The following is a 57,671-nucleotide window of genomic DNA, read 5'->3' as shown; positions in this document are numbered from 1 at the left end:
CGCGCTGGGCGAATTAACGCAAAGGGAAGACATCAACATTGAGCTTGTGGCTATCCGGGTTCCCCTCAAAGAGCGTCAAGCTGAATCCCTAGGCGAGTCCGGCGCTGAAGCCGAGGCTGGCAGCGGCGAAGAGGAAGTTTCCGAAGGCCAGCCTGACCCTTCGACCTTGCCAGAGCTGATTGCCCGGATGGCCGCACAGGACGTACAGTTTCTGTATATCGGGCCGGATAACTTCGTTGGAACCAACCAGGAAACCATAATCGGCGAGGCCCTGTCGTATGGTATCCCAAGCTTTACCGGCACCGAGCTCGAAATCCTCGACGGGGACGCATTGGTTGGGCTGGTTACGCCATATTACAATCTCGGGCTTCTCAACGGATCGCTAATTGAGCGGATCCTTCTGGATGGAGAAGCCCCCGAGACAATTCCGATCAGCACTCTTGCACGGTTTACCTATATCGTGCGCATGAATGTGGCGCTGCGCATCGGTGTATTCCCGCCACTGGATATTTTGGAATTTGCCCGCATTCTCGAAGGAGAGACCGAATGATGGCCACCATGTCCCAGGGACCGGCCAACGCGGACGGGGGCTATGCGCCTTTGCATGGGGCTTGGCCTCGGACCCTGCCACACGGTCTGGTGCTGCGCAAAATGGATATTGGTGATTTGGACAGGCTGACGGCTTTGCACGCTGAGCTGCACCAGCAGAGCCCGCAGCAACCCGCACCATTCGTACGCGAAAAAGATGCGTTCTTCGCTGAGCATCTGACAAGTGCCGGAGAGGTTTGGGGCCTTTGGGAAAACGCCGGGCTCAGATACCAGCTGGCCGGATATACCGTCATCGGGTTGCCAACTGCTTCTGACCCGGAAAATTTTGGCCGTGACCTGGGGATAGATGATGAGGCGCACCTCGCCCTGGTTGCGCATTTGGACGGCACAGGTGTCTTGCCGCATCGGCGCGGGCTTGGCCTGCAACGCTATCTAACGGGGTATCGCATGGAACGGGCGCGGACATTGGGACGCAAAACCGTAATATCCATGGCGTCACCGCAAAACAGTTTCTCTTTGTCGAACCTGTTACAATGTGGCCTGACAGTTCAGCGATTGATCCGCAAATATGATGCGTTGCGATTTGTTCTAGTTCGGGCTCTGCCTGGTCAACCGACATATCAGGACGACCGACATGCGGTCACTGTGCCGCTTCTGGCAAACGCAGAAGAACATGAACGGTGCTTGCAGGCAGGCCGCGTCGGCGTCGCGCTGAGAGATATCGGTGGCCATTTTTCACTCGTCTATGCAAACCGGGGGAGGGAGGCAGCCCCATGACATCCGGCTCCGACACCGCGGCACTTGCAAGGCTCAGCTTGCGCAGTCGGATCACGACTATCGTTTGCGTCGTATTTCTGGTTCTCACGACGCTTTTGCTATTCGAAATGCACAACCGCGAACGGGAAATGCAAACGCGGCTGGAAAATGCGTTGCTGACCAGTCTGGAGCTCAATCTCGAGAGCTTACAGGACGTCGAATTTCAGCGTGTAGAGGCCTATGCCCGCCGGTTTCAGGAGAACCGCGAGCTTGCTCAGGGATTGCGCGACCGTGATGCCGACCTGATTGATCTTGAGCTCGTGGAATTGCAAGCCGAGCTTGACCCCACCGCTGCGCAGTTTGTCAGCTTCGATGGCGAGTTTCTTGGCGGCTCTGACGATCCGCTGGTCGAAGCACCGATCTTGACGGCCGAACATCTCGATCTGTTGCGGGCTCAGGGCCGCGTCACCACGGGACTGACATTCGGGGCAGACGGGTCATTGGTCCATGTCGCTGCAGCCCCGCTTTTTGTGCAGGCGCGTCCGGTGGCTGCGGCCATTGTCATCAGCCCATTTCAACGCACAACCGACAAGTTGGCCAAAGGGTTCGGTTCGCAGGTTCTGACTCTGTCGCAGGACGGAGACGTTTTGCAAAGCAGCGGCACAGCCATGGTGGAAGAGCAGCAAACCAAAATCAGCGCGCAGTCGACCCGGTGGGGCATTTCCCTTTTGGAAGATGACGGGCGATTTCTTCAGATTGCCAGCTTGCCTGTTCCAAGCGCGTTTCTAGACGCGCCGCTGCACGTGGTGGGTGTTCAGGATGCCTCTGATGCGCTGTACGAAACCCGGATCGGAAACGCCATATCCGCACTTGCACTTGCCAGTGGCCTCACGTTGTTTCTTGCGTTCATCAATTGGTCGCTCAGGCATTCGTTCTTTCCTTTGAATGCGGTGATACGGTCGCTGGACGCTTTGTCGGAAGGTAAGACAGATCAGGCCGTGAACGTACCAAAGACAGATGATGAAATCGGCAGGCTAGCCGGTACGTTCGAAGTTTTTCGGAAGAGTATGGAAGCCCGGAGCGAATTGGAACGGGTCAACCGCGAATTGGATGTCGCGACCCGCATTCAGCAGCAGTGCCTTCCAACAACTTTTCCCGAACTGGCAGAGATGAGTTTCGCTGCGGATATGGTGCCGATGCGCGAAGTCGGAGGGGACTTCTACGATGTGTTCGACTTGCCGTCGGGCAAGATCGGATGCGTGATCGCCGATGTCTCCGACAAAGGCATGGGGGCGGCCCTGTTCATGGCAATCTCGCGTACTGTCATGCGGGCGATTGCCGCATCGGCGCGGGGGCCTGCGGACTGCGTGACGATGGTGAACAACTACCTTTGCGTCGACAATGATGCGATGCTCTTTGTCACCTTGTTCTATGTCGAAATCGACCCGAATACCGGCGCAATGGTCTTCTGCAACGCAGGGCATAATCCGCCGGTCATCGTCGGTCCCGAGACCGAACCACGTTATCTGAAGTTCGATCAGGGCCAGCCTGCATTGGCAGTGTGGGAAGACTTCGACTACGAGGAAGAGACCGGAGTGCTTAACCCGGGAGAGACACTGTTTTGCTACACAGATGGCGTGACCGAGGCGATGTCAGCCGAGCTTGAGGAGTATGGCGAAGCGCGTCTGCTAGAGGCTATGCGCCCGCTGATGGGGGCCACGCCGTCGGACCAACTTAACGCGGTCATGAAGTCGGTCTCGACCTTTACGGAAGGGGCTGAAACCAGTGACGATATCACTTGCCTGTCGATAGAGTTCAAGGGTCCGTCGTCGCAATCGGAAGGCGGCGCCGCGGGGCAGGCGGATTGAACAAGCAGGTTGACGGGAGGTGGGCATGAAAACCATTGCGACCTGGCTGGTACATGTTGTCCGCGCAACCCGTGTCGGATGGAGTTTGTCGCCCGCCATGGAGGCCGGTCCCAAGGGTCAGCTTTTTGCCGATTTGATGCAGGCCCAGATCGCAGAGAAACTGTCGGCGGACAGATTGGCCAGCTATGAAACAGTGCGCGACACGGTGCGACAGGCAGTATCGGTGCTTCATAGCGAAGGAACCGACGCAGCCAGCGCGGTGTTTGCAAAGGCGCAGCGCTTAGCCGCGCCATTCGCCGCCGCGGATCCGGAGTTGGACGCCCTTTCGCAAAGCTGGATCGAGCAGGCCATGGCCTTCTACGACGTCAGGCACGGTGATTTGACGTCTGCAGAGGCTCGGCTGGAACGGGCCATGGCGGATGATACGCGACTAGAGCAGGATTTCGGTTATGACCTGATGCATATCGGGCGCATTCATACACTTCACCTTTGGCTACGCGTTCAGGCGGCAAAAGGCGATGTTTCGACTGCACTCAAAACGGCGGATGCCGTATTGGTTTATCTGCATGGTCACGGAGCGGATCTGCCGTTCGGCACCGGGTGGTCCCCGCACTTGGCCATGCAAATCCGGCCCGACCTGGCGGCGGCCATGACCTATCGGATATGTAGTGAAATTGGTACGATCATACAGTCAGTGTCTCAGGCCAAGGCACAAGAGTTTTTGCTGGCAATGCCCGGGCTTCAACAGGTTGCCACTTTGGATGCCTATAGCGAGATAGCCGCCTGGCGCAGTGCAAAATTGGCTTGGTGCAAAGGTCACGTCTACCAGTTTTTTGAAGTGCTTGTGCCGGCGCTACTGGCCGGGCGCGACCAAACATGTCTGTGGTACGCGATGGTGCTGGATGCGGTTTCGGTCGCGAAAGCCCTGAGAGAACAGAGCGGCCTTCTGTTTGCGGAAGATGTCGCACAACGGGCTGAAGAAGACACTGCAGACCCGATTATCCTGCCCGGCGCAATTCGGGCTGCCTTGCGAAACTGCGATGCAGCACCCGTTTCGGCCCCATTGGTTGTGAATTGGCCGAAACGCCGATTTCATTTGATGTGCATGGGGTTGCCCAGGTCAGGCACCACGTCTTTGTATACGCTCTTCCGTCCCATGCGTGCGGCAAATGAATATGCCGAGAAAGCAACCATTGAAGCGCTGACCAATCGGATGTCAGGTTCGGATCTGGCTGCATTTTTCGCACAGCGCGATCGCGAAAGCGCGTTGGAGATGGATGCTGCCAGTTTCTTGCATCTCGCGGCACCCGAGTTGGTGGCCCAGTGCTCAGACTCTGGCTTCGTTTTGCCCATCAGGCCGCCCGCGGAGTGGTTCGAAAGCTATCTGAAAATGCTGCTGCGCTGGCATGACGGCTTTCAAGCCAAAGGCCGCACCCCGCCAGACTGGATGCAGGCATATGGCCAACTCCTGTTCGGCCATTTTGATTGGGCGGAAATTGCCTCGGAAGACGCACGTGAACGTTTCATGCCGAAGGTTGCGGAACGGTTTCTTGGTCATTGGGCTGATGCCACGTTACGCACACTCGATGTTCTACCGCCCCAACGTCGGCTTGTCTTGCATACGCAAGATTTGGGACAACGTCGTGGAGATCTGGCGCGCTTGGCTGGCATCTCTGAAAAGCACATCACGACAGAGAGCCATGCGAATATCAGCCCGCCCGGCCCTGACATTCTGCAAGGAATATCCAGATCGGAATTGAAACAGATGGCGCACGACATCTGTGGCCCTGCCTATGCGGCCGCAAGCGCCGAAGCCGATGCGCACCGGGTGCCTGTTTAGAAAATGACAGTGCCGCAACACCAGATGCTCTCGGGTCGGGATCTCGTCTTTCTGGGACCATCCCTATCTTTGCCAGAGGCGGTTGCGCTGCATCCCGAAGCGGTTATTCGACCACCGATCAAATTCGGCGATCTTTACGCCGTTCTGGCATGCCCGCCCGCCCGGGTATTGATCATCGATGGATTCTTTCACGCGCAGACACCGATCTGGCAGCGAGAAATTCTCTCGGCGCTTCACGCCGGTATCGAGATATTTGGGGCATCAAGCATGGGAGCGTTGCGGGCGTTAGAACTGGCTCCATATGGCATGGTCGGATTGGGAGAGGTCTTTCGACTGTTCGACAGCGGCGAGATCGAAGGTGATGACGAAGTGGCGTTAAGCCACGGTCCAGCTGAGATGGGGTATGTTGAGCTTTCCGTTCCTTTGGTTGATCTGCGTTGGGTATTAGGAGAGATATTCGGAAATGAACCTCAGGCTAGAGATTTGATCGCGCAAGTTAAGTCTTGGGGGCATGTGAATCGCACAGTAGAACGGATCGTTGCCGCAGCGGACCGGTTGGGGTTAAACGGCGCAGAGCTGAGGCAGTCACTTGCGGGACGGACCCGATTGAAAACCTTGGATGCAAGGGCTGCGTTGACACTATTGGCCGATAGCGGGCCTGCCGGCGTCAACAAGACGGACCTGTGGATGATCCCCGACCCAGCGCCGCTTGATGTTGAACCGCGGCTATCGCGCCTTGTGAATGGGGCAGATGGCCGACCGCTCTCCTTGCGCGCGCAGTTGCAGGCCCGCGCCGAACCGCCCGGAGCCTTGTCGGACGCGTGGCGACTAAGCCGACGTCATTGGTTTCTTCAAGATTGGTGTGCATTGACAGGGCAAGGTCCAAACGAGGCAGAGGTTTCTCGGTTTGCGGGTCAGGCCGTAAGCGAATATGCGAAAGCTGGGGGGCAAACTCAAGAAAGCTGGCTTGCATTGCATGGGCTGCGGCCCGAGGAGATGCCATCCGTTTTTCAGGGCTCGGCCACAAGCGATTGGATCGCGCGACGACCCCTTTCAGATCTGAACTTGATATGTCAGTTCGGTCCGGAAGTGCCTCCCGAGATGGCAGTTTTGCTTGATTGGGCCGCGCGCTCTGGCGTGGTCCCGCCGGGCGACACGGCGAATGAGGTACACGCGACTGCCGTTTGGCTCGTTCAACAGGGTCCGTTGTTTTTCGGGGCTGTGGACTGGCATGAGGACGTCGCCTTGCTTGATACGTCAATCGCTGAAAATCAGCTGTTCGCGCGCGCCGGATCATGACCACCGGCACGCATGATCTGAGCGGATTGAAATTCGCGCAAGGACTGTCGAAGCAGTCAAGCCAGATGGGCCAGATGCGCAAGTATTCGGCGGAAGAAACCTGGACCCGGATCCAACCAGATCTGAAGTCATGCGGTGTGACTCGCGTGGCTTCCATTACGCCGTTGGATGTTCTTGGTGTTCCGTCTTGGGTCGCCGTACGCCCAGGTGGCTTGGTGCTTCAGGTATCCAATGGCAAGGGACTGTCCGACGCCACCGCGCGCGTGTCCGCCGCAATGGAGGCCTGCGAGTTGCACCGGGCCGAACACCCTTTGCCCAGCCAGATTTGGCGAGCCTCGAGCCAATCTCTTCCGAACGAGCGGGGTGGGGGTGCCAACCGCATCCTGCGCCCGCATGAGTTGCCGGGCATGTTGCAGAGATACTATCATGATGAGTTCACGGGCGAATGGACCTTGGGTGTAAACCTGAGCAATAGCGACCCGTGTTTTGCACCCTCCAGCGCCGTCTATTTTCTACGCAGGCCCGGTTACTACGAAACCAGTTCGAACGGCCTCGCCTCTGGGAATTCGTTGGCGGAGGCCTATCTACACGGGCTTTACGAAGTAATCGAGCGCGACGCGATGTGTGCCGTTCGACAGAATGGAAAGCTGTTGCTACGGCAGAGAGCACAGATCATCGACCCTGATAGCGTCGATGACCCGGTTGCGCGATTGATCCTTGATCGCTGTCACGACACGGGTTCCGAGATGCGATTGTTCGCGCTTCCAGGCGCAGTTAATCTGCCGGTCATTTGGGCTGTCTTGTTGGATCAAGGCTCTGGTTCTGCTCGGTCGAGTTGTAATGTCGGGTGGGGATGCCATGCACAGCCGCAGATTGCGCTTCACCGTGCCATCACCGAAGCCACCCAGTCCAGACTTGGTATGATCCACGGCGCCCGAGATGACATTTTGCGCAAACCCGTCCACGCGGTCGAAGGTCCTGCAGCGAGCCCGGTCTTCGCGTTTTTTCGGAACCTGAAATCCGATACCTCCTGGTCCACCATTTCCAATGCCCCATACCTGGATCCGGGGCAGGGGCCTGACATCGCGATCAGAAGGATTGTAGATGCGCTTGAGAAGAATGACCGTGGCCCGGTATTCGGGTTCGATCTCAGCGATCCGATGCATAGTTTCTTTGCTGCTCGGATCTTGGCCCCCAAGCTCAAGTTCGACAAAGCACTATTTTAGGTTGTGTCGCGTGGAATAGTGCGAAACTATGACTGAAACGCGGTTTTTGGAGGAGCGATATCGTGACCAGTATGATCGAGACCGGACGGGGAGAATCCAACGTAGAAATGCGCGACCGTAACCGTTATGTCGACACGCTTAGCGATTTTTCACCTGAAGAGATGGAAAGTCTCTGCCAGGTGAAGCGCTTCATCGAGTGTTATGAAGGCGATCGTGACTTCCGCAAAGCACTGGATGACAGCGGTAATTTTTCTGACGACCAGCGTAAGATGCTGAAAGACATCGGGGTGACGTTCGAACCCGAAGAGCTTGCCTTGCTTTGGGAGCAGCCGAGCTTCAACGCCGAGTTTAGCCACCACGGGTTTTCGGCGGACAGTTTCGAAGAACTGCCGAGCGAAATTCACGAGACTTTGGCACGTTATCCGCGTTTGCGCACATGGTTTCTGTGGCGGTTTCGGCGCGAAAAGACCGGCTTTGTTCAGAAGAAAATGGTGCTGTCCACCCGGTCAGTGAGCGATGAATACACGGTCTGGCGCGCACGACGCATCGCAACCACACGAAATGAGCTTGGAAGCTATGGCTGGGATATCGATCACCCCTGTCATGCCGTCGAGATGGCCGTTGGTTGTTCTGTCGGCTGCCATTTCTGTGCTTTCGATGCGCCGAAGCTGCAAACGGTCTATGACGTTTCCGTACCGGAAAACCAAGCGATGGTAGCAGGGGTCGCGCAAGGTATGGCTGATGTGCTTGGGTGGCCAGCCGCACATGGCATGCTCTACTGGAGCACGGAACCTCATGACAATCCGCATTACGTGAAACTGTTGGAGATCTGGCAATCGATTACAGGTGCGTCTTTGTGCACCGCGACAGCGCGTGCCAAGGAGGACTGGGTCGGCGAGTTGATTGGATTTTATAGCAAAGTTCCAGCGCCGTGGCCCCGTATCAGCGTTCTGTCACGCAACATCATGCGGCGGTTGCACAAAACGTTTACGCCTTCGGAAATGCGCGACACGATCCTTCTGATGCAACAGGCGGATGCCGAAGTATTCCGGGCGAAGGTGCCCGGCGGTCGCGAGCGCATGCTGAAGCAGCTGGTTGAGTCGGATGATTTGCGCAATATCGACACGGACAATCCGCCCGACGGATTCGACGTGCCCCAAGGATCGATCGCGTGCGTCTCTGGTTTGCTGGTCAACATGGTCAACCGGTCCGTTCAATTGATCAGCCCCTGCTACACGACGCTGGAAAACCGCTATGGCTATCGCGTGTTCGACAGGGCGACATTTGAGGACGGTGAGGACTTCAAGCGGGTGCTTGAGAAAATTGTGGCCAGATCAATGGTAACCGAGCCCTATCAGCAGATGCCCATGAAGTGGCGCGACGATCTGAAGTTTGTCGAGCAGGAGGATGGCTTCACCCTGATATCCCCGACCACGCGGCGCGATTTCCGGCGTGGAACATTGCATCTGGTCACTGGCGCGCTGATTTCCGAGGGCACGCTGACCTATGGCGAAGTATTTGATCATCTGTCCGACCATCCGGAAATCGGTCCGATGGCAGCCATAGCGATGCTCGATAATCTGTTTTCCAATGGGTATCTCTGCGAGATGGCGATCACGCAGGACTACCGCGCCAGGAAGGAAGCGGAAAATCCAGCGCTGCGGGACGTCGAGATCGCGTAGTTTGGTGATTAAGTCAAAGGTTGATCCGGCGGCCCTTTCGGCCGCTGGTTCTTTGCAAGTCGACTAACGCCAACCACCGCCACCTTCGGCCTCGCCGCCTTTGGTCGGCGATTGATTGAAGGGCGGACGCAACACACCGATATATGCTTTGGCCTCGGTGACTTCGGCTCCGACGATAACCAGTTTGAGGTGGTGCAGGTTGCACGAGAGCGCGGGATAAATCACTTGCGGGCCGTCAGGGGACCATGTCGGCAAAGCATAGTGTTCCATAAACGGCAAATCCCGCAGCGCGCTGATCTTCTCGGGGCGCGCCAGACCCGCTGATAGAATCTGGTTTAACGCGGATTCCCATGGTCGCGTTGAGAAGGTGTTTTCCTTCGCATATAGTTCGATGCCCAGCTTGGGTCCGACACCATCCGGCATCAGGTCGATATTGAGAGCAGGCTCGCCCAATCGGTCAACGTACTTTCGCCATACGGTCTCAACTGTTCCTAAGTCTCCGGGCCAGCCGATCTGGTCAAGCCAAGCGATCGCAGCGTCGCAATCCAGGTTGGTCAAGCATAGACGGGTGACAACGACGTCTCGGGCCCCCATCACACCCATCTGAAAGACAGTGGCGCCTTCAGGAAGCGCATCGGCAAATTTCGCCAATTGGCCGCTGTCGATGTCCAGTTGGAAGAAGCGGCGCCCAAGCTCAGGCAGCGCGGTGAGAAGGGCGCGGTCGGTACCGTTGGATTGTCTGTTTGGGCCCCAAAACATACAGGGTTGGTCAAGGCAGCTTTCCAACTGGTGTCCTTCGGCGCTTGCGCTGTCGACTTCAAGCCAGACATTGCCAAGCATTGGTTTCCACTGCGTCCCGTCGCGCCAGTCCAGCGCAAAGGCTGATAGATCATCCCAGAATGCAGACCGCTTCAAAACAGGAGCGGACGACGAGGATGGACGCCCCGACACATGGTCTCCGGCAAGCGCGCTGATCGATCCGTTGCCCTGAGCGACTTCCCAAAGAATGTCTGCGCGTGCAGCAGGATCGCCCAATCGGAGTTCAAGACCCCAAAACGGCGCCATCTCTGCTGGCAGTTGATCAGCCACGTGATAAAGCCGCGTCATGCCGGTTGTATCGACGAGCTCGGGACGAATACGCGGTTCGACCAATCGCAGTACATCACCGATACTCTGGCAGTGTGGAGCCAGAGACCTTTTGGCGGCGGGCGTGGCTAGAACATCGTCCTCTATCTTGGATGACGCGGCAGAGTTGGAAGGGGTGGTCATGTCCCTGCTACCTCAAAACCATGTTTCGGGTCAGGAAAAGCCCGTCGAATGTAATCGGGACTGCGGTCGCGGTCGAGATCGCCGCAGTGATATCGTCCACCTGGCCTTCCACAGCATGGATATGCAAATGCGGTTCCGTCGAATTTCCCGAATTCCCGACGCGTCCCAATTCCTGTCCCGTACCGACACGGGTGCCCGCGTCGACAGTCAGGCTGCCTGGCTGGAGATGGGCCAGTAGGACGGTGATGCCGTCACAGGTGAGTAGAGCAAAGTTTCCGGCCGGTGCCTGCAGATTCGCGCCTCCGATAGGTGTTTCGGGCTGGTCGTCGCGCGTTGCAAGAACATCTCCCTCACAAGGCGCAATCACCGGCATGCCAAAGATCGCGTAATCCTCTGGATCTGAAGAGGAAAGGGACTTGGCACGCCGCCCATCGGGCCAGAGTGCTATCAAATCCACGGCATATTTCTGGCTCGGCGTGGTGAAATGGTGGTTCACGATGATCGATTGACCGCCCTGCATAACAGCAACGCGGTCACCACTTAGCGGCAGGGCCAGATCGACGGCATCGTTGGGCACATTTCCTGCTGTCAGGATTTGTAGAAGATTGGACAGGAACAGGGCTGTTGGCAAAGCAAATGCGATCAGTGAAACCCATCCGCCCCATCTGTTCGGGACATACTGTGTTTCAGCGGATTGACGGACCGGACATGACCAAATCGTTGAGGCAATCGCCAGAACAATCAGGACCCATCGCCATTGCGATCCGATGGCCAACCAAACGACGCCACCGAGAAACAAAAAGGTCGAAAAGCTCAACAACAGTGCCGAGCGAAAAAGCCAATCCGCCCAGTTTCGCGGTCGCCTCAGGGTAAGATCGATTGCAAACAGAAGCGGAAGGCCGAAGGTCAGGATCACGGCCAGCCATTGGCTGTCGATCATAGAAGCTGCCTCCGCGCCAGCGCTGCAAACGATCCATCGCGGGACATCAATTCGCTGTAGCGCCCTTCTTCGATAATCTTGCCGCCCTCCAGCATGATGATCCGGTCGGCATTTACAATGGTCGTCAAGCGATGTGCCACGACGATCCGGGTCAGGTTCTGTTTGTCGAGGCTCGCGTTCACGATTGACTGGGTCTTGTTGTCCAGCGCGCTTGTGGCTTCATCCAGAATCAAGATGCGTGGTTTTTGCGCCATCGCGCGTGCGATCATCAACCGCTGTTTCTGTCCGCCCGAAAAAGTGCCTGCGCCTTCAGAAACCACGGTATGAAGTTTCATTGGCATGGCTTCGATATCATCTTCGAGCCCGGCGGCAATTGCCGCTTCCATCGCATCGTCCTGTGTCAGCCGCGTAGAGCCTACAATATTCTCGAAAATCGTGCCTGACGTGAGACGGCTGCCCTGCAGAACGACCCCAATCTGGCGGCGCACGGCACCAAGATTCAGCCCATGCAAATCCTGCCCGTCAAAATAGACGCCGCCCGCTTCGGCTTGTTCGAAGCCAAGGATCAAGCGCAGGATCGTGGATTTTCCGGACCCGGATGCGCCGACAAATGCCACAAATTCCCCGGGGCGGATTTTGATTGAGACGTTGTCAAGGACTGGAGGACCTTCCGGGTCATAGCGGAAGGTTACGTTGGACAATTCGATCTGACCTGTCAGTTCTCCCGGGTCGAGGGCATCGCTGCGTATCTCGGGCACCGCCTTGAGTATCGGGTCTGCGCGACGATAGAGCGGAACAATTTCGATGATCTGCGAAGCAGCGGCGGCGAAAGCCATAACTGAAGCGTTGAACTGACCCAGTGCTGCGTTGAAGGAGAGAAAATCACCAATGGTGAAGCCAGGACCGTCAATGCTGGAATCGTTCAGTTGGTAGTAGACATAAGCAAACACGGTGATTGAGGCAGCCACTGGAAACATCGCGTTGAACACCTCTTGACCGGCATTCAAACGGGACGCGGCATAGGTGTGGCTTTTGGTTTTCTGATAGAGCTTTGCCCAACGCGCAAAGGCGCGGCTTTCACTATTTGAACTTCTGAGCTTGGCGATTCCTGCAAGAAACTGGAACACCTGGCCTTCGATCTTGCCCATCGTTTCCAACGCAGCCTGTTTGTGCGGAATCATCGCCCAGGTGAAAAATGTGGTCACGAGAATGACGATCAGGATCAGCCCGGTAGCGACCAATGCAAGTTCCCACGAGTAGTAGAACAGCAGCGCGAAGGAAAAGAGTGAGAAAATAAGCGAAAATACGGACTGCAACGTGGCGCCCGTCAGGACTTCGCGGATTGAGTTGATGCTGTTGGCCCGGTCAGCCAGATCACCCGAAGTGTAATCTCTGAAAAATCCTAAAGGCAGCGCAAGCAGCCTGTCCCAGACAGCGGATTGAATGCGCCCGTCCATTTTTCCGGTCACGCGCAAAACGGTGAAGCCGCGGGTTATGTCAAAGATGAAGACGCCCAGAGCAGTCAGGATCAAAGCCCCGATGACCGCTGTGAACGTGTTCAGGTCGGCGCGCGGCACCACGTCGGAGAACAGATAGCCAATTGAAACCGGTACGGCGAGGCCAAGCAAGCCGGACAGCAATCCCAAGCACAACACCAACCACAATTCACGCTGCATGCCGCGCAAACCAAAAGAGAGAACTTCTTTTACGTCCAACCCCTTCAATGGGAAGGGCACATAGAACATGTAGGCAAAAGCATTTAGTTCGCTTGCATTTCGCCGGGTCAGTTTGGTGCGTGTCCCCGACGCCGGATCTATCATGACATAGTCGCCAGAGGCAGAGCTTGGCATTAGAGCGACGGGCTGTGTTTCATCCTCGTCCAAATACCCGACAAGCGCACCGACATCCGAACGATACCAATTATCACGCAGTGCGACGCGCCGCATGCGCAGCCCCGACGCGCGCGCATACTCCTTGAGTTGGTCAACCCATTTTCGGTGTGTGCCGTGCTTTGATTTCTTCGCCGCAGAGCCCTGGCTGCGCACAACATGTGAAAATGCGGTGAAAAGCAGGTCTTCGCCCGTGTCGGTGTCTCCGCCGGCCTCGGCCAAGTTCTCCAAGTCTGGGCGCAATACGCTGCCCAGCGTGGCCAAGGCTCCTGTAAAACGAACTTGTCGCTGTCCGAACCGTGCCGCGCGTATTTCGGTCGCCTCTGCGCGCGTCAGATCGATCTCTTCCTGGATGATCGGAAGGAAGTAGCGATGGAAATTGTCCATAGCTTCCCAGAGACCGCCCAAGAACAGAAGCGTTGGCGTGTAGGCGCAACTGATCGTGCAGTCGGTTCCAAAACTGATCCAGCTCTGATCCGTTATCGGAACCGCTACACCGCCTTGCTGCAATTGGCACTCGCCGCGATCCAGAAACTTGGCTTCGCCGTCATCCAGCGTGCCCCAGACCACATCTTGAAACTGCGCGCAGGCATCCGTGCCTGCTGAGAACGCCTGAGCGGGTTCCGCTTCAAGCACGAGCGCGTTGCGCGGAATTCGGTTCTGGACTATCGAGCGCGACAACAGCCCGACCCAAGTGTCGATCCAGTCCACAACGATAATGTCGAAATCGTCGCCCTGAACATCTGCGGCGTCGCCTTCGTAAAGCTGCGTACCCATGGCTGCCACGGCCCGCAGCGCCAGCCGATTGCCATTGGGCAGATCAAGGCTGGGCACACCAAACAGTACTGCACCGGGGCCGACATGCATGACGTGCCGCCCGGTCGAAACCACCTGATCTCCCGACATCTCGATGGCGTAGACGTCGATATATCCCACCAGGACGAGCCAAATTTTGGACGTGTCTTCGATCAGGAAGGGGCGGTGCCCGCCCACCGCCATACGCGTGCCGGTGATCTTTCCCAGCAGCTCGGCGTCAAAGGCGTCATGAGTTTCGGTCTGGGCCATGTCCGTTTGTGTCATGCTCTCAAACCTCCTATTCCGCCTGCATCAGGCTGCGATAGGGCCCGTCCTGTTCGATCATTTCTTCATGAATGCCGCGCTGCACCGCCGCTCCCTGGCTCAGCACGATGATTTCGTCGCTGTCGCGGACAGTCGAAAGCCGATGCGCCACAACCACGCTGGTGCATCCGCGCCTTCGGACATTGTCGTCGATCTGTTTTTCAACAATCGGATCGAGCGCCGCGGTCGCCTCATCCAACACGAGGATCGAAGGATTAACCGTCAGAGCGCGGGCGATTTCGACGCGCTGGCGTTGCCCGCCAGAAAAGTTCGAACCCATCTCTGACACTTGTGTGTCATACCGTCCGGCGCGTGCTTCGATGACGTCCAGAATGGCGGCATCGCGTAGTGCGTTCACAATGTCACGCTCCTGCACCATTGTGTCCCACATCGACAGGTTGTCGCGTAACGATCCTTCGAACAGGAAAATCTCTTGATCCACGGTCGAAAGCGATTGTGAAAACACTCGCTGCGGGATCTCGTTAAGGGGTTTGCCGTCAAACAGGATATCTCCGCTCCATGGCGCATAGAGCCCTGTAATCAACTTGGCCACCGTCGATTTTCCGCTGCCAGATCCACCGATCAAGGCCACGCGCTGACCCGGTTCAATCACCAACGACAGCCCGTTGATCAGAGGGGGGCCGGCTTTTGAGTAGCCAAAGACGACGTCGCGCAATTCGATCCGTCCGTTCAATTTCATGAGGGCCGCTTCGGCTGGCGTTTTCTCGTCCTGCACGCCGGACCGTGGATCGAGCTCGTGGTTGAGAACGTCATCGAGGCGCGCAAGATCGCCTTTGATTTCCTGCAAGCTGCCTGCGAGGTTGACCATTTTCTCGATCGGGCCGGTGAAGCTTCGCATCAGGCTCTGGAACGCGACAAGCATGCCGATGGTCATCGCCCCGTCCATCACCCGAAGCCCGCCGAGAAACAGTATCGCCACGGTGATCAGGGCTGACACCAATACAGGCACCGATCCGAGGATCGTCGAAAAGAAAGAAAACTCTTGCCGGGATGCCAGATACTTGGCCTGGTACCCAGACCATCTGGAAAAGAAATCATCCTCTTGACCCGATGACTTCAGAGTTTCCATAAGCTGTATGCCGGCAACGGACGTGCCCGCAAGCTTGCCCTGATCTTGCATCAGCCGACGACTGCCATCTTCGCGCACCCGATTGAGCAATCTGAGGACCAGCACGTTCAGCAGAGCAAGCCCTGCACCAACCATCGCCATGATCGGATCAAAGGCGTACATCACCGCCAGATAAAAGATTACAGTCGGAAGTGAGGCGAGATTGGTTGCCAACGGGCCGGACAACAGTGTGGCCACGCGGTCATTTGCCGTTACGCGTGACAGGATGTCTCCGGCAAAACGCTGGTCGAAGAAACCCTGGGGCAGTCGGAACACGTGCCACAGAAAGGCCGATGCCTGCGTCAAGGCAATCTTGGTGTCCAGTCGCACCAGTGCAATCTGCTGCAACCACGTCAGCGCGCCGCGCATCAGCCCGGTGAGTGCCATTCCGATAAGCAGAGGCATGACCCAGTTATCTAAGTTCTGGATCAAAATTTCGTCGACGAAGATCTTTGAGAAGACCGGGATGACCAGCCCCGGGATGACCAACGACAAAGTGGCCAGCAGCACGAAGGTCACGGCGGTTTTCGAACTGCTCAGACGGCGGAAAAGACCGGCCAGGTCCTTGGGACGCTCACCGCCCTTTTTGAACTCCGGCCCGGGTTCGAATTCGAGTACAACGCCCGTGTATCCTTCGTCGAACTCTTCAAAGCTCAGCGTACGTGGACCCATCGCCGGGTCGTTGATGTGAACTTTCTTTCCCCGGATGCCTTCCAGGACCACAAAGTGATTGAAGTTCCAGAACACGATGCATGGCATCTTGACGTCGAGTAGCTTGGGAAGACTGTATTTGTAGCCCTTTGCTGTCAAACCATGCCCACGCGCGGCCTTCAGAACGTTCGACGCTTTCGAGCCATCACGGCTCACGCCGCATTCGGTCCGCAAACGTTCAAGCGGGACATAGCGTCCATAGTAGCGCAGGGTCATTGCCAGAGCGGCGGCGCCACATTCTACGGCTTCCATCTGAAGCACGGTCGGGACAGACTTTCTGCGTCCCTTTTTGCGAGCTGCTTCCTTGAAGGCGAGCAATTCCTTGTCAGCGCTCTGATCGTCTGAGGCGTTGGATTGGGAACCGGAAAACACGTCAGATCAAGCCTTTTGCAGAAGACAGAGTGCAGCGCGAGGAGGTTTGGCGGGGTACATCAGAGGCCTGTCCATTCACGCAGCAATGGGATTACCATCTCAATGGGGCGTTGGGTGCGTACCGTCACTTCCCCTTCGGTCAGTGTGCCAGAGCGCAGTTCAAGCCCGGCACCTCTGTCAGATGTCCAGGCATAGCCAGAAACTGAATTCGGATCCCGGTCGAGTCGCACGATCGCCCTGTAAGGCGGGCCCGAGGCGGAAAACTGCCGCACAAGCTCGCTGTTGCGCAGCACCGCCATCATGCCATCGACGGTCGAGGGGAAGCCGGACACTTCTGTGACTTGTCCACGAATGGTGCCATATTCCTCACGGGCTGCTGTCAGCGGCGAAATCTGAACCTGCATACCCGGTTCCACCGATTTGCCGTCGGATGGACCGACATACAAAACCAGCTCAAGGCTGTCGCCCAGGGTTTCAAATGACAGCGCGGCCTCGCCGCGGCCTAGAAGCTGACCGGCCGTGGCCTGCAATTCAGTTACGCGACCGGCAGCAGGGGCAATGATGACTGAACCGCGCTGTAACTGGCTTTCGATCGCCGTTTGCCGGCGTTGGGCTTCGGCGACACGCTGCTGCGCCTGCTCAATCCGATCATTATTGCTTGCCAAGGCGTCGAAACGGCGCACTTCTATGTCGGACAATACCTGCCGCAGCTCGCCCAGTTCCTTGAGGATGGAGTCAACGGCCAGCTGGCGTTCAAGAACGGCGTCATTTGTGGCACGACCGCGTTCTAAAAGGTCTTCGAATTCTTCCAGACGTTCGCGCGCATTTTTCAATCGCACCTCGGCAACTGTCACCCGCTCATTGGTGGCGTCGATCTGCTCTTGTAGTGCATCGTTCTGCAACTCTGACTGCCGTTCCACATCTGACTGAACTCGATCCAACTCACTCTTTGCCTCATCGACGGTCGCAATCGTGTTGTCCAACTCGATCTGCAGATCCCGCTGGGAAAGGCGCGCAACGATCTGATCCTTTTCGACGAGATCGTCGATAGAGACCTCCAACCTTTCAACGATACCGTCGGCCTGCGCCACAGCATCAAAGACGCGTCCGCCTTCGATGATCAGTATGCCATCACCTTTTACGCGGGAGGGCAGTGAGCCTAGAAAACTCCAGACGACGGCCGCGGCGAGCATGGACATTAGCATCAACATGGCGAGCCACGCTTTGCTGTCCGTTACCGGAACCAACCTGTCGAGCTGCTCTGGAGAGGCAAGCCGGTCCATCGCACTTTTGCGGAAGATATTCTTGCTCATCGCTCACGTCCCGGTGTTTTTGCGGGCCCTTTTCCGGATTTCCTACGGTTGTCCGCCACGCTCCGGTTCGGTTGACCCTTTGATTGAATTCTCTGCGGTGAAAACCGTTCCGTCAAGAGATTCATAAAGCGTTTCGCGGGCGCTATCGACTTTTGACTTCAAGAGGTTCCTGATCTCATGGCCTAATACCGAGACCACAACTCTAAGTTGATGTTGTGAAAGGAAATTTGTCTCATTTTGGGGGAGCAGCGTCATCGGCTCGTGCAAGGTATCTTGATAGCGCTCGTCCGGTTCAAGGCGCGAATTTAGTCGTCCCAGAGTTGGAGACAGCCTGTCCAGCATCGCGGCCTGGACGCATTTTGCGGGGTAGGCCGCGTGTGCAGTGACTTCTGGCAACGCACTGCAGAGCGCGTCTGAGAGGATGCGGCCGCGCCGGCCGATTTCTGTATTCAGTGCCAGTTGTAACTCCGTTTCCGCGCGGGTCAGGCCCCGATTGATTCTTGGGGCCCTTGGAGCATTGAGGTCTTGTGCCTCTAGGCCAAGCCAATCTGCCAGGCGGTCTGTAAGATGCGCCTTGTGGCGGCTGTAGTTGAACAATTTGATCGATACATTCAGTTGACCGTCATAAGCGTCCAGAAATCGCAGTACGAGATCGGGTACGGTGTAAAGTTCAAAGAAACGCTCTAACGGGGCCGTCCCGCCTGCGCGTTTCACATATTGCATCCAAAGCGACGCCGCGTGCGAAACAGGGTCTCGGATCGCAAGCAAAATGGAAACTTTGTCATAACCAGCTTCGATGGCCAGCCGCCCCAGACGCTCCGGATCCGAGGCTGTTGCGAGTTGTGGAAAGAACTCTTCGCTCGACAGGATCAGCCCTCGGTCGGGGCGGGGGCGGTCTAGCAGTAATGCCTGCATCGCCTTCGGGGTTTGCGCCGCCACGAGGCCATTGCCCTGACCGATTTCCGCGTTGTCTTCTTCGTTCTCCTGCCAAGAAGGCGGCGGGTAATCATAGCCGTGCCGTGCCAACACAGATCGATTTTCCCTCAGAAGTGCCTGTAGAAAACTGGTGCCCGTCTTGGAGTGGCCTATGTGCAGTAAGAGTCTTGACATGGGACCTTCTGAGCTTGCTAAGAATACCAGGTGGCGCCGTGTCTTCAACGTAACCGCACCCTCAATGTACTGGGAAGTAAAGGTGATTTACGATGCTTGAGCAAGCACCCAATGCGTTGCGCGTCGCAGGTGTAACAGGCGCAGATGCGGAGTGCCTTCTGGCGACGCTTTCGCCGCCGTTTGAAGGCCCGAAAAAGGCTCCGGATTTCCCATTGCCGGACGAACCCTTTGTGGAAACATGGGATAGTTATGCGAGCAGCCCAGACATCTGGTTGAAATTGTCGACGTCGCTCCCACAGCTGCGCTTCGAGATTTCAGATATGCAAGGTCAGAACCCCGCCTATCTGGCCGCGACCAAACGGGGGGACCTGTCTTTGGCACCAGACCCCGGCGAGGGTTTGCAATTGGAAGCGCCACAGGCTTTGAAGGTGACGCTACATCAGACAGCGGCCGGGCGAATACCCGTTCTCGAGCCTGCTACGCGATCAGATTTTGAAGCTCTCCTGCGCGCATTCTTGTATCGCAGCGAACCCGTTGCTGTGCCCAGCAGTATGGGGGCGGCTATGGTGTCAGGGTTCAACAACTGGGGCCGAATAGCGCGGCTCAAGGCAGATTGGCTTGCCGACGGCAACTCCGAGTTTGATTGGACAGCGTATTTCCGGGCAGAGATTGTGCCCAACAAACCTCTCTATCAGGATCGGTTCATAATCCTGTCGCGCGGGACCTACAGCAACGTGACCGCCGATGATTTGCCCGGTGGTCAGGAAAAGGTCCTGGAGTTATCACGGGTGATCCGGCTGGAACATGAATGCGCTCATTACTTCACTCGGCGTGTTTGCGGGCAAATGCGCAACGACCTGTATGACGAGTTGCTGGCTGACTATGCTGGTCTTGTCGCCGCGACCGGTCAGTTCGATGCAGAGTTATTTCTGACTATGATCGGTCTGACACCAGCCCGCGTGCTTCAGCCTAAGGCCCGCGCCCGAATATATCTTGACCAGAATCTCACGCCCGCTGCCGAACGCGGCATGCTGAGACTGCTTGCCCATGCGGCTTCAGTGATGGAAAGGTTGCATCAGGATCATGTCGTACCGCGACTGGGCGCTTCGCCAGATTTCGGGCAGGTTTTGCTTGCTCTTTCAGCATTGTGCTTCGAAGACTTCGCAGCAGACGACATAGAACACCGTTTCATCCAGAGCCTCGACTGGGGGTGCGTTTCCTGACGGGCGACCGAAGCTTACGGAGATTTTTTGCGGCGTCGCGTGGTGGCGTCAATTGACTTTTGGCTGGTTAGCCTGCCAGTTTAGCGCGAACCAACAAGAGCAGTTAAAGCCATTAGGCTACATGGGAGCGACCGATGGAGATTAATGTCATCCAGCATGACGGCTACGCGCAGCTGGTTGTTACTGGCCGTATCGACAGTTCAACCGCCCCTCAGTTCGAAGGCGCACTTATCGCCCAGCTCGACGGGGCGGCGACGTCGACGCTCGTGGATATGACAGCCGTTGATTTCGTAAGCAGTGCGGGGCTGAGGGTATTCCTGATGGGCGCAAAAAAAGTCAAGGGAACTGCCGCGGAGATGATCCTCTGTGCGATGAATGAAAATATTCGCAACGTCTTCAAAATGAGCGGGTTTGATCGCATTCTGTCGATTGCCGACAGCCTCGAAGACGGTGTGGGCCAAGTCAGCAATTAGAGGGTTTGCGCGGCGATGTATATCCCGCGCCCACTTCTGGCGGCACTGTCGAACGCTGCTCTGCCTCCGCTGATGGCGGTTCAAGTCACCCTTGCGTCAAGCTTGGCCGAGCAGATGTCCGGTGTTTTGATCTTTGCCGTGTTTTGCCTGTTCTTCCAGATCATGCTGCCGCGCACGCCGCCATGGGACAGGTGGATCATGCTGGTCAGCGGGGTCGCCATGGCAATGGCCATTTTTGCACAACCCGACTTGCCGGTTGGCACGTGGTCTGACGCTTTTGTAGGGCTGTTGATCGGCCTGCCAATTGGTGTGTTTTGCTTTCTTGTGAAACGCCAGCGACTTGCCGAGGTGGCCGAATTGCATTTGCACAGCCCGGTATCAGATGGCCGATTTCTGGTCATACAAGGTGGAGCCAGCCGATTTTTGAACCATCACCTGAAATGCTTGAATGTTCCAGATCTTCGTGGCCAGTCATACGGGGTCGACATTGTGGCTGCGGGGCTGCTCGGTCTGCAGACGCGCAGGGTCTGGCCGCGAGGTGTGGATGATTTCTGGATATATGGGCATCCACTGTTATCACCGGTCACAGGGCAAGTCAGTGCCGCAAGCGACGGCGCCGACGACCAACCGCTGGGAGCTTCGGATCGAACCGCCCCGTTGGGAAACCATGTCTGCATTCAGTATGAGGATCTCGAAATTGGCAAGGTCGAGGTTTGTTTGGCACATCTTCGCAAAGGCAGCGTTTCGGTTGCGAAGGGGGATGTGGTCAAGATCGGCCAGCTAGTGGGTGAAATTGGCAATTCGGGAAACTCCTCGGATCCGCATCTGCATATTCATGCGCATCGGCCTGACGGATCTGGTAACCCCCTGAGTGGTGAGCCGATACCGATCAGGTTCCAGGGCGTGAGCGCGTTGAGGCGCAATCGAGTTTTCACCATTCCGGCTTAGAGTCAGATAGGCATTGCCAAGCTGATCGCGGGGATCGTCAAGGTGTTGGCCACAATCCCAAATGCCCTAGCTCCGAACGATGATCAGCCAGATTTGCCAGCCTCGTCTGACGGGCTACCGTTTTCCACGATCCATCATTTCCTATGCGGTCTGGCCTTACCATGGCCTTGTACTCTGTCTGCGCAACGACGAGGATCTGCTTGCCGAGCAAGGGATCATGGTGAGTTGTGAGACGATCCGGGCGTCGATCATCGAGCCCATTAGGTGTCGATAACCGCATCGAGGGATCGCTCAGACCATCCGCGATCTACGCAACAACGTGGTTTTGACGCAGACTTGTGACCATTGACGTTGTTAAGGTCAGTGAGTGAATGACTGTTGGGTATATCAAGTCGAAAGCCAGTTCATGATTTCCCTGACGGATAGGAGAGTGTTACGAGTTTGGTCGCTGTTTTCCATATAGTGGATGCACGCACACGGACAGGGGGCGCACTGCGTACAAGGATGACGCCCGGCTTTTGCAGCATAAGGTGCAGGCATGAGATGGCCAGCCTCTGATCTGCTAAAAGGTTGGCGCCGCGCTCTGACAGCTTGGAACTTAGCCCCCCCATATCATTGATAACGTTCATCAATCCTGTATCGCGGGCGGCTTGTAGGATCTGATCATCTGATGGTCTTGTCCGCAAGCCCAAGGTCACTGCACGGCGCATACTTCCCTTCAGGATCAATGGCCGTTCGGTGACAATCCCCACACAGCGGCGCAGGCTGCCCGGCGATAAGTTGGAAATGTCCTTTCCGTCTAGTTTGAGCTTAACATCCACGAGTTTGGAATTGCCTGTAAAAGCGGTTTCGATTTGATCCATCAGTGTCTTGGACACAGCCTCGGTCTGCCCCGGAGCCAACTTCAGAGCAAGTCCGTGATGAGACGTGACTTCTACTGAAACTGGTTTCCGACGCAGGCGGCTTTTGGAGTTCGTTGGTGTAGACAAAGGACGCTGTAGGGCGCGGATCAGTTTGTTGTGAGCAATGTGAAACCTTGCGGCCTGATCGCCGGACGCCATCGCATTGCGCAATGGTCTGATCATCAGCCCTAGCGTTGCCAGAGCGGCCGCAATTGTCCCGGCTGGCATGCCTTCAAGCGCGCCAATCCACATGATCAGGCTGGCCGCGACGGCTGCCGACACCTCTGGGACAGCTTTTCGGACCTCAATGAGGCCATACAAGCCTCGGGCAGTCTCGACGACCTGGGTTGCGCGGCGAGACAGCAAATTTGACTCAGTCCTCCGGCGCCCCAATGCTGCTAGTCGGGGTGCGATCGGCAGGCGTTCGGTGACATCGGCGGCAAGCCGCGCGCGGCGCTGGCGCAACGTCCGATGTGCACGCACCAACCTGCGTTGTGACAGAGGTACCCAAATCGCTGTGGGCAGAAGGGCACAGACCGCCGCCCAAGCAAATTGCTTGTCCAGGTAGATCAGAACGGCGGTGGATACGGGCAACAGAACCGAGGCCTGCACCAATCGGGGCAATCCAAGGCTGGGCCAGCCTTTCAGTGCAGTCAGATCGCCTGTGAACCGCAGAACATGATAGCCTAAGCGCCTTTGGTTCAGTTCGTTCTGGTCGCTCCGACTGGCGTGATCGAACAAGGTCAGGCGAACGTCTTTGGCAAAATCCTGCCCCAAGTGTTCGGCGAGTACCCGAATGGTCAGCTGCATCACAGCCGCGCAAGCTCCCGCGGCGCCAACCAATGCTATCTCTGCTACGGGTAGTCCAGACCCGGCATGCAGCGCCACAAAAACCCTGCGCGTTGCCACGGCGACCGTCACGAAAGCCACCGCCTGCAGAAGGGTCGAAATCAGGACCCATCCTAGCAGTCGGCGTCTTAAACCAACAAAAAGTGCGGGGGGGTTCATGCCGCCAGGGCGGATCGACCCATCAGGGTACGTGCCGCCAGTGTGTTGGCATAAGCCGGATCAAGCAGCTGACCCTTTGTCAGCACTTGAACACCCGTCGCGATTTGGGCCTCGTTCACGGCCATGGGCGAGCATGACAGCATCCCAGTCAAAGCAATTGGACGGATCCCGTTGCGTTCCAGTTCAGCGACGCCGCCCGCAGCCGCAACGGCATCTGAACATGCGAATAGATATTTTGAGAACCTGCTGCGTGCTGAGGGTGTCGCCAGAATGGCGGCCGTTTCCTGTTGGAAAATGCCGTCTGCCAGCTCCATCACTGCGATGTTGCAATCGCGGGTCTCAGCCTCGCTTAGCAATGTGTCTATGCCTTCAACGATTCTGTGCAAGGGCTCCTTATAGGTGGTGACCATGCCCGCATCGGTAAAATCAGCGACATAAGATGCGCCAGTATCGGTGTAGGCATTGTAGTCGCCAAATGCGCCCGTGCCTGTCCCTTTGAGTACCGCGGCCTGCCAACCCGCCTTTGTCAGCCCATGGGCAAGAGCCGCCGTGGCGGTTGTCTTGCCTGAGTTCATCGAGGTGCCCACGACACAGATGACCGGGATTTGGCTGGTTGTGGTCGGTTTGGCCAAAGCGAAATCACGGGTGTTTAGAACGGTTCCGTCCTTGGATGTGATTCGCCCCAAAGGTTGAATACGCGTAGGGGGTTTGATGCGCTCATTGCGCTGCACCATCCGCCCGATACACCCACCACCAGCAAGCATGTCGCTACATTGTTCATCGATCTCGGCAAAGCCTTCAAACTGATCGGGGGCATACCGGGCTCCGCACGGCAGCACGACGAGATCGCCTGGGTACAGGGTCGAGGGGCGCCCCTCAGGCAGCTGGATGCGCCTGTGGTTGCCGATCGACTTTACACGACCGAGGATAAGATCACCCGGTTTTGTCTGCGAGAAATCATGGCACAACCCGCCGGCAAGATTCTGATCGATGCGGCGTGTTGCAAAGCACCATTTCGCGGTTTTGAAATTGCAGTTTTTCATAGTTAAACTCCTGTAAGTAAAACGTTTTAGTCGCTGCACACCAGTCCGGTTAACCCCGCTGCCGCGCAGTCTGAAAAGCTGTGGACACATCCCGGAAGTTCACACAGCGACAGGTCGGCCGTGACACCGCGCGCATCAGCCGCGGCGCGAACTGCTTTGCAGTAGTAACGCGCACGCGCCAACCGGTGGCGTCCCTGAACATCATCGATGCACGGCTCTTTGCGTAAGGCTTCATCTCGGTGATGATCTTCGGCGCCCACGTAGACCCGCAGTTTCAGGGCAAGAAAGTGCCTCAGTTGATTGTGCGCCAAAGCCGGAATGTTTGTTTTAAGGTTCGTTTCTGACGGGCCCAGCCCCATCGGAAATGGCTGCGTCAAATCAGGCAGGCAATACCAGCCAGCAGCAGCAAGGTGCAGGGCCGCCACCCGTTGCGGGTACAGCATTGCAAACCGGTGTGCGAGCTGTGCGCCGCCGGAATAGCCGAACATCTCAACCTTGTCTGTTCTTGCCAATCCCATCTGCTGCACCAGGGCGAGCAGGGCAAGAAGCGCACGATCCGGGCGGTAACCGCCGATCCGTTGAAAATGCGACCAGTTCTCTCTCGTGAACAATGGAGTAATCAGAACCTGGCCTTTACTCGCACATGGCTCTGAAAATGCCCCGGCAACCCCTGCGGCGTCGCGGGATATTCCGTGCAGCGCCACCAGAGGTGGCATATCCGGGGAACATGTTTTAGGGACGCGGATTTCGGCGTGTAGCTGGCGGCGTCCTGACCAAACTGAGACTCTGGTCACTGACATCGGTCTTGAAACGGGCATGACATCCATAGCGGTATCGAGCATCCTTGAACTCCTGATTGCTGTCTTGCTGGTACAACGGCTCAGGCGGCGGTCTATTCCAAAATTCTTAAAGGCGCGGAGCGAGGGTGGTTACAGGGCGGCACATAAGCCAGTCTCTGTATCGAGCGTCTGTTGGCCATCCCGCGGTAGATTTTTATGTTTCCGATCTTTTGGAATAAACTCTGTCCTGATCCGTTGTCGGGGGACACGACATGAGACAGGAGTGACTGCATGACAGACCGGTTTCGAAAAGACCTGGTCGCGCTGGTGCCAAAACTGCGTCGGTTTGCACTGACACTGACAGGCAACAAACCGGACGCAGATGATCTGGTGCAGTCAGCTTGTGTGAAAGCGTTGAAAAACGTCGACCAGTTCCGTGAAGGGACGCGTATGGACAGTTGGATGTACCGAATTATCCAAACACTTTGGATTGATGATCGCAGGCGCGCCAAAACCCGCGGGACCGCGTTGGATCCGGAGGCCGCCAGTTTGTCTGATGAGGGGCGGGCAGCGCGTTTGCCTGAGGATAGGATGATGCTGGACATGGCGCGGGTTGCCATGGGGGCGTTGCCCGAAAAGCAGCGTCTCGTTCTGTCACTCGTGGCGATTGAAGGTTTGAGTTACAAAGAAACCGCCGATGTGCTTGAGGTGCCAGTCGGCACTGTCATGAGCCGTTTGTCGCGGGCCAGGGACGCTTTGCTGCCGCAACTGGGGATGTCGAAAGGACCGATGCAATGAGTGCTGAAACCGTGATAGACAAGTCCCGCCTCGCTGCGTTTGCTGATGGAGAGTTGTCGCCGGAAGAGGCCGCTACGCTCGTCTTGCATCTGGCGGATCATCCGCAGGATCAGGCCTATGTCGACAACCTTATGGCCGCTAACGAAGCGCTGTCCGAAGCCTTTGCTGAGCCGTTGGATGAACCTATCCCTCAGGCCGTTAAAGACACTTTATTAGGCGAAACAAAACCGGCCCAAATCTTGCCGTTTCGCGCGCGTCCGCGCGTCTGGATCGGGGCGGCTGTTGCAGCCACGTTGGCCTTTGTGGCGGTGACCGGGCCCCATCTGCTAGTACCGAGTGCCGCGCCAAACCTGGCAGTTGGTCCAGTTGAAAGTGGCTCAGGCCTGGCATCGGCTTTGCGCCGTTTGCCCTCGGGGGTTCCTGAAAAAACTGGTGTGAATCAGGAGTTCATGATCCTTGCCACGCTTCCAACGGCGGATGGTTTTTGCCGCGAATTCGAGATCATCAACCGCCCAGATCAACGTATTGAGCTTGGCATTGCCTGCATCGCCTCTGACACATGGGTGGTCGAAGTCACCCTGTCAGAACCACTTGCGGCGTCTGGAACCGAAGACGGTTTTGTGACCGCAAGCGGGGCCGAGATGCAGGGGCTCATGCCATTTCTCGACCGGTTGGGGGCAGGCGAGGCGCTCGCTCCCTCGGAAGAAGCCGATTTGATTGCGCAGGGCTGGCGGCCTTAGCACAGTGATGCTGCGTTCAGCAGGCCAGCCCCAAAAACCTCATCCACGCCGGGCGAACCCAGGTCTCGGGCCGATTGCCTCAAGAATTCGCGCACCTGTTCAGGGGACAGGGTTTCGTCCTGTGACAGCAAAAGAGCCACCGCTGCGGTAACAAAAGGGACCGCGAAAGACGTGCCTGATTTGAGACGTGCACCGCGTATCGACGTGGCCGATAACATATTCACGCCGGGTGCCGTCAAATCGATATGTGCCCCACGCTGCGCCTGACGGTAAATGCGTGCCCGGGCGTCCACGGCAGTAACGGCCAGCACAGGTTCATAAGCGGCGGGAAAGGCCGGTTTGCCCGATGGTCCAGCGTTGCCCGCGGCTGCAACCAGAACAATTCCATCTTGCTGTACCAACTGATTGACAGCCTCTTCAAGCAAGCTGTTCTCCGGACCGGCCAGAGAAAGATTGATCACGCGTACACCACGGGCTTTCAACGCATCAAGGCCGCGCAACAGCGAAACCAGATCGGCCCGCTCATCCGAACCCCTGCGGGAAAAGACATCAACCGCAATGATCTCGGCATCATGAATCAAACCGGGAACCCGGCTGTTTGGATTGCCAATCATCAGGGATGCAACCGCCGTGCCATGGATCGCCTTAGACGGTTCAAGAGATTGGTCGGAAAGCTTAATCAAATCCAGCTGTGCAGCAGTCATGATCTCATGATCCGAATTAATTCCGGTATCAATCATGCCCACGGGAACGCGAACGGAACACGTATCGCTGGCCCTTGTGATGTCTGGCCACTGGATAATGTCCCAGGCGGCGCAGTTTTCGTGAAGACAGGGCGCTGAAACGGCCACGTTTGTTTCGCCTTGTTCAAACCTATAATAGTGATTGAAATCTGCGGTGCTGACCGACGGTAGGGCTCTGACCCGGTCCCGAGCGGCCTCCAATGTCAGGTCGGTTGGCGTCGTCAAACGTGTAAGAACCTGATTGAACGCCCCTAAGTTTTCCGTCGCTAAAACCGCAAATCCTTCTGATAGTAGCTGTTCGATGTCTTCGGTGGACGCATCTGATACCACGACTTCTGCGGGTGCGCGTGACGGAAGCACAACGCGCGCAGGAGGTGGTGCTGGTTCTGCCGGTTGCGGTGTGTCGGTAAGCCGCCGCAGCAGCGATCCGAGCGGATTTTTCCACGAAGAGGCCCGGCCATTTCCCGAGCCACCAGTGCTCTGGCCCATTTGGTCGTCATCGTCATCATCATCCCCATCGTCTCCGTCATCCCCATCGTCGTCATCATCAGCCCAGGCGGCAGAAACCAGCGAGGCTTGCCACTCCATAGGCAGTGCCAGTTGCAAGGGGATCAAAAGGCTGGCGACTATCAAAACCTGGAAGAGTTTTATCGTTGGCATTCTCATATCGACTTCCAACTCCGATTATACATGTTTCGGAAAGACAACGATGTAGAGGGCGACTTATTCCATATTGGACTCTTAAAACACTCAGGTGGATATCATGTCTCTGATATGGAGTCTTCTGGATCAGCACGAGATCGCTAAGGAGACATTAGCCCGGTTGATTACGCCTTGGCTGCTCGGTTCATGGGATGAAATGCGAATGGCGGCAATTCTCGCTTACGCTGGTCAAGAGATGGGCAGCGTTGTGGCGACTGAGATATTGGTACCAGCGTTGAAATCAAAACGTCGGACGACGCATTGCGGATGGGGCAGCTGCTAGATTTTCCAATGAGCTGAGCCAAGACGGCTCTAAACTCCGACAGACTGTGACCAGTGGGTTGGTTAAGTGGTTGTATCTCCGCCGGAATTTGGCCTGAGGCGAACACCGCATGGCCACCAATCATCCCACGGGGCGTGTTTTGGGGTTATGGCCAAAGCCAACTTAGTTTGTCAACATCCCCGCAATCAAACGGCATCTGCAAGCTCAGGTTTCTGAAAAGCCTCACGAATTGCCTGTGCCATCCCTGTTTTTGTGCTGCATTTGCTCTGAACTCTCTGCCGGAGAACCATATTTGTCCCATGAAGATATTGGAATCCCTCTTCCGGTGTCAGCACGCGGCAATCAGGCGGGACTTGGCTTTGCGCCAGAACCGCCACGGCAATGCCGGATGAGACTGCGGCTTGTAAGCCAAACGTGCTCCCGCTTACATAGGCTATCCGATAGTCCTTTTGACGCTGATCGAGGCTCGCAATTGCCCATTCCCTCCACCAGCATCCCCGATCACACAAAGCAACAGGCATCGGAACACATTCGTGCTGAAAGTGCTTGTCCGATGTAACCCAAACCACCGGATCGTTCAGAAGAACCTCACCGCCAATTCTGCCTGCTTCCTCATGGACGACGACGAGATCAAGTTCACCCTTGTCCAGTTCCGCCTTCAATTCCGATGACGCTGCGCAGCGAACGGTTACTTCGACTAGCGGATGCTTCTTTGAAAATCGTGACAGGACATGGGGCAATACTGTCCCGCCATATTCTTCCGGAATGCCAATCCTGACGAACCCATCAAGGGGATCAGAATGCAGTGAAACAGCTGCCTGATCGAGAAGAGAGAGTATACGTCTTGCATCCGTTACAAGCTGTTCTCCCGGAGGTGTAAGCGTGACACCCCGTGGGCCACGCTCGAACAGGCGCTCACCAACTATGTCTTCCAGCTTCTTCATCTGAACACTCACCGCCGATTGAGTTCGGCCAACGGCCTCTGCCGCGCGCGTGAAGTTCCCGGTTTCAGCGATGGCGGTAAGAGTGCGCAAAAGATCACTCTCTAAATTTGGATTCATGGCGGCTCCCCTGAATACGGTAAAGACATAATCTCTATGAATGTCTAGTATTAGCATTACTCGTTTCATTAATGGCTTGTCTAGTCCCATATTGTCTGAAGACTCAGACATGGAGTGTTCGAGATGGCTTATGAAAATGACTGTGTGAGCGCTACTCAAGTGAGCGATCCAATCAGAGGATGGGCAACAAGAGTTAGATCTTGGGTACATGCAAGACGTATCAAAAAGGCAAGAAAAAAAGAGATTGAGCGGCTGCTTGCGGGAGATGAACGCATGTTGAAGGATGCGGGCGTTACACGTTCAGAGCTGGTCCGCGCGCTTGGTCACAATCCCCGCGAACTGCCGAACATTGCTGACTTTGCGGGGTACCGCGTCCCATATATTGCGATGAACAGTAGCACAAAGAAAATTCATAGCTAGTGACGCTACTCGCCGCCGTCCGGCGGTATCACGCCCATCGGTTCCAGTTGGAAAAAGTCTCCGCGGCGCGTCTGTTGGGCCGATTCCTGACGGGTTTGGCAGAACACCAACGAAGTGGGAACGCCTTATTCCCGAAAGCGGACTCACCGTGTTCCGATGCGTGATCCCAAGGAGTCTTTCCTGCCCTGCGAGTTGTGTCGGTCCATCGTATTGACTGTATCAAACAGGATTAAAACTATGACCTCGAAAATCATGCCCACCAAAGCAGAAATCCAACGGCTTGCAGAAAACCTGTTGTTCATAGCAGGTGCAGCGATCTTGGTTGCCATATTCACGCTGTCATTCGCCAATCCGACGCAGCTCGAAAGAGCGGGTAAGCCTGAGACTGCATTGGGGTTTGAAGAGCAACAAACCGACAAACGAGACACTCAAACGGTTCCCCCCGCTTTGCAAAAAGACTTCTTGAAATAAGTTACACGCTTCCCGGGATCGCTGAGTGACAGAGTAGGTTGCTGAAGGCTCTTGGCACTCAGTTGATAGCCTTTATGCCTGCGGTGTTGGCACCGCTCTTGTTGATCACAATCTTCCTCGGCAATCCATTTGTCTGCAACATCCGGGTGAAGAACATTGTCGTTGCTGGCTTGTTAGGACGTCGTGAAACTGCACGCTTGTGTTGTATGGAATCGCGGTCGGACTTACAATCGTGGGTATTATTTTCTCTTTTTGCGGCCTTTATTTTCGTCGTGGCAAGGTATCTGAATGGATAGGGACGCCCGAAAAAAGCGCCAAGTTCAGGTGCAAACTCTTCTAAAAAGCGTCGAAGGTCGACTGCTGGAAATTCCAGGTGTCAAGACGGTGGCGGTCGGGTTGAAAGTCACCGATGGCAAGATGACCGACGACATCGTGCTGCGCATTGGGGTCGAGGAAAAGCGCCCGATAAGCGAATTATCGCCGGAAGAGATGATCCCTTCCGAGATTGATGGAATCGAGACTGATGTCTTCGTGTGGACGCCAACAAAGGCAATGTCCGACACCTCGCGATATCGTCCCATCCGGGGAGGTATTCAGATCGGCAACGGAACCGGTTCCGTCGGTACGCTGGGCTGCCTGGCGACACAGAATTCGGGTGGCGCGACGGTAGCTCTGAGTAATCATCACGTGATGTTTGCAGGAAAAAGCGCGACGGCGACCGGGATTGAAATAGCCCAGCCAGATTTCAGCTGCTGCTGCTGTTGCCGGGCTGGCAAGGTCGGGGCGGTGTTGGCCGGGTCCATCGGTGGCACAGTCGATTGCGCAATCGCGTCGATTGATGCGGATATCCAGCATTTGCAAGAAGTCGTCGAGATCGGAGGAATTGCCGGCACGGGCCTCGCCGTTGTTGGGGACGCGGTTCGAAAGCGTGGACGCACGACCGAATTGACGACTGGGACGGTATCGATGGTCAATTTTGCAACGACCAGTTCGGACTCCGGCCTCAGCTTCACCGATCAGATTTTCGTTACGCCGGATGCAGCGCATCCAAATTTCGTGGAAGGGGGCGATTCAGGCTCGGCGCTGCTGGATGAGGACAATAATGTTATCGGACTGATCTGGGGGCAGAATGGCAATGCCGGTGTAGCCAACCCGATCGCCGATGTCGAAGCCGCGCTGGATATCACTGTCTTCGCGCAAAGCACCACCGCAGCGGCGATGCCCGCCGTGGCGATGCTGCCGCAGCCCGGATCGGACGGGGTCATCCGGAGACGGGATTGGGAGGCCATGCTGTGGGCCGAAACCGACAGCCAAGATCTTCTGGGTCGCAAGGTCGCACAGCATTGGAATGAAGTGTGGAACCTGATCCAGACCAATCGCGAGGTTGGTCTGAGGTGGCAGAGAGGGCAAGGGCCCGCTTTTGCGGCCGCGTTCGAGCGTACCACTCGGGTCACAAGCTATCGGGTGCCAGACGACGTGGATGGGGTCAGTTTCACACAATTGCTTCTGTCGATGGCCACGGCGCTGGAACAGCACGGCAGTGAAGCACTCAAGGCGGATATCCGGGCCGAGGGTATCGGTTGGATCCCGATATTGCAGGGTTGTCGGACAGCCGATGAACTTTGGCTGGCTTACCACAACATCAAGGCGACCCAAGAGGCCGCGGCCCGAAACGCAGGCTAGACGAGGGAAAGGGGCAAGATGACATACGCAAAAGATCTGATTGCCAAGCCCGCTCTGAAAATGCTGCGTGCCTTGCCGAATGTGACGGATGTGGGCTTGGGATTGAGGCGCGTGAACGGGCGTTTGACGCAAGAGCTCGCCGTGGTCGTCTATGTGGACAAGAAACGCAGCGAAGCCGAGTTGCCAAAGGGCGCGGTGGTGCCGAGGCTTGTGGGCAATCTGCGCACGGACGTGGATGAGGAACTGAACCCGGCCTTTCTGCGCCCAAGCGACGGGCCACCTTTGCCGGAAGACAGCACGCGTGTGCGTCCGCTGCTGTCCGGCGTGTCCCTGAGTACCAGCCCCGATCACGCGGGCACCCTAGGCTTTTTCGCAAGGCGCAACAGCGATAGCAAACCGGTATTGGTGAGCAACTACCACGTGTTATACCGAGACCGGGATCTGCTGGACATCACCGGAGAGCCGCACGAGGCATTGCAACCACCAAGGGGCAGTGACACCCGGGTTGGCGAGGTTGTGGATGGCAGCATCGGCGGCGCGGTCGATTGCGCGATTGCCTTGTTGGACGAAGAAGGCTCCAGTTGCTGCTGCAAAAGTCCGATCAAGCACGAGAACAGGACCCGTAACACGGAAACTGGCGGCACTGATAACTCTGTCCAGATGACGGGGATCCGCCGGGCGCAGGTCAATGATCTTGTGACCAAGACGGGTCGATCCACGGACAGGACTCTGGGTCGCATCGTGAATGCCAGTAAAGACGTCACAGGCGCCGTGGACTACTCTGATTTTGATCTGCCTGCCGGGGATAGTTTCAACTTTACCAATCTGATCATGATCGTGACCTGGGACGCGGCTGCGGGTGATTTTGATGACACCATCCCGTTTGGAACAAGCGGTGACAGCGGATCGGCAGTGGTAAATGAAGCCGGAGAGATTGTGGGCCTGTATTGCCTGGGCTTCAACGATCCAGCCAATAACCGGCATTTCGGCTTTGCCTGTCATATCGAGGATGTCGAGACGGCGCTGCAGATCACCGTTCCGGGAACCCGCGCTGGGCTGGGGGCTGCGCCCGGGGCGCCGATTGCAGCGTTGGATCATGACATCGACACCAGTGCCGGAGAGGTCGCCATTGGTGATGTCACATTCGCCCGCGCGGGCGTGGATCAGGTGGCCGAAGCGCTGGACCGGATGCTGAGTGCAACGCCCCAAGGCCGCGCCTGGCGAGAGATTTTTGAGCGGCACCAATACGAAGTATTGAAACATGTAAACCGCAAGCGCGGGGTCACATTGGCCTGGCAACGCGGGGCGGGGCCAGCTTGGCTTGCCGCGCTGGTGCGCAGCGCACAGAAACCGGAATACACTCTGCCCCAACAGGTGGACGGGGTCGATGCACTGATGCTGGCCAAAGCCATGCGCATGGCGTTGTGGCGCGAAGGCAGCCCTGAGTTGCGTGCTGATTTGGATAACTTTGGGGATCAGCTTGAAGCGATGATCGGCCGGGTCACAACGGCCGCGCAAGGGGTGCGTCTGCTGACGAAACACGCACCCGAGGCCCAGAAACTGGAGACGCAGGATGGCTGATGACACCGGCACCATCGAAGCCCTGGCCAGTTGGTTGGCGCGGATCATTCAGCCGGTGCGCGAACGGCTGAGCGAAGGGCAGGTTGTCGAACTGCTGGCCGAAATGGGGTATGAGCCGCGCGCCGGTGTCGAAACCGAAGGCGCACTGCAATCCGCGGGCGCGGCACTGGCTCAGGATGCCGCCGTGCTGTTGCCGCGGTTGGAAACCCTGATCGAGCATATCGAGGCCGAAGATTTCGGCGCGATCCTGTCCACGGCCATCCAACTGGGTCAAGACGTCAAATCCTTCATCGAAAACGCTGACGACTTTGCCACAGCGCTGCAGGCTCTGGGACCTCATCCGGGGGCCAGCAATGCCGAACTGGCGGAATTGCCGCGTCGACTGCTGGATGTTCTGATCATCCGTTATGCCGAAAATAGCCCCGGAGGTGCCGAGGCGCTGGAACTGCTCGGCCTGTTCGATTTGGAACCCGTCACCGTGGGCGGACAACAGGTGTTGCATCGCCGGATCGCGCTCGAACGGTTGGGCGATGTGCTGACCAATCCGGCTCAGGCCATGGCAGACAAGTACGGCTGGGGTACACCGGGCTTTGACGGATCTGTGCTGTTGCCGATCCTACGGCGGCAACTGACGCGCAATGGGTTGCCTGCCATCGTTGATACAGGGGTGAACCCGCCGGTTCTGGATGCGGTTGTGGCCGAGATTTCGGCTGACACGTCGATGACTCCTCCGGGGTTGGAGATTCGCTTCAATGACACAATTGGCTTTGATGGGACACCGACATTCGACGGTGATGGCTGGTCGGTCGCGCTAGAGTTGACCTCGGAAATCGTGCCGGATTTCAGCGCCACAATCAGCCCGACGGGCAATGTGACATTTACGCCGCCGGCAGGGTCGGCGGCGGGCAAGGCGGCGCTGGTCTTTACGGCAGGCTCGGCAGATGGCCAGCCCTTCACAATTATTGGGCAAGCGGATGCCAGTCGGGTCGAAGCGCGACAGTTCGAGGCTCGGCTTGAGGCGCTGATGCAGGCCTCAGCCGCGGGTGCAGATGGCGAGGTTATTGTCTCGGGCGAGGTGCAGGGCGGCCGCGTCGTCATTGATTTCAGCGAAGGCGATGGATTCATTTCCACACTTCTGTCGGGGATCGAGCTGGAATCCGATTTCGATATCGGCATGGGCTTCTCCTCAGAAAAGGGTTTGTTCTTTCACGGCAGCGCAACACTGGAAGTTCAGGTGCCGCTGCATGTGGATCTGGGCGTTGTGAAGATCGGAGCGCTGACGCTGAGCGTCGGGATCGACAACGGTTCGTTCCCGATTGGAATCGCGACGGACATACAGGGTAATCTTGGTCCGCTGCAGATGGTGGTCGAACAGATCGGCATGACCGCCGATTTCGAGATTGCCGAGAACGGGCAGGGCAATCTTGGTCCGCTGGACTTTGGTGTCGGCTTCAAGCCGCCTGTGGGTGTAGGCGTTTCCATCGACGCAGGTGCGGTTCGCGGTGGCGGGTATCTGCGCATCGATCCTGACCGGGGTGAATATTCCGGCGTGCTGCAACTGGCCATTCTCGAGATCGTCGAGGTTACGGCAATCGGTATTATCAACACCAAGATGCCCGACGGATCGGACGGGTTCGCATTTTTGGCGATCATTTCGGTCGAGTTCAATCCGGGCATTCAGTTGGGCTTTGGGTTTACCCTTCTCGGGGTTGGCGGGCTTGTCGGGCTGAACCGGTCGATGGATCTGGATGCTCTGGTGGCTGGGGCCAGATCTGGTAGCATCGACACCATCCTGTTCCCACAGGATGTCATAGCCAATGCACCGCGGATCATTTCCGATCTGCGCACCTTCTTCCCGATTGAAGAGGACGTGTTCCTGATCGGGCCCATGGCCAAGTTCGGTTGGGGCACGCCGACGCTGATCAGCCTGTCCCTTGGGATCCTGATCGAGATTCCAGGCAATGTGGCGATTGTTGGCAAGCTGACGGTGGCGATCCCGGACGAACGCGTGCCGCTGATCATCATCAACGTCGCCTTCATGGGCGCCATCGAGTTTGACAAAAAACGCGGTTGGTTCTTTGCGGCGCTCTATGACAGCCGCGTGATTTACATGACGCTGGAAGGTGGCATGGGAGTTCTGGCGGCCTTCGGAGACGACAGCAATTTCGTGGTCTCAGTGGGCGGTTTCCACCCGATCTACAACCCACCGGCGCTACCGTTTCAGGATATTCCCCGGATCGCCATCAACGTGCTGAACACACCGGTGGCCAAGGTAATTGTGACGGCTTACTTCGCGGTCACCTCCAACACGGTGCAGTTTGGTGCCCGCGCCACGCTGTATTTCGGCATCAAGATTGCCAGCATCGAAGGGCATATCGCCTTTGATGCGCTGTTCCAGTTCTCGCCCTTCTATTTCAACATTACCATCTCTGCCTCGCTGTCGGTAAAGCTATTTGGCGCTGGGTTGTTTTCAGTCCGCTTCCGCGGCTCGCTTGAAGGGACATCACCCTGGCACATCGAGGGCACGGGCAGCATTTCGGTCTTGTTCTGGGATGTGGATGTGGATTTCTCGAAGACCTGGGGCGACAAGGAGGACACCAAGTTGCCGCCGATCTCGATGATGCCGATCCTGGCGGCCGAATTCGAGAAAGTGGAGAATTGGACCGCCAAGCTGGAAAATGCCAATGCGCTGCTGGTTTCGCTGCGCACGGTCGATGCGCAGACCGAACTGGTGCTGCACCCGGTTGGCAGCCTATCGATCACACAGCGCGCGGTGCCGCTGGGGCTGACGCTGGACAAGATCGGTAATCAGCGCCCTAACGATGCCAACAGGTTCAGCATTGAGACCGCCACGATAGGGATCGAACGGCGTGGCCGGATCGACGAGAGCTTTGCCATCGGGCAATTCCAAGATCTAAGCGATGATCAAAAGCTGAAATCGTCAGATTTCGAGATGGAAGAGGCTGGTGTCGAATTGTCGGTTACCGGCAATCAGAGCAAGACCAGCCTGATGACCAAACGCGTCGTGCGCTATGAGACGATCATAATCGACAAAGCGTTCCGTCCGTTCCTGATGGGGATTGTCACACTGATTGCGGGTCTGTTCACTCATTTCCTTGGCGGCAATGCGGTGGCGCAGGCACCGATGTCGATCCGTTCCAAGACGCGCAAGCATCTGCTGGATGAAAAGATCGCGGTTTCGCCCAATGCCTATGTGGTGGCCAATCTGGCCGACAACACACCGCTTGAAGACGTAGGTGAGGTCGTGTTCCTCAGTCAGGCAAGGGCACAGGAATTCATGAACCAACAGACCCAGGCTGATCCGGAATTCGCCGGCAAGGCCCACGTGCTGCGCGGCCATGAAGTAAGGCAGGCGGCATGAGCGACACGCTTGGCACATATTCCTTCCTGCCGTGGCTACGCTTAGGCATGGCTAACAACATCTCCAGTACGGATATGGACCCGTCCGTCACGGCCCGCGCAACAATGCAGGTCGCGCTGGAGCTGACGGGTGAGCCGGTCGAAGGCGACACAGATCTGACCGCCAATGTCACCCGTGATGTTGAACTCTACGGCCCGGGTGACGTCGTTGGCATCAATCAAAGCGCCATCGTCAAGGTCGAGCCACGCGCTAACATCACCAATTTCGAACCCAACTATCTACCGTATATCGAGTTCTACGAAGAAGATTTCCCTTGGCGCTACACCCCTGCGGCGCCGGATCTGGCGCTGCACCGGCTGCGCCCCTGGATCATCCTTGTGGTACTGCGCGATGACGAATTCAGCGAGGCGGGCATCAATGCGGCGCGCCCCTTACCCGCCATCGAATTGGGCGCTGCCACCGAGACCACCTTTCCCCCCGAGGATCAGCTTTGGGGATGGGCCCACGTTCATGTGAACCGCGATCTGATCAAGTCGGATGGCACAACACGTTCCACCGATGGGGATATGGCGGGCACTCGGCTTGAAAATGTGCTGAAATCCAATGCGGACCACGCCTATTCCCGCATTATTTCACCGCGCCGCCTTGCGCCAGATACCGGCTATCACGCGTTCCTGATGCCCAGTTTTGAAAGCGGGAGGCTTGCAGGGCTTGGCCTGCCGCCCGATGATGGCAATGCCGAACGCTTTGCCACGCAGGCGGCCTGGGCCAATTATACCGGCCGACCAGTGCCGGGGCTCTACCCCTTCTATCACCGTTGGTATTTCAAAACCGGCGAGATTGGCGATTTCGAATACCTCGTGCGTCTTTTAAAACCGCGCCCGCCAGACCCCCGGCTGGGTCGGCGCGACATGGATGTGCAGCGCCCCGGTGCAAACCTGCCGGGGATTGCGATCCCGGAACTGGACGGAGTGTTGCGCCTTGGCGGTGCGCTGAAAGTGCCAGACGAAGCGCTGGATGACGACGAGGAGGCGGAACGCCAGGCTTTTGAAGATTGGGACCAGCCATTTCCACATGCGTTCCAGACCGGGTTGGCCGATTTCATCAACTTAGCCGACGATTATCAGCAGAACGGCGATCCCGATCCGCTGATCACGCCGCCGCTGTATGGGCGCTGGCACGCGTTGCAAGATCGTTTGCTGTCAGAGGCCGATGGTGATCCGATCACACCCGATGAAAACTGGCTGCATGAGGTCAACCTGGATCCGCGCTTCCGCGTCGCGGCGGGGTTTGGCACCAAGGTGCTGGAGAAGAACCAGGAAGAATACATGGACGCCGCCTGGGAACAGGTGGGCGATATCATTGCCGCTAACCGACGCATCCGACTGGCTCAGATGGCACAGGTTGCCACGGGCGCTTGGTATGGCAGCAGCCTGGGCGGCGTGCGCGATCTGAGTACGCAGCGGGCGCTGTACCTGACCGCTCCGGTGCAGCGGCGGGTGCTGTCGCAAGGGGTGAACGTACGGCATCAGTTGCGGCAAAGCACGGTGCCAAGCGCAATCTTGTCGCCTACGATGCGGCGTATCCTGCGACCGCGCGATCATGTTGCCGCCGAGCTGGGGTTTGACAACCCAAAAGGCCCGGAGGATTTGGTGGACCGGGTCAACAGCGGCGAAATCAGCGCCGCGCCTCCGCGCGTGACACCAGAAGGATTGCCGACTGTCGAAGAGCTGGCCGAAGAGATTGAACAAGACGGCCCGTTGGGCGGGCTGCCAATCCCCGAAGACGTGTTGCGAAACCCGTTTCTGAAATGGATCGTGCTGGGGATCTTTGCGCTGATTGCGCTGCTGTTTCTACTGCTGGCGCTTTGGCTGCCAGCGCTGATTGCCATAGCTTTGGGCGTCGCCGGTTATATCCTGATCGAGCGGCTGCAAAGGGCGCGCGAGATTGCAGATGCGGTACTGCCCGAAGGCAATGCGCCCGAGGTCATTGATGCGCTGCCCGAGTATCCCGACTTTGAACTGGCGGACGTCCCGCCCCCGACCGGAACTGTACCCGAATTGCCCGAACCGGTGCCCGGAACCTCGGACAGCCCCGAGGCGATCCGTTTCAAAGGGGCGCTGAAAGATGTGCATGCGCTGCTGGATGTCAGCGCCAGCATTGGTCAGTTTCCGCAGCGTGACCCCATCGACATTCCGGCGATCGTCGGATCGGTCTATACTGGGTTGGATCCCAAGGTTACGATCCCGGACTTCACCTATGCTGGCATCACCTTCCCTGCCCATATTGTGGCGCTGAATTTTGAGATCTTCCGCGAGGCAATGGCCTATCCGGAATTCGATATCCCCATGTACGAGCCGTTGCTGGCGCTGCCGGGGGACAATTTCCTGCCCAATATCGACAAGATCCCGCCCAACACGATCACCCTGCTTGAGACCAATCAGCGCTTTATCGAGGCCTATATGTTGGGCCTGAACGTCGCCATGGGTGCCGAGCTTTTATGGCGCGAATACCCAACAGATCAGCGCGGCAGCTATTTTCGTCAGTTTTGGGACCCGGCCGGCGTTCTGGACCGCGATGGGCTGAGCGCAGAGGAATTGCGCGAGAAACTTAGGGATATTCCGCCCATTCACCTCTGGTCGCGGTTCAGTGATCTGGGTGATCACGACCACCGCGAAGAACCCGGGGATGACGAGGAAGAGGTCGTTCTAGTGATCCGGGGCGAGCTTTTGAAGAAATACCCAAACGCGGTGATCTATGCACAGCGCGCCCGCTGGCGGTTAACCGAAGAGGGCGAGATTGACCGCTTCAACCCGCGCGAATTCGAAACGGTAGGCAGCGAAGAGGAACTTGTCCGAACGCCGCTCTATGAGGCGAAAGCGCCACCTGATATCACCTTTATCGGGTTTGATTTGACAGCCTCAGAAGCACAAGGCGGCACGGGCGAAGAAGGCGACGAAGATCCTGGCTGGTTCTTCGTGATCAAGGAACGCCCGGGCGAGCCACGTTTTGGACTGGATATCGAAAGCGCGGGCGATCTGGTGACGTGGAACGATCTGGCCTGGCCCGACGTGTTTGATCCGGCGGCCGATGACGGGTTTCTGCAAATCGGCGCTGGTACGCCAACGCTGAACCTGAGCGCGCCGCCCGATGATGCCAACTCATTCGTCGTCACCCAGCATCCCGAAGACCTGCAGATCGAATGGCGCCCGCAGATGAATGCCGCCGAACTGGCCTACATCCTCTATCAGGTGCCGGTTCTGGTGGGTGTGCATGCCGCCGAGATGTTGCCGGAATGAGCGGACAGGTTGGCATAACATACAGCGCGAATGCGCGGGGAAGGGGCCATGTCTGAGTTCGAAGACCGCCAAGCCGAGCTTGCCGCAGCCCACGCCGAGGTCGAAAATCAGGATCGCGCATTGCGATCTGCCCGCGCGGCTTTGGAACGCAGCGGTCGAGCCCGTTGGCTCCAAGGGCGTGGCGGTGAGAACCCGGATGCAGCAGCAGAGCTGGACGCGCGCATTGCCGAGCACGAAGTGGTCGTAGCCGATCGACGGGCGCGCCTTGCCGAGGCGCGTCTGATTGAAAGGGACCTGGTGGCGCAGTTCGCCGCCGTACACCCGCGCGAGCGTATCTCCAATCTGAACGACCGTATTCCCATCTGTCTGGTGCCGTTGCGCATTGAAACGCGATTCAAACCAGCGGATGAGACCGATGGTGACACTGGGCAGCTTTGGGTGCGGGTATACCCCGACGATTTCTCGGTCGACAGTTTCGAAGACACGCCGTCAGATACCGAAGCGCAAAGCGCGCGCGCCTATTGGGCCGGGATTTGGGCAGCAGGGGGTGTCGAAGCACAGGAGCGTGGCGCTTGGGCTGTGATGATGGCCGGGCAGGGCGCTGGGCGATCTCACTGGATCACGCAGGCCTACATGCCGTTGAACGAAGCCGACCGCCCGGATCCGCCTGAAAACGGCGCATGGATCGTCTTGACCATCCCGACCCGCGCTCCGCTGGGCCCTGCCGAGGCCGATGCCCTGCGGACGTATTGGGCCGCAACCTGGACTGCAGGCGAAGACCTTGCTGCGCAAGCCGCTGCGCTGAGCGCGCTGGAGGCCGCAACAAATGCGGCGCGGGCGCAGGAGTTACGCGAAAGCTACATTCCTACCAACCTCGCAGACACTCCGTCCGAGGGCGTGGCCCGTGCGGATGTGCAGGTGCAGGTCGCCTTTCTGCATTTCCCCACCGACGAGGATGCCGGATTGCGGCTGCAGGGCTGGGCCACAACACCACGCGCGCGGCTGTTGCCGGATCGTCTGGTATTCATGGGTCTCAATGATGGCGAAGTGACCGAGGAACACTTGGGCGCACCGATCCAGCCGGATCTGGCGGTGGCCCCGGACCCACAGGCCGAAGAGGATGAACAGATCCGCCCTGATGGTGAAGATCTAAAGGTCGGTGATGAAATGGAATGGCTCACCGACTTTGATAGGGCCGTTTCGGTTGGCATGGGCTTTCGCATCCCGCTGGATCCGGTGGCATTTCGCCGTGGATTCGACAAGGTTCTGATCTTGGGCATTCGCCTGCGCGATGATGCCGAGGAAGGTCGCGCCGGGATGGAAGACCTGATCAGCCGCCATCACCGGTCCAAATCCGGCTTTACGATACTGCCGCAGGGACGGCCCACAAACAACGTGGAAAGCGCTGCCTCGGATTACAACTGGCGCGAAGATCCCGATGTCAGTTTTGATCACTATTTTGGCGCAGCCCCGCCCGACCCCGCAGGTTGGTATGACAAAACCGATGGGCGTTGGTTGGCCGAGATGCTGGGGCTTGACCCGGGGGCGTTGCGCGTGATCCCGCATTACGGGCGCACCGATATCTGCGATGCCAAGGCGATGAATGTGGCGCTGTGGCCTACAACGCTTGGCTATTTCTGTGACACGATGCTGCAACCGGTGCTTGAGGATGCGACGATCCGGCGGCTGCGCGATTTCTTCAACCGGCATGTGTCGGCGCGCGGCAATATCCCAGCGATCCGTATTGGGCGACAACCTTATGGTATCTTGCCGGTCACACCCCGATCACGCCTGCGATGGATGGCGCCGAGGCACCGCGATCCGATTGGTGCGGCCAGTGTGAACACTGGTGCGCTTGGGGGCGATCCATTCCTGCTCCGCCTGTATAGCATGATGCGGCAGTTCGAGGGTGATCTTGAGCCGCTTTTGGATCGCGTGTCTTTCATCGGCAAGCCCGGCACCGCAGACCCACAACAGGTGTTGTTGGATGTTCTGGGGTTGCATCCCGGTTCCGTCGAGTTTCAGCAGCGCTATGCCGAGAGCTTGCAACAACTGTATAACCGGATGCGGTTGAGCGGGGCAGGTGGCGGGTTGCTCGCGCTTGTCATTGCACTGGGATACGCTACCAGTGGGCTGAATTTGCTAAGGGAATACGGCTATGACCCCAGTGCGGAAGACGCCGAAATCCCGTCCATTCTGGAAAAGTACTTCACCCGCGCGCCCAATAATCTGAGCGGGCCGCTGATCGATGATGTGGCGCTGTCGGAAACGGATGCGATCCGCGCCTATACCGATACCGGGCAGAATTATCTGGCTTGGCTGCGTGAGGCGGCGGCGACCTCTCATGACACGCTGCGCAAACAAGAGGGCTTTGCCGATGGGCGGCCCCGCGCGTTGTTGTATCACATGATGCGCCACGCGCTGGACTTAAGCTATGTCGAGACCAGCGTGCAACTGTTCGTCAATGCCGGATTGATGACCTCGATTGAAGCGCGACAAGCCCGGCGTGAGCCGGAATTTATCCAGGTGAGCGAGGCAGCGCTGGCCGATCCCGCGCAAGAGGCGGCAGGCAATTCGCGCTGGGCGCGGTTGTACCAGCGCGAGGCAACGATCACAGGAGTGGCTGATCGGCGCATTGGCGATTTCATCCCGACGGTGATGAACACGATGACGGCCACGGCCTATCTGAGCCGTCAGTTGCGCGCACTGGATCATCTAAGTGGGCGGCCCACCGCCGCATTGGAACGGTGCTTTGCCGAGCATTTGGATTTGTGCACGTACCGATTGGACGCTTGGTATGGCGGGTTGATGAGCGCGCAGCTTGAGCAGATGCGCTATTCGGCGCCTGTTGATCTGGATGGCGACGGACAGACGGACCGGGGCGAAACCGGCGCGCAAACCGGGCTATATGTTGGCGCTTGGGGATATCTTGAAGACGTGCGGCCCGAGTTCAAGAATCTAGAGCCTGTGCGTCTAGACGGTGAGTTGGGGGCAATCTTCAACACACCGGACGCGCCGCCGCTGGCCCGCGATGACAAGAACCAGGGATATATCCACGCGCCATCGTTGAACCATGCGGTGACAGCGGCGGTCCTGCGCAATGGCTATGTATCCAACGCAACCCCGGGCAATCCCGAGAGTCTGGCGGTGAACCTGACATCCGAACGTGTGCGCATGGCGTTGTCGATCATCGAAGGGATGAAGGCCGACCAAAACCTTGCCGCTCTGCTGGGATATCAGTTCGAACGTGGCTTGCACGACCGTCACGATGTCGAGGTGGATGAGTTCATCTACGATCTGCGCAAAGTGTTCCCGCTGGCCGGGGACCGGCTGCGACCGACCCGCTCAGGCAAGGCGATCAGCATTCGCAAGGTCGAGGCGCGCAATGTGATTGATGGGCTGGAATTCGTTGATCACCTGAAAGACGGTGCGCAGGACTACCCATTTGGGCTGGGTGATGATCTGCCTCCAGCAAGCCCGGCGCAAGCCACGGCAATCAGTGATGAGGCAAAACGTCTTCTGGATATTGCCGATGCCGTGGCCGATCTGGCAATGGCCGAAAGTGTGCATCAGGTGGTGCAGGGTAATTACGACAGGGCAGGCGCTGTTCTGAACACCTATTCCAAAGGTAAATTCCCGGCTACGCCCGACGTGATCCGCACGCCGCGCACCGGTGTGAACCTGACGCACCGCGTTGCGCTGCATCTGCAGGTGGGGTTGGATCCGGCCGATGCCGCCCGCATTTCGCCGCGTGCGCGCTGTGAACCGGCTCTCGATGCCTGGCTGGCCGGGGTGCTGCCCGCCGCCGCGCGCGTTGCCTGTGTTGTCGAGTTGATAGGGCCGGATGGTGCATCGCTTGCTGAACACGAGGTCAGTCAGGCCGACCTGGGACTGGCTCCACTGGACATGCCGTACGTGCTCGACCCCGATGATGATCGGGCGGGCAAGGCGCTGGATGACATGATAGAGGCGCATGTGATCCGCACTCATGCCCCGCGCCCGGATGTGGCGATGACGATCCATTATCGCCGCCGTATTGGTACGCTGGCCGGGCATGTGCCGTTCTTTGAATTGACGGCGATGATCAAACCTTTGCGTCGGATGTTGCTTGAATCGCGCCCGCTGCGACCAACCGACATGGCCCTGCAAGACGAGGCAACCGAGACACAGGACGTGAGTGTCTCGCTTGATCCACAACGCATTGCCCTGAACCGAACAGCCATGGCTGCGGCGCGAGACGATCTGGATAGTTTTGCGGTTGCGTTGTCGGCACAAATCGATGCCGACCCGCAGCCCACCGCCCAAATCGTGACACAGATTGATGTCACCGCCGACGATTTCGTGACTGCTATTCTTGCGGCGCAGCCCTTTGCGCAATTGGAGGCCGGAACTGGGGTGATCTATGGCGACCGGGGCCGGATCTTTGCAGGGCTGCAAACCACGCTCACCGACCGGGTGCAGCGCTTGGATGACCGGCTGGCCGAGTTCGACGCGGCGATCGCTGCCTTTGACGGAGATCCCGGCGCGGGCGACAATGCTAAATTCGAAACACTGATCCTGGCCGAGCGGCTGATCGCAGCCACCAACACCGACCCGCAACCCGCCGACCCGGATGCTTATCGCAACGATCTGGTGAACACTGCGCGCCCCGCTTTCGTCGCCGAACGCGACGCGCTGGCGGCGATTGGCCCAGCACAGGACACCGCTTCCGGCCTGCATGACGCCATCGAGGCACGGCTTGCGAACTTGGCGGATTTCGACACCGAGCCGCTGGACCTGAGCGCTCATGTCACCGGCATTGCCACGTTGGCCACCGACATGGCAAGCCGTGCGGCGGGCATGGCCGCTGAAATGACGACGCGCCTGGAAGCGGTGGACGCTTTGATGACCCAAGCGGATTCGCAAACTGATCCACGGCGACAGGTTGAAGACCGGACCAAGGCTGCGCAGGCGATCTTTGGCGACGATTTCCAGATGGTGCCCAGCTTTGCCCTGCCTCCCCTTCAAGGGGCCGAATGGCGCGCAGCCTGGGGGTTGGGGGCTACAGCCGATCGCGCGATCCTGTCCTATCAGGAAACCACGCTGGGCCGACCCTTCCCAGTGGATGATTTCATGACCGGTTTTGCCCGGGTCCGGGACAAAATCGGCGCCTTTGAGACAGTCACCCAATTGACTGAGGCCTTTGGCACCGCCGATCCGGCGCTGCAGCCGCTGCAATTTCCGCACCGGCCCGATCTGCCTTGGTTGGCGCTTGATTATCCGCAGACCTTGCCGGATGGCAGCGATCTGGTGATCGACGAAGACAAGCTGCTTTATACCGCCCACTACGCGGTGCCCTTCGACGAAACGCAAGATCAGGCCGGGTTGTTGCTGGACGAAATGACCGAGACCATACCCAGCCGGACAGAAGATACCGGCCTGACTTTCCACTATGATCGGCCAAACTCTGAGCCGCCACAAAGCCTGTTGCTGGCTCTGCCTGCCGAATTCACCGGGGCGTGGCGGTGGGAAGATCTGGTGGACAGCGTATTGGAAACCATGGACCTGGCGCGCAAACGGGCGATTGAACCGGACCATATCGACACCACTGGCTATGGGCGGTTCCTGCCCGCGGTGATCTCAGCTGTGACCCTCTATCCGCTGACGGCGGCGCTCAACTTTTCGGAAAACAACAATTTTTCTGCCGTCATGGCCAATATTGCGCAAGGAAACAGTGATGAATGATTTCGTTGCCCTTTCGAATATCGAGGCGGTGTTTACCGCCAAACGGACATTGCCGACTGTCACTTTGTGGAACCGTCTGGAAGGGCGGCCGCGCCGGCATGATTTCGACCGTGCGCTTCAGGCCGAAGTTCGCGATGCGCTGTGGATGCTGACCAAGCAATGGCAGATGGGCGAATTCAAAGGCGACGACGCGGGATCACCGGTCACGGCCAAGGTGCATTTTGAAACCTCTCAGCTGACCAAGTACCGTCCGCGCGGCCATGATGCCGAAGCCTTCGATGACGATGTCCCGCTTGAGGCCAAAGTGGAACAGCGCCCGATCCCCTTTGAAGCGGGCGCGCAACCGATGGCAATCGATATCCGTGCCGAAATGGGCCGCCGTTGGCTTAAACTCGTTGACGGGATTGAAGTCGGCTTGCGGCAGAAATTCATCAATGAGTTCGGCTTTGATGAACCTGACCCGTCGGTGGCCGCAGATGCCGCCGTCTGCGCGCATCTGGACAGTTGGCAAGCGGTCTCGGCGCTGGCGGGCCGGGCAATGGACGGCTATGAGCTGCTGCTTTGGTTGCGCACGCCCGGCCAGCATGCGCATGACCGGATTACGCTAGACAATGCGGCGAGTGCCGGACCCATCGAGGATGCCGAGGCGGTGTTCCTTGCCTGGTATGAACGGTTGTTTTATCAGCCTGACGAAGGGGTCGGTGATGCCTGGCAACCACCTAAGCTAGAGTATTCCTTTGATACATCGGCGCCTATTCACGGCGGTGATGAGGCCCATCTAACGGCGGATGAGTATTATCACGGCCATCTGGATTGGTATAATCTGGATTTCGAACCGGGCGGCAACGGGCTTGGTCCGGTTGCGGATGCCCCGGCACCTGCTGATGTTCTGGACGCGACCACGTCGAGCTTCCTGCCCACTCCGATCAGCTTTGAAGGTATGCCGCACACGCGCTGGTGGCGGTTCGAGGACGGCAGCACCAATTTCGGCGACGTGGATCCTGACACGACCGAGATCAACAAGCTTCTGGTGATGGAGTTTGCGCTGGTCTACGCCAATGATTGGTTCATGCTGCCACTGACGATGCCTGCAGGTACCTTGTCCAAGGTGCGCGGGTTGAGCGTGACAAACGTCTTTGGCGAACGATTGTGGATTGAGGCGGCGGGCAAAGGCGATGACGAGGATTGGCAGCGTTGGTCGATGTATAACCTGGCGACGCGCGGCTCGGATGACATTCCGGCTGATACCAGTCTGCTTGTGATCCCTTCGGCACCGAAAATCCACGAAGGCCGCCCGCTAGAGGCCGCGGAGTTGATCCGTGACGAGGTGGCGAACATGGTCTGGGGTATCGAAACTCGGGTGCCGTTGCCGCATGGTCAAAGCCGCTTCGGACGCCGTACCGGACACGAAACCCGGCGCTATTTCAAAAGGTTGGTCGAAGATGGCGGCCCCTTGCCCGCCCCCCCCGATCCGCTGGAAAACGACGCCGCGTGGCGTTACCGCGTGATGACTCGCGTTCCGGAAAACTGGATCCCCTTTGTGCCAGTGCATGTGCCCGGCAGTACCCGCGAAATCCAGCTACGCCGGGCCGCTATGCCCCGCCTGATCGACGGCGATCCAAACCCGCCCGAACCAATCCGTCCGCGCACTGCGTTGCTGCGCCACAATCTGGGCAGTGGCGATCCGTATGATTTGCACGAAGAAGAAGTGCCCCGCGCAGGTGCCAAGATCAGTCAGAGCTTTCAACGCACCAGGTGGTATGGCGGCGAAGTGTTCACCTGGTTGGGCGTGCGCAAACAGACCGGCCGCGGCGAAAAGTCCAGTGGCCTGCGCTTTGATCAGCTGCGGCGCAAGCGTCGCTGAAGCTAAAATTTTATGTAACGAGTGCGCACTTGTTGCAGGTCTGCCGCCTGTCTGCCGAACCCATCACGTCGATAGATCCTCTTTGTAGTAAAACCAAACCTGCGCCAGACCATCAAATTCCAGGTTCATATCTCCGCAAGTTTTCAAGTATTCCATTCATGAAACGCGCACTCAAATTAATCAATTTATCGAATTTTCAATGCGAGCCATTTTCGCTCTACTGGCTTTGGCCTGCAGTTGATCAGCAGTGTGCCATGGTGCACGAAAACCCAATCGAAACGGGATAAATAGACCGCTAAACGGCTATTGTGCAGCCTAGTCTATTGATAAATCCTTGTTTCACTTTGCGCGCGTTGCCGTCATCGAGACAACGACCGGAGAGTGTCCGGCATCGGCAAAAACTATCCAAGCGAAGCTATTTCTCTTTTGTGCAATTTGAACTCGAAGCATTCCGTTGTAGAATGAGTGGTATTATCAAGCAGTTCTGATTTAGACGGAAACCGTCCGAATGCGTCCGCCTGGCCGCTAGAGGTAAAAGACAATGCCTGTCTTCGTCGTTCTTACCGATGCCAATATATCTGATCCGTCATTCTGGGCGGGTCTGGACGTCGGCCCGGACAGTACAATCGACGCGCGCGGTATCAGTGACAATTTCCAGATCACCATAACTGGTAGCTCTATTACTTTTTCCGACACATCCACCGGCACGACCACGACCTACACCGATGCAGATCTAGCCGCGGGATCGTTCAACCAGTTTGTCCAGTATCAAGGCAATGATGCCGACAGTAACGTTAGCGGATCGGTCGGACTGAATGGCAGTGGCTATACCGGTGGCAGCGGTAACGATACCTTTCAGGACGACGGCAGTCTTGGCGGCACTCTGACCGGCGGCGATGGCAATGATACGCTGATCGGCGGCACCGGGAACAACAATATTGACGGTGGCGACGGTGACGATCTGTTGCGTGGTGGTTCAGGGTCGAACAACCTTTCCGGCGGCGAAGGCAATGATGTACTTTTTGGAGAAGACGGTTCCGGGAACCTAGATGGCGGCGAAGGCGACGACATCATTAATGCCGGGCTCAACACGGTTTTCGTCCAGGGCGGAGCGGGAACTGATAGTCTGGTCCTGCCGGCGGGATCGACATTCGTACCGTTCTCGCCCGGCTCAACAGGGGGTAACGTCACCCTGCCCAACGGCAATACTTTCGTCTATGTGAATGTCGAGAATGTCACGGTCGCCTGCTTCACTGACGGTACGCCAATCAGAACACCCAAGGGAGATGTGCTGGTCGAAGACCTTGTCTGCGGCGATCTGGTTGAAACCCTGGATCATGGCCCAAAACCGATCCGGTGGATCGGCAAACGGACTGTTTCCGGTCGCGGCAAGCATGCTCCAATCTGTTTTCTACCGGGCTCAATTGGCAACAATCGGCGGATCCGACTTTCTCCACAACATCGCGTTCTATTGTCCGGTTGGAAATGCGAGCTTTGGCTTCAGGAACCTGAGTTGCTTTCCGCCGCGAAGCATCTGTGCAACGGCGACCGGATATTTCGCGAGCCCTGCGATCAAGTCACCTACACGCACTTCATGTTTGACCAACACGAAATCATCTTCTCTGACGGCGCGCTTCTAGAGAGCTTTTTCGCTGGCGATTACATTACGCAAGAGGAACAGGCAGGTTACGAAGAACTGACCGAAATCTTTCCAGAGCTATTGCACGGAACGAAAGATACGCACACTACAGCTCGACCTGTCATAAAGCGCTTCGAGGCGAGCCTGTTCAGTAGCCCTGAGCTTACGTGATCGAAGCATCGTGATACACACTAGATTGGATTCGTCGCGGATTTGACACTCAGATAACCAACGCCACAGTGCACCAGGCACACGGGCTATTGCAGCCAACCGGGCAATCCTGGCATCGATGTTATGATTGGAACGTAGGTTCCGATCGTCACAAATTCCCCACGTGCCATATTCAGAAGAAGAACAAACAACATGAGAGGGAGATCAGTTCGGGCAGGCTTCGGTTGGAGCCAATTCGTCAAATGATGCGACGACGACGAATTGGCCTCCGCTGTCATCGGTAAGATAGATCGCCTGAGCCATGTGACGACCAGTCGATTTGTTGTAAGCCCTCGGCGGGCTCTAGGCGGCGTCCATGGCCGCAGAGTCAAGGCTAACGTCTTGTTTGCCAGGGCAGTCGGCGGCGTCAGACCTTGATAAGCCGACCGACCAAGACCATTGAGAGCCGGTGCACTAGAGCCGAAAGCCTCCGAAGCCGACTAAGGTCGACCTGCACACCGCGATCGGCCATGATCTCTTCCAATCTCTACACGACACTCCCTGCCGCAAATAGAAGTATACAGCGTGTAACACCGCATCCTTGGCAAAGTGGCAGCCTTTCAAAGAAACCATACGGAGGCCTGTTAGAGAACTATACGCTGAGAACAAACGTCGGAAGCTGCGTGGTCGTCAATCCAGATAAAAAGTTTGCGACACATCCCTTGCGGCGCATCTTTTTTGAGTAATGCCATAGGCTATCTCGGGCGGTCTGGTTCGTGGGGGATGCGCTTAACCAGGGTTTCAATTTCGTTCATTGTTTCTGCCGGCAGAGCACCGAAGGTTAGTGCTCCTGCAATACCATCGATTTGCTTTTCTGTCCGCGCACCCGGGATCGGAACATGCGTTTCAGATTGGCCCCATATCCATCCGAGAGCCCCTTGCACAAGTGTTCTGCCATTTGAGGTCAGCAAGTCTCGAACCGCATCGAGCTCTTGAATGAAGTCAGGGTTTGCCCTGCCATCCTTGTAGTATTCCATCCACTCTTCGCTGGATGCGCGCACGTCATCCGATGCCATGACAGAGTTCTGATCGTACTTTCCGGAAAGCAGACCCATCGCGAGAGGTGAGCGTATAAGGGAGAACAGCCCTTCTTCTTGCACCGCTCTCTGCATGCGAGGCGCATCGAAGAACACGTTCATCACGTATTCAACCGCCTTGAAGTTATCTCTTGATGAAACGGCCGAGGCACTTTTGGAATAGTCGGTGCTCCAGCCGTATGCGCGTATTTTCCCGGCGTCTTTCAACCGATCCATTTCATTGAATACGGCTTCTGCCTTTGCAATTGGCATATCATTTACGTGCAACAGCAAAAGATCGATCCGATCACGTTTCAGCCGCGACAAGCATCCCTCAACGGCGGGAGAAACCTGATCGGGGGAGAAGGGCTCGAATGAGATCTGTTTGCTCGCCTCATCGATTCCCACACCGATCTTTGTGACAACCAAGGCATCGGGTCGACGCTTCAACGCTTTACCCAATAGCCGTTCGGAATGCCCGGCACCGTACGCAGCAGCCGTGTCAAATAGTGTGATCCCGCCATCCAAAGCAGCGTGGATCGTCCGAATGGAAACATCGTCGTCTGACCGGGTATACCCTAGGGATTGTTCGCCCCAATACATCTTGCCGCCGATTGGCCAGCATCCCATACCAAGTGGGTAGATTTCATTTTCGAGAAATTTCATCAGTGGATCTCCTATGTGACCCCTCAGAAAAAACGCCATCTCCATCTTTTCATCAACAACACATAATGTAAGTATCGTTTCATGAATGAACGTGACTTTGACTGGGACAACCTCCGGCTTTTCCTCGCAGTTGCCAGAGCAGGTGGGCTCGGCCCGGCAGCAGAACAAACCGGCAAGAGTGCACCCACACTGGGCCGACGTATGATCGAGCTTGAGCGCAATTTGGGGATCGAGTTGTTTCGGCGCAGACCGCGAGGCTATGACCTGACTAAGGACGGGCAAGCGTTGCTGGAAAAGGTCGCAAGTATCGAGGCGCGTGTCTTGCCTGTCACCGAAAGCAGTCTCGCAACTGCGCCACCCTTGGTTAAGATTTCGGCTGGAACCTGGGTCACACGGGTTTTGGTTGGCGCTGTCGGGAAGCTCTGCGGATCAATACCGGTGCGACTGCGTTTCATTTCCTCTGAAGACGTGCTGAAAATTGGGCACCGGGAAGCAGCGATTGGTATTCGAAACCATCGGCCAGAAGAGATCGGCTTGGCTGGCCGCAAAATCGGGCGGGTCCGGTTTGCCGTCTATGCCGTAGACGAGAGTGTTTCGACATGGGCGCGGGTATTGTCCAATACACCATCCGCAAATTGGTTGCGGGAGCACTCGCAAGGTCACGACGCCATTGAAGTGACCGCGCCGCAAAATGCCCTTGATCTCGCAAATGCGGGAATGGCTCGGGCTGTTCTGCCAACTTTTATCGGAAATGCACAGCGAAGGCTCAAGCCGGTATCGCCTCTGATTGTTGATCTAGAACATGACCAGTGGCTTGTGTCCCACCACGACGACCGATTTCTCCCAGAGGTACGACACGTCATTGATCGCACCCACGCGATACTGATGGAAGCCAGCCAGAACGGGCAATTGGATGCCTGAATTAACTCCGGCACCCAAGGTAGTCGATTCTTATCCCGCCAATGATGACGACCCCTAGCCGCCATCCAGAAAATACTTCCGTTGCAGTCGCAAAAACCGCAAAGCTGATGCTTGGTTTCAAATTCCGCTCGCGGGACTTCTCGTGCTTCTAGGTAGACCATACCGGTCACAACGCGGGGCGCATGACACGCCCCGCACCAGTTTCTAACGACCCCTCGCTTTGCCGGGAATGTCCATCCGTTTGGCCGCACGCGGTGGCGTCTTCACACGCAGGTTGCGCGGCGGCTTGGCTTTGATCGTCTCTAGTTTAGCAGATTTCGGCGTATCCTCCACAGCAGGAAGGGTCCGCCCGAGGGTGGTTTTTGATGGTTTGAAGGGCATGATGCACCTCATGACAAAAGGAAGCTGAAGTCGCGCAGATGCACGACCGTGAACGCCCGCAAGGGGTTAGCGTCGATTGTCCATTGTCAGAGTCCTCCGCAGGAGTGTTTCAATGCGCATTCTGCCATTCCAGGTCAGCGCGTGGCGGGATCAGAAAGTATGCTGGTCCATTGCTAGAATCTCCTTTGCGAATGCTGAGAGAGTCTCAAACTAAGGAGCATCTGTCAAACTTGGACAAAGAACGGGCGCAATTGTTGTCAGATAGTTGGGTGTAGTCCTTTCCGGACGTTGGGCGATGCGATTGCGATGCTGCGGAGCGATCCGTCGAAGCTGCCGCTTGCGGCAACCGCGAGATCGGGCGAGGCGTAACTCAACAGAGCGCGAATACGGCGATCCTTGAGAAATTGATCGACACGTCGATGGAGGATCGAACCAGCCAATGGAGATCTAGGCACCGGGCCCACTTCGTCCACACAACAATTTATGGTACATTATCACCTATTAAATTTATGCAATTAGGTTTGAGTATATGCTTGATGATCTTCGCACATGCCTTTCGCGCCTTTCCGGTGGGGGCTGGCAGCCACTTTTCGCCCATCTAAATCTTGATCCCAATTCTCCGACCTTGCGGGACGATCTGCTAGCGCCAACGCACCTGTCTGCGCTGGAACTGGCGCTGATTGATGGGTTTGGAGATATCGCTCCCGATGCCCGCCGCTTGATCGAGCCGGGCCGTCCGGCACAAAGCATACTGTTTCACGCCCTCACTTCACCAAACGTAGCGCGCGACATTGATGGCAATAGCTTCACCTCTTTTCCAACGCCCGCCGATCTCGATCTGATTGAGAACGTTGTCTTTGGGCTTGTGCCACAATCTCTCGACGCTTTGCTGGCGCGGATCGATGTGGGTCAAAACGTGGCCGTGGTCGTCTTCGCCCGCGAATACCGTCAGGCCGCCAAAACCGTGCATGGCAATCACGCGGATATGGTCTTCTCTCGTACCGGCGTTGCGCGCGTAGGTACGCTCGATCCGCTATGGGACGGCCAAGCGCGCGCCTATCTGCCGCGCGATTCCGCCGATGACACCTTTGCCTTCCGCGCCTTGGCTTGTCGCTATGCCGCCTATCTGTCCGTGCAGTTGAAAGGCGACGACAGCGATTTCGGCCCCTTCAAAATGAACCGAGGGTTGCGACTGGGCCGCCAAGCTGTTCCTGGCGCGGATGAAGACATGGATTTCTGGGTTCCGGTGCATAAGCTGTTCTCTGGCCCGGACTGTTTGGTCGGCAAAGACCTCGATGTGCAGCTTGCGGCCCATCATGTGAATGAAAAGCTCAAGCGCATCCATGAACACAACATGGGCGCTGTCGGGACGATAGGTTTCGAGTCCGGTTTTGAACCGCCAGAAACGGACAGCGAGCCATTCCTCATTGAATCTGACCTCGCTGAGTTCCTGGCAGGACCGGAAGTAGGCCCCGGTGTGCTTTCTCCAATGGCGCGCCCCAGCATGATCGAGCCAACTTTGCGCAATGGTATCCATATTGGTACGCGCGTACCCGCAATGCCTGGCAATGGCTTGGCCCCCAGTTTCAACATCGCGGCCCGTGGGCGCGCACATCCGGCGCCAGAATGGATGCACGTGCGCCACCGCATCCGCAACGACGGAACATTGCAAAACCTCAACGAAAAACGCCGCGTAGCTGAGGTCGTGCAACAGGCGCGTGTAGACGGTGCGCGCAACTATGTGGCGGCGCATTACACAGATTTTGCAGGTGATGGCTGGATCGACGCGCGCATCGGCGGATTAGACGGCGATCTATCGCGGATGGTCCCCGCCTATTCGGTTCTCGCCGCGCCCGATTTTTATCCATACGTAGATCAGTCCGTGCTGCTGGATTGGTGGGAAACACAAGTACCCTCGCGCTTCAGCGCCATCTGGAATCGCGCCCCGTTGACACTGGCCGACCAACGCTCTGCCGCGAACATTACGCTGCGCGCCTATGGTGCCGACATTCGCCCTGAAAACACTACGCCTAGCGCATTGGTAGGGCTTCTGGGGTCTGTTGGCAGCGGGCAATCATTTGGGTCGGCGGAGGAAGTACAACGCGCATCGTACCTTCCTGATGCCGCCGCAGGCATCTATCAACCCGGTTGGGATGTCAGCACTGACGTTACATTTGATCCAGGGTTGGCTGAAAACGTCCTGCACCTTGCCGCCTATGGCCTAGGCAGCCCCTTCCCCGAAGACGCCAAGCTTTGTGCCGCCCTATCCGCATATTGGCCTGGCGTTGCGCCTGACAGCTCTCGCAGCGCTGGTGGCCGCGTCGTTGCGCCGTTGACAGATCGAGAGATTGGGCTCGAAGGCGCACCTGCCTGGGATGGCATTCTGGGTCCACGCCGTATTGAGGCAAACGGCGAAGCTTTCTTTGAGACTGATAATTTCGATCACGTCGACTACATCCCCAACGCACTGAACAACCGCTTTACGATGGTCGAAACGATGAAAGTCTCGCAACAAGACTATCAGTTCCGCATTATGTCCACTGCTCGGATGTATCGCCTGATTGGTGATTTGCACCAGATCGGCGATGACCTACGGCCCGTCTACAACAGCTATAGGATGATGTCCTTTCGCCATGGTCGCGATGGCGACGCCGAGATCCCAGCCGCCGAAGCTGCCACGGGGTTGGTGTTTGACGCCCAAGTTTGCAAGTTCCACATGGTTCTGGTCACTGCGACCGAAGCGCTTAAACAAGACCCCAATGATCCGACGCGTTGGTTGAAACATGAGTTGATTGCGCTCGAACATCGGATTGTTGTCGATGCGCTGAATCAAATCGCCGTTCAAACCGCCGATGGCCCTTGGGAGCCACATCAGCAGCTGTTGGTCTAGGGCGTATTAATGCAGGACGTTTTGATAATAGGTGCTGGCCCCTCTGGGCTGGCAGCTGGTATTGCCCTGCGCCAAGCTGGCGCGCGCGTCACCATATTGGAGCGCGCCCCCCATCCCGCTCGTGGTCCCGGCGAAACGTTTCATCCAGGCATTGAAGCGATCTTTGACCAACTCGGAGTCGGCGATGCATTGCGAGCCCAGTCGCTAGGCCGCCATGCGGGCATTACGATCGAGCATATTGGGGTCAAGACCTTCCAACCATACGGCCAGGGTTGGCGCGGTTTTCAGATTCGTAAACCTCACCTAACCCAGGTGCTGTGCAACCGTTACCTTGCCCTTGGCGGAGAGCTTGTCATGTCCTCCCCTGCGATCAGATATCAAAGAACCGTTGGTATTCACCGGGTGGGGACCGCTAACGCCGAAATTGACGCGCGCTGGCTGATCGATGCAACTGGCATTGGAGGCTGGCTTGACCGCCAGCTGGCAACGCGGATGATCGACCACTCACCGCAAATCTGGTTGCATTTCGGTTATGAAGATACCGCTCCCGAAGACACTCATCCCACATTGCATGTCCGGCCGGATCAGTGGCACTGGCAAGCTCCCTTGGGCGATGGCCAAACCGCCTGGGTTGAGGGTCGCACCACCCGTATCTTCAACACGCGCACAGATGCAAAGATCATGGACGGGACATGGAAAGCCTCTGCCCAACCGGCAGGTGACCACGTCTTCCGGATCGGCGATGCAGCCTGCCGCCTCGACCCTCGCAACGGCCATGGAGTCTTGCGTGCCTTGATGTCGGGGATCATGGCAGCCCACCTGATCCGTGGAGTTGAAGACATCAAACTGCCACCGCATGTGGCTGCGGAAAGCTTTAACCGTTGGCTTCAGATCTGGTTTGAATATGATGCTGAGCAATTGCGACGACTGCAAAAAGCACTTCTTCATCTCTTGAAAACAACGGCCTAAGAGTGCCGAAGCTGTATTTTCAACGCGTTATTGCACCTCTGGCGGTTGCTCACGGTAACTCGAGAGCATTCCAGCTTTTGCTATGTCGGTGCGCCTTAAGATGCCGCATTTTTAGCCCGCATTGCGGACATTCGCAACTGTGCAGTTTCCAACCGTTGATGAGTGTTGTCGCAATGAACTTGTCCGGCGGGCCGATAGATGACTTTCTTCCACGAGCCGAATGATCTCCAACTTATCTGAAGCTGCATACCTCATTCGCGGTCGCCCCCATCCCCGAGCATGCTTTTTTTGAGAAGACGCAGCTCGAGCATCTGTTCTGCAACGACCTCCTTGAGATCCTTGGCCTCGCGCCGCAGTTCCTTCACTTCGTCCGTGGTCGCAGACCGCGCTGTGTCACCCGCAAGCCGCCTTTTGCCCGCTTCCATGAAGTCTTTCGACCATTTGTAATAGATGCCCTGCGATATACCCTCACGACGACACAGCTTGGCAATGCTGTCTTCGCCGGGCAGGCCATCCAGCACGATCCGGATCTTCTCTTCGGATGAATAATGTTTGCGAGTCGCCCGTTTGATATCTTCGACGATCTTCTTGCCAGGGCTTTTCGTTGCTTTTCTCATCGTCCACTCCTCAGTGACTACGATGAGCAACAAACCCTCTCTTAGCAAATTACCCTATTTGGACCCATAAGCGCTGACGTCAGACACATAGGATTCATATTGGCGCGGCGATCCGCTATCAATCGGCCATGTATGACGCACCTAACTTTCTGCCATCTGACCC

General features: G+C 57.2%; 38 protein-coding genes and 4 pseudogenes (1 of these 42 running past the window's edge). 26 read left to right on the top strand and 16 right to left on the bottom strand.

What is annotated here, in order from left to right; all coding sequences use genetic code 11:
- The 7 genes from Q1B21_RS17200 to Q1B21_RS17170 form a co-directional block, all read left to right on the top strand.
- Positions 1 to 550 carry the 3' portion of an ABC transporter substrate-binding protein gene (locus Q1B21_RS17200; RefSeq protein ID WP_299891350.1) on the top strand. It extends 533 nt beyond the left edge of the window, so only the last 550 of its 1,083 coding nucleotides appear in the window; the start codon falls outside the window, past its left edge; the stop codon is at positions 548 to 550.
- On the top strand, positions 547 to 1,326 hold the full coding sequence (locus Q1B21_RS17195) for a hypothetical protein (RefSeq protein WP_299891347.1): 780 nt from the start codon (positions 547 to 549) through the stop codon (positions 1,324 to 1,326). Before Q1B21_RS17200 ends, Q1B21_RS17195 begins: the two co-directional genes overlap by 4 nt.
- Positions 1,323 to 3,173, top strand: coding sequence for a PP2C family protein-serine/threonine phosphatase (locus tag Q1B21_RS17190; RefSeq protein ID WP_299891344.1), 1,851 nt, complete (start codon positions 1,323 to 1,325; stop codon positions 3,171 to 3,173). Before Q1B21_RS17195 ends, Q1B21_RS17190 begins: the two co-directional genes overlap by 4 nt.
- Positions 3,174 to 3,198: 25 nt before the next feature.
- Complete coding sequence (locus Q1B21_RS17185) at positions 3,199 to 5,013, top strand: sulfotransferase (RefSeq protein ID WP_299891341.1); 1,815 nt, start codon at positions 3,199 to 3,201, stop codon at positions 5,011 to 5,013.
- 3 nt (positions 5,014 to 5,016) lie between these two features.
- Complete coding sequence (locus Q1B21_RS17180; RefSeq protein WP_299891338.1) at positions 5,017 to 6,312, top strand: TfuA-like protein; 1,296 nt, start codon at positions 5,017 to 5,019, stop codon at positions 6,310 to 6,312.
- A complete protein-coding gene (locus tag Q1B21_RS17175) occupies positions 6,309 to 7,538 on the top strand; it encodes a YcaO-like family protein (RefSeq protein ID WP_299891335.1) in 1,230 nt (409 codons plus the stop codon). The genes Q1B21_RS17180 and Q1B21_RS17175 overlap by 4 nt, the downstream gene beginning before the upstream one ends.
- Before the next feature lie 62 nt (positions 7,539 to 7,600).
- Entirely contained in the window at positions 7,601 to 9,220 is a 1,620-nt protein-coding gene (locus Q1B21_RS17170) for a hypothetical protein (RefSeq protein ID WP_299891332.1), read from the top strand.
- 63 nt (positions 9,221 to 9,283) lie between these two features.
- Here Q1B21_RS17170 and Q1B21_RS17165 read toward each other — a convergent pair whose 3' ends face one another.
- From Q1B21_RS17165 to Q1B21_RS17140, 6 genes are read right to left on the bottom strand one after another with little or no spacing between them, the layout of a single operon-like run.
- Positions 9,284 to 10,489 carry a hypothetical protein gene (locus Q1B21_RS17165; protein WP_299891329.1) on the bottom strand — a complete coding sequence of 402 codons (1,206 nt, stop codon included), beginning with the start codon at positions 10,487 to 10,489 and terminating at the stop codon, positions 9,284 to 9,286.
- 7 nt (positions 10,490 to 10,496) lie between these two features.
- Complete coding sequence (locus Q1B21_RS17160) at positions 10,497 to 11,429, bottom strand: peptidoglycan DD-metalloendopeptidase family protein (protein WP_299891326.1); 933 nt, start codon at positions 11,427 to 11,429, stop codon at positions 10,497 to 10,499.
- Positions 11,426 to 14,398, bottom strand: a complete 2,973-nt coding sequence (locus tag Q1B21_RS17155) for an NHLP bacteriocin export ABC transporter permease/ATPase subunit (RefSeq protein ID WP_299891323.1) — start codon at positions 14,396 to 14,398, stop codon at positions 11,426 to 11,428. The genes Q1B21_RS17160 and Q1B21_RS17155 overlap by 4 nt, the downstream gene beginning before the upstream one ends.
- Positions 14,399 to 14,411: 13 nt before the next feature.
- Entirely contained in the window at positions 14,412 to 16,649 is a 2,238-nt protein-coding gene (locus tag Q1B21_RS17150) for an NHLP family bacteriocin export ABC transporter peptidase/permease/ATPase subunit (protein ID WP_299891320.1), read from the bottom strand.
- A 59-nt stretch (positions 16,650 to 16,708) separates the two neighbouring features.
- On the bottom strand, positions 16,709 to 17,962 hold the full coding sequence (locus Q1B21_RS17145) for an NHLP bacteriocin system secretion protein (RefSeq protein ID WP_299891317.1): 1,254 nt from the start codon (positions 17,960 to 17,962) through the stop codon (positions 16,709 to 16,711).
- A gap of 42 nt (positions 17,963 to 18,004) precedes the next feature.
- Complete coding sequence (locus Q1B21_RS17140) at positions 18,005 to 19,072, bottom strand: hypothetical protein (RefSeq protein WP_299891314.1); 1,068 nt, start codon at positions 19,070 to 19,072, stop codon at positions 18,005 to 18,007.
- Between the two features lie 92 nt (positions 19,073 to 19,164).
- On the opposite strand from Q1B21_RS17140, the gene Q1B21_RS17135 reads away from it, so the two are divergent.
- The 4 genes and pseudogenes from Q1B21_RS17135 to Q1B21_RS17120 form a co-directional block, all read left to right on the top strand.
- Entirely contained in the window at positions 19,165 to 20,295 is a 1,131-nt protein-coding gene (locus Q1B21_RS17135; protein WP_299891311.1) for a hypothetical protein, read from the top strand.
- Positions 20,296 to 20,429: 134 nt separating this feature from the next.
- A complete protein-coding gene (locus tag Q1B21_RS17130; RefSeq protein WP_299891308.1) occupies positions 20,430 to 20,768 on the top strand; it encodes an STAS domain-containing protein in 339 nt (112 codons plus the stop codon).
- 15 nt (positions 20,769 to 20,783) lie between these two features.
- Positions 20,784 to 21,716: a M23 family metallopeptidase gene (locus Q1B21_RS17125; protein WP_299891305.1), complete on the top strand. Its 933-nt coding sequence runs from the start codon at positions 20,784 to 20,786 to the stop codon at positions 21,714 to 21,716.
- Positions 21,717 to 21,795: 79 nt separating this feature from the next.
- A pseudogene (locus Q1B21_RS17120) lies at positions 21,796 to 21,957 on the top strand (IS6 family transposase); the annotation flags it as partial.
- Between the two features lie 163 nt (positions 21,958 to 22,120).
- Here Q1B21_RS17120 and Q1B21_RS17115 read toward each other — a convergent pair.
- The 3 genes from Q1B21_RS17115 to Q1B21_RS17105 form a co-directional block, all read right to left on the bottom strand.
- A complete protein-coding gene (locus Q1B21_RS17115; RefSeq protein WP_299891301.1) occupies positions 22,121 to 23,539 on the bottom strand; it encodes an ABC transporter ATP-binding protein in 1,419 nt (472 codons plus the stop codon).
- A gap of 83 nt (positions 23,540 to 23,622) precedes the next feature.
- Positions 23,623 to 24,669: a DUF1611 domain-containing protein gene (locus tag Q1B21_RS17110; protein ID WP_299891299.1), complete on the bottom strand. Its 1,047-nt coding sequence runs from the start codon at positions 24,667 to 24,669 to the stop codon at positions 23,623 to 23,625.
- Positions 24,670 to 24,695: 26 nt separating this feature from the next.
- The gene (locus Q1B21_RS17105) at positions 24,696 to 25,511 is read right to left on the bottom strand and encodes an alpha/beta hydrolase (protein WP_299891296.1); all 816 of its coding nucleotides are present in this window, start codon (positions 25,509 to 25,511) and stop codon (positions 24,696 to 24,698) included.
- A gap of 228 nt (positions 25,512 to 25,739) precedes the next feature.
- Between Q1B21_RS17105 and Q1B21_RS17100 the strand changes: the two genes are divergently transcribed.
- Entirely contained in the window at positions 25,740 to 26,246 is a 507-nt protein-coding gene (locus tag Q1B21_RS17100; protein ID WP_298934741.1) for an RNA polymerase sigma factor, read from the top strand.
- Positions 26,243 to 26,986 (top strand): hypothetical protein, encoded by a 744-nt coding sequence (locus Q1B21_RS17095; protein ID WP_299891291.1) that lies wholly within the window; start codon positions 26,243 to 26,245, stop codon positions 26,984 to 26,986. The genes Q1B21_RS17100 and Q1B21_RS17095 overlap by 4 nt, the downstream gene beginning before the upstream one ends.
- On the opposite strand, the gene Q1B21_RS17090 is transcribed toward Q1B21_RS17095, so the two are convergent.
- A complete protein-coding gene (locus tag Q1B21_RS17090) occupies positions 26,983 to 28,395 on the bottom strand; it encodes a S8 family serine peptidase (protein ID WP_299891288.1) in 1,413 nt (470 codons plus the stop codon). The genes Q1B21_RS17095 and Q1B21_RS17090 overlap by 4 nt on opposite strands.
- Positions 28,396 to 28,492: 97 nt before the next feature.
- Here Q1B21_RS17090 and Q1B21_RS17085 point away from each other — a divergent pair, with 97 nt between their 5' ends.
- A complete protein-coding gene (locus Q1B21_RS17085; RefSeq protein WP_299891285.1) occupies positions 28,493 to 28,714 on the top strand; it encodes a hypothetical protein in 222 nt (73 codons plus the stop codon).
- A gap of 185 nt (positions 28,715 to 28,899) precedes the next feature.
- On the opposite strand, the gene Q1B21_RS17080 is transcribed toward Q1B21_RS17085, so the two are convergent.
- The gene (locus tag Q1B21_RS17080) at positions 28,900 to 29,775 is read right to left on the bottom strand and encodes a LysR family transcriptional regulator (protein WP_299083775.1); all 876 of its coding nucleotides are present in this window, start codon (positions 29,773 to 29,775) and stop codon (positions 28,900 to 28,902) included.
- Between the two features lie 123 nt (positions 29,776 to 29,898).
- Here Q1B21_RS17080 and Q1B21_RS17075 point away from each other — a divergent pair, with 123 nt between their 5' ends.
- Entirely contained in the window at positions 29,899 to 30,195 is a 297-nt protein-coding gene (locus tag Q1B21_RS17075; protein ID WP_299891281.1) for a hypothetical protein, read from the top strand.
- A 237-nt stretch (positions 30,196 to 30,432) separates the two neighbouring features.
- A complete protein-coding gene (locus Q1B21_RS17070) occupies positions 30,433 to 30,666 on the top strand; it encodes a hypothetical protein (RefSeq protein WP_299891279.1) in 234 nt (77 codons plus the stop codon).
- 61 nt (positions 30,667 to 30,727) lie between these two features.
- Here the strand turns inward: Q1B21_RS17070 and Q1B21_RS17065 are convergent.
- Positions 30,728 to 30,853: pseudogene (locus Q1B21_RS17065) on the bottom strand (IS6 family transposase); the annotation flags it as partial.
- A gap of 101 nt (positions 30,854 to 30,954) precedes the next feature.
- Here Q1B21_RS17065 and Q1B21_RS17060 point away from each other — a divergent pair.
- The 7 genes from Q1B21_RS17060 to Q1B21_RS17030 all read left to right on the top strand — a co-directional run bounded on the left by Q1B21_RS17060 (position 30,955) and on the right by Q1B21_RS17030 (position 50,009).
- The gene (locus tag Q1B21_RS17060) at positions 30,955 to 32,349 is read left to right on the top strand and encodes a hypothetical protein (RefSeq protein WP_299891277.1); all 1,395 of its coding nucleotides are present in this window, start codon (positions 30,955 to 30,957) and stop codon (positions 32,347 to 32,349) included.
- A gap of 18 nt (positions 32,350 to 32,367) precedes the next feature.
- Positions 32,368 to 33,930, top strand: coding sequence for a hypothetical protein (locus Q1B21_RS17055; RefSeq protein ID WP_299891274.1), 1,563 nt, complete (start codon positions 32,368 to 32,370; stop codon positions 33,928 to 33,930).
- Positions 33,923 to 37,312 (top strand): DUF6603 domain-containing protein, encoded by a 3,390-nt coding sequence (locus Q1B21_RS17050; protein WP_299891271.1) that lies wholly within the window; start codon positions 33,923 to 33,925, stop codon positions 37,310 to 37,312. Before Q1B21_RS17055 ends, Q1B21_RS17050 begins: the two co-directional genes overlap by 8 nt.
- Positions 37,309 to 40,611 (top strand): hypothetical protein, encoded by a 3,303-nt coding sequence (locus Q1B21_RS17045; RefSeq protein WP_299891268.1) that lies wholly within the window; start codon positions 37,309 to 37,311, stop codon positions 40,609 to 40,611. The genes Q1B21_RS17050 and Q1B21_RS17045 overlap by 4 nt, the downstream gene beginning before the upstream one ends.
- A 48-nt stretch (positions 40,612 to 40,659) precedes the next feature.
- Entirely contained in the window at positions 40,660 to 46,335 is a 5,676-nt protein-coding gene (locus Q1B21_RS17040) for a hypothetical protein (RefSeq protein ID WP_299891265.1), read from the top strand.
- The gene (locus Q1B21_RS17035) at positions 46,328 to 48,199 is read left to right on the top strand and encodes a hypothetical protein (RefSeq protein WP_299891262.1); all 1,872 of its coding nucleotides are present in this window, start codon (positions 46,328 to 46,330) and stop codon (positions 48,197 to 48,199) included. Before Q1B21_RS17040 ends, Q1B21_RS17035 begins: the two co-directional genes overlap by 8 nt.
- 541 nt (positions 48,200 to 48,740) lie before the next feature.
- Positions 48,741 to 50,009, top strand: coding sequence for a Hint domain-containing protein (locus Q1B21_RS17030; RefSeq protein ID WP_299891259.1), 1,269 nt, complete (start codon positions 48,741 to 48,743; stop codon positions 50,007 to 50,009).
- A gap of 466 nt (positions 50,010 to 50,475) precedes the next feature.
- Here the strand turns inward: Q1B21_RS17030 and Q1B21_RS17025 are convergent.
- A pseudogene (locus Q1B21_RS17025) lies at positions 50,476 to 50,621 on the bottom strand (IS6 family transposase); the annotation flags it as partial.
- A 122-nt stretch (positions 50,622 to 50,743) separates the two neighbouring features.
- On the bottom strand, positions 50,744 to 51,730 hold the full coding sequence (locus Q1B21_RS17020) for an aldo/keto reductase (RefSeq protein WP_299891256.1): 987 nt from the start codon (positions 51,728 to 51,730) through the stop codon (positions 50,744 to 50,746).
- Between the two features lie 81 nt (positions 51,731 to 51,811).
- Here Q1B21_RS17020 and Q1B21_RS17015 point away from each other — a divergent pair, with 81 nt between their 5' ends.
- Complete coding sequence (locus Q1B21_RS17015) at positions 51,812 to 52,651, top strand: LysR family transcriptional regulator (RefSeq protein WP_299891251.1); 840 nt, start codon at positions 51,812 to 51,814, stop codon at positions 52,649 to 52,651.
- A gap of 204 nt (positions 52,652 to 52,855) precedes the next feature.
- Here the strand turns inward: Q1B21_RS17015 and Q1B21_RS17010 are convergent, their stop codons facing one another.
- Positions 52,856 to 53,032: a hypothetical protein gene (locus tag Q1B21_RS17010; protein WP_299891248.1), complete on the bottom strand. Its 177-nt coding sequence runs from the start codon at positions 53,030 to 53,032 to the stop codon at positions 52,856 to 52,858.
- Positions 53,033 to 53,561: 529 nt separating this feature from the next.
- On the opposite strand from Q1B21_RS17010, the gene Q1B21_RS17005 reads away from it, so the two are divergent.
- Both Q1B21_RS17005 and Q1B21_RS17000 read left to right on the top strand, forming a co-directional pair.
- Entirely contained in the window at positions 53,562 to 55,922 is a 2,361-nt protein-coding gene (locus Q1B21_RS17005) for a hypothetical protein (protein WP_299891245.1), read from the top strand.
- Positions 55,923 to 55,931: 9 nt separating this feature from the next.
- Entirely contained in the window at positions 55,932 to 56,891 is a 960-nt protein-coding gene (locus tag Q1B21_RS17000; RefSeq protein WP_299891242.1) for an FAD-dependent monooxygenase, read from the top strand.
- Between the two features lie 180 nt (positions 56,892 to 57,071).
- Here the strand turns inward: Q1B21_RS17000 and Q1B21_RS16995 are convergent.
- A pseudogene (locus Q1B21_RS16995) lies at positions 57,072 to 57,508 on the bottom strand (transposase); the annotation flags it as partial.
- Positions 57,509 to 57,671 lie beyond the last annotated feature (163 nt).

This window comes from uncultured Ruegeria sp. (assembly GCF_947504215.1).
In the GTDB taxonomy this organism is placed as follows: Bacteria; Pseudomonadota; Alphaproteobacteria; order Rhodobacterales; family Rhodobacteraceae; genus Ruegeria.
The sequence above is the reverse complement of the archived record's forward strand: the minus strand, read 5'-3'. Positions and strand labels throughout refer to the sequence as shown.

What these genes read in the sequence shown, in the direction of transcription:
- Q1B21_RS17195 (WP_299891347.1), top strand. Translation starts at nt 547, where the DNA reads ATGATGGCCACCATGTCCCAGGGACCGGCCAACGCGGACGGGGGCTAT.
- Q1B21_RS17190 (WP_299891344.1), top strand. Translation starts at nt 1,323, where the DNA reads ATGACATCCGGCTCCGACACCGCGGCACTTGCAAGGCTCAGCTTGCGC.
- Q1B21_RS17185 (WP_299891341.1), top strand. Translation starts at nt 3,199, where the DNA reads ATGAAAACCATTGCGACCTGGCTGGTACATGTTGTCCGCGCAACCCGT.
- Q1B21_RS17180 (WP_299891338.1), top strand. Translation starts at nt 5,017, where the DNA reads ATGACAGTGCCGCAACACCAGATGCTCTCGGGTCGGGATCTCGTCTTT.
- Q1B21_RS17175 (WP_299891335.1), top strand. Translation starts at nt 6,309, where the DNA reads ATGACCACCGGCACGCATGATCTGAGCGGATTGAAATTCGCGCAAGGA.
- Q1B21_RS17165 (WP_299891329.1), bottom strand. Translation starts at nt 10,489, where the DNA reads ATGACCACCCCTTCCAACTCTGCCGCGTCATCCAAGATAGAGGACGAT.
- Q1B21_RS17160 (WP_299891326.1), bottom strand. Translation starts at nt 11,429, where the DNA reads ATGATCGACAGCCAATGGCTGGCCGTGATCCTGACCTTCGGCCTTCCG.
- Q1B21_RS17155 (WP_299891323.1), bottom strand. Translation starts at nt 14,398, where the DNA reads ATGACACAAACGGACATGGCCCAGACCGAAACTCATGACGCCTTTGAC.
- Q1B21_RS17145 (WP_299891317.1), bottom strand. Translation starts at nt 17,962, where the DNA reads ATGAGCAAGAATATCTTCCGCAAAAGTGCGATGGACCGGCTTGCCTCT.
- Q1B21_RS17140 (WP_299891314.1), bottom strand. Translation starts at nt 19,072, where the DNA reads ATGTCAAGACTCTTACTGCACATAGGCCACTCCAAGACGGGCACCAGT.
- Q1B21_RS17135 (WP_299891311.1), top strand. Translation starts at nt 19,165, where the DNA reads ATGCTTGAGCAAGCACCCAATGCGTTGCGCGTCGCAGGTGTAACAGGC.
- Q1B21_RS17130 (WP_299891308.1), top strand. Translation starts at nt 20,430, where the DNA reads ATGGAGATTAATGTCATCCAGCATGACGGCTACGCGCAGCTGGTTGTT.
- Q1B21_RS17125 (WP_299891305.1), top strand. Translation starts at nt 20,784, where the DNA reads ATGTATATCCCGCGCCCACTTCTGGCGGCACTGTCGAACGCTGCTCTG.
- Q1B21_RS17110 (WP_299891299.1), bottom strand. Translation starts at nt 24,669, where the DNA reads ATGAAAAACTGCAATTTCAAAACCGCGAAATGGTGCTTTGCAACACGC.
- Q1B21_RS17105 (WP_299891296.1), bottom strand. Translation starts at nt 25,511, where the DNA reads ATGCTCGATACCGCTATGGATGTCATGCCCGTTTCAAGACCGATGTCA.
- Q1B21_RS17100 (WP_298934741.1), top strand. Translation starts at nt 25,740, where the DNA reads ATGACAGACCGGTTTCGAAAAGACCTGGTCGCGCTGGTGCCAAAACTG.
- Q1B21_RS17095 (WP_299891291.1), top strand. Translation starts at nt 26,243, where the DNA reads ATGAGTGCTGAAACCGTGATAGACAAGTCCCGCCTCGCTGCGTTTGCT.
- Q1B21_RS17090 (WP_299891288.1), bottom strand. Translation starts at nt 28,395, where the DNA reads ATGAGAATGCCAACGATAAAACTCTTCCAGGTTTTGATAGTCGCCAGC.
- Q1B21_RS17085 (WP_299891285.1), top strand. Translation starts at nt 28,493, where the DNA reads ATGTCTCTGATATGGAGTCTTCTGGATCAGCACGAGATCGCTAAGGAG.
- Q1B21_RS17080 (WP_299083775.1), bottom strand. Translation starts at nt 29,775, where the DNA reads ATGAATCCAAATTTAGAGAGTGATCTTTTGCGCACTCTTACCGCCATC.
- Q1B21_RS17075 (WP_299891281.1), top strand. Translation starts at nt 29,899, where the DNA reads ATGGCTTATGAAAATGACTGTGTGAGCGCTACTCAAGTGAGCGATCCA.
- Q1B21_RS17070 (WP_299891279.1), top strand. Translation starts at nt 30,433, where the DNA reads ATGACCTCGAAAATCATGCCCACCAAAGCAGAAATCCAACGGCTTGCA.
- Q1B21_RS17060 (WP_299891277.1), top strand. Translation starts at nt 30,955, where the DNA reads ATGGATAGGGACGCCCGAAAAAAGCGCCAAGTTCAGGTGCAAACTCTT.
- Q1B21_RS17055 (WP_299891274.1), top strand. Translation starts at nt 32,368, where the DNA reads ATGACATACGCAAAAGATCTGATTGCCAAGCCCGCTCTGAAAATGCTG.
- Q1B21_RS17050 (WP_299891271.1), top strand. Translation starts at nt 33,923, where the DNA reads ATGGCTGATGACACCGGCACCATCGAAGCCCTGGCCAGTTGGTTGGCG.
- Q1B21_RS17045 (WP_299891268.1), top strand. Translation starts at nt 37,309, where the DNA reads ATGAGCGACACGCTTGGCACATATTCCTTCCTGCCGTGGCTACGCTTA.
- Q1B21_RS17040 (WP_299891265.1), top strand. Translation starts at nt 40,660, where the DNA reads ATGTCTGAGTTCGAAGACCGCCAAGCCGAGCTTGCCGCAGCCCACGCC.
- Q1B21_RS17035 (WP_299891262.1), top strand. Translation starts at nt 46,328, where the DNA reads ATGAATGATTTCGTTGCCCTTTCGAATATCGAGGCGGTGTTTACCGCC.
- Q1B21_RS17030 (WP_299891259.1), top strand. Translation starts at nt 48,741, where the DNA reads ATGCCTGTCTTCGTCGTTCTTACCGATGCCAATATATCTGATCCGTCA.
- Q1B21_RS17020 (WP_299891256.1), bottom strand. Translation starts at nt 51,730, where the DNA reads ATGAAATTTCTCGAAAATGAAATCTACCCACTTGGTATGGGATGCTGG.
- Q1B21_RS17015 (WP_299891251.1), top strand. Translation starts at nt 51,812, where the DNA reads ATGAATGAACGTGACTTTGACTGGGACAACCTCCGGCTTTTCCTCGCA.
- Q1B21_RS17010 (WP_299891248.1), bottom strand. Translation starts at nt 53,032, where the DNA reads ATGCCCTTCAAACCATCAAAAACCACCCTCGGGCGGACCCTTCCTGCT.
- Q1B21_RS17005 (WP_299891245.1), top strand. Translation starts at nt 53,562, where the DNA reads ATGCTTGATGATCTTCGCACATGCCTTTCGCGCCTTTCCGGTGGGGGC.
- Q1B21_RS17000 (WP_299891242.1), top strand. Translation starts at nt 55,932, where the DNA reads ATGCAGGACGTTTTGATAATAGGTGCTGGCCCCTCTGGGCTGGCAGCT.